Annotated in this window: 59 protein-coding genes and 1 other RNA gene (2 of these 60 only partly in view); 31 read left to right on the top strand and 29 right to left on the bottom strand. The window is 34.4% G+C overall.

Annotated features, from left to right (window positions below):
• The 4 genes in view from PBT89_RS06620 to pyrR are tightly spaced (at most 43 nt apart) and all read right to left on the bottom strand, a layout consistent with a single transcriptional unit that may run on beyond the window.
• On the bottom strand, positions 1-858 hold the 5' portion of the coding sequence (locus PBT89_RS06620; protein WP_270063953.1) for a ribonuclease Z. It extends 48 nt beyond the left edge of the window; 858 of the gene's 906 nt are visible here — the first part of the coding sequence; the start codon lies at positions 856-858; its stop codon lies beyond the left edge, outside the window.
• 30 nt (positions 859-888) lie between these two features.
• On the bottom strand, positions 889-1,221 hold the full coding sequence (locus tag PBT89_RS06615; protein WP_270063952.1) for a ribonuclease Z: 333 nt from the start codon (positions 1,219-1,221) through the stop codon (positions 889-891).
• 43 nt (positions 1,222-1,264) lie between these two features.
• Positions 1,265-2,194 carry an aspartate carbamoyltransferase catalytic subunit gene (locus tag PBT89_RS06610; protein WP_270063951.1) on the bottom strand — a complete coding sequence of 310 codons (930 nt, stop codon included), beginning with the start codon at positions 2,192-2,194 and terminating at the stop codon, positions 1,265-1,267.
• An 8-nt stretch (positions 2,195-2,202) separates the two neighbouring features.
• Positions 2,203-2,742, bottom strand: coding sequence for a bifunctional pyr operon transcriptional regulator/uracil phosphoribosyltransferase PyrR (pyrR, locus tag PBT89_RS06605; RefSeq protein WP_270063950.1), 540 nt, complete (start codon positions 2,740-2,742; stop codon positions 2,203-2,205).
• Between the two features lie 311 nt (positions 2,743-3,053).
• On the opposite strand from pyrR, the gene PBT89_RS06600 reads away from it, so the two are divergent.
• The 3 genes from PBT89_RS06600 to PBT89_RS06590 all read left to right on the top strand — a co-directional run bounded on the left by PBT89_RS06600 (position 3,054) and on the right by PBT89_RS06590 (position 5,059).
• Positions 3,054-3,464, top strand: coding sequence for a hypothetical protein (locus tag PBT89_RS06600; protein WP_270063949.1), 411 nt, complete (start codon positions 3,054-3,056; stop codon positions 3,462-3,464).
• An 88-nt stretch (positions 3,465-3,552) separates the two neighbouring features.
• Positions 3,553-4,509, top strand: coding sequence for a bestrophin family protein (locus tag PBT89_RS06595; protein WP_270063948.1), 957 nt, complete (start codon positions 3,553-3,555; stop codon positions 4,507-4,509).
• A gap of 73 nt (positions 4,510-4,582) precedes the next feature.
• Positions 4,583-5,059, top strand: a complete 477-nt coding sequence (locus PBT89_RS06590; RefSeq protein ID WP_270063947.1) for a nucleoside deaminase — start codon at positions 4,583-4,585, stop codon at positions 5,057-5,059.
• Positions 5,060-5,103: 44 nt separating this feature from the next.
• Here PBT89_RS06590 and PBT89_RS06585 read toward each other — a convergent pair whose 3' ends face one another.
• From PBT89_RS06585 to PBT89_RS06560, 6 genes are all read right to left on the bottom strand, one after another.
• Positions 5,104-5,919 carry a sugar phosphate isomerase/epimerase family protein gene (locus PBT89_RS06585; protein ID WP_270063946.1) on the bottom strand — a complete coding sequence of 272 codons (816 nt, stop codon included), beginning with the start codon at positions 5,917-5,919 and terminating at the stop codon, positions 5,104-5,106.
• A gap of 87 nt (positions 5,920-6,006) precedes the next feature.
• A complete protein-coding gene (locus PBT89_RS06580; RefSeq protein ID WP_270063945.1) occupies positions 6,007-6,447 on the bottom strand; it encodes a MarR family winged helix-turn-helix transcriptional regulator in 441 nt (146 codons plus the stop codon).
• Positions 6,448-6,662: 215 nt separating this feature from the next.
• Positions 6,663-7,079 carry an organic hydroperoxide resistance protein gene (locus PBT89_RS06575; RefSeq protein ID WP_270063944.1) on the bottom strand — a complete coding sequence of 139 codons (417 nt, stop codon included), beginning with the start codon at positions 7,077-7,079 and terminating at the stop codon, positions 6,663-6,665.
• A 198-nt stretch (positions 7,080-7,277) separates the two neighbouring features.
• On the bottom strand, positions 7,278-8,384 hold the full coding sequence (locus PBT89_RS06570) for an SMP-30/gluconolactonase/LRE family protein (RefSeq protein WP_270063943.1): 1,107 nt from the start codon (positions 8,382-8,384) through the stop codon (positions 7,278-7,280).
• Complete coding sequence (locus PBT89_RS06565) at positions 8,384-9,511, bottom strand: aldo/keto reductase (protein WP_270063942.1); 1,128 nt, start codon at positions 9,509-9,511, stop codon at positions 8,384-8,386. The genes PBT89_RS06570 and PBT89_RS06565 overlap by 1 nt, the downstream gene beginning before the upstream one ends.
• Positions 9,512-9,605: 94 nt before the next feature.
• Positions 9,606-11,117, bottom strand: coding sequence for a transglycosylase SLT domain-containing protein (locus PBT89_RS06560; RefSeq protein WP_270063941.1), 1,512 nt, complete (start codon positions 11,115-11,117; stop codon positions 9,606-9,608).
• Between the two features lie 212 nt (positions 11,118-11,329).
• On the opposite strand from PBT89_RS06560, the gene PBT89_RS06555 reads away from it, so the two are divergent.
• The 8 genes from PBT89_RS06555 to PBT89_RS06520 all read left to right on the top strand — a co-directional run bounded on the left by PBT89_RS06555 (position 11,330) and on the right by PBT89_RS06520 (position 20,465).
• Complete coding sequence (locus PBT89_RS06555; protein ID WP_270063940.1) at positions 11,330-12,700, top strand: ethanolamine ammonia-lyase subunit EutB; 1,371 nt, start codon at positions 11,330-11,332, stop codon at positions 12,698-12,700.
• Positions 12,693-13,454 (top strand): ethanolamine ammonia-lyase subunit EutC, encoded by a 762-nt coding sequence (eutC, locus tag PBT89_RS06550; protein WP_270063939.1) that lies wholly within the window; start codon positions 12,693-12,695, stop codon positions 13,452-13,454. Before PBT89_RS06555 ends, eutC begins: the two co-directional genes overlap by 8 nt.
• Positions 13,455-13,891: 437 nt before the next feature.
• Positions 13,892-14,593 (top strand): hypothetical protein, encoded by a 702-nt coding sequence (locus PBT89_RS06545; RefSeq protein WP_270063938.1) that lies wholly within the window; start codon positions 13,892-13,894, stop codon positions 14,591-14,593.
• Between the two features lie 8 nt (positions 14,594-14,601).
• A complete protein-coding gene (locus PBT89_RS06540; protein ID WP_270063937.1) occupies positions 14,602-16,188 on the top strand; it encodes a hypothetical protein in 1,587 nt (528 codons plus the stop codon).
• Between the two features lie 292 nt (positions 16,189-16,480).
• Complete coding sequence (locus PBT89_RS06535) at positions 16,481-17,122, top strand: hypothetical protein (RefSeq protein WP_270063936.1); 642 nt, start codon at positions 16,481-16,483, stop codon at positions 17,120-17,122.
• A 15-nt stretch (positions 17,123-17,137) separates the two neighbouring features.
• On the top strand, positions 17,138-18,679 hold the full coding sequence (locus tag PBT89_RS06530) for a hypothetical protein (protein WP_270063935.1): 1,542 nt from the start codon (positions 17,138-17,140) through the stop codon (positions 18,677-18,679).
• Positions 18,680-19,000: 321 nt separating this feature from the next.
• On the top strand, positions 19,001-19,753 hold the full coding sequence (locus PBT89_RS06525) for an NUDIX hydrolase (protein ID WP_270063934.1): 753 nt from the start codon (positions 19,001-19,003) through the stop codon (positions 19,751-19,753).
• Positions 19,754-20,066: 313 nt separating this feature from the next.
• The gene (locus PBT89_RS06520) at positions 20,067-20,465 is read left to right on the top strand and encodes a response regulator (protein WP_270063933.1); all 399 of its coding nucleotides are present in this window, start codon (positions 20,067-20,069) and stop codon (positions 20,463-20,465) included.
• Positions 20,466-20,753: 288 nt separating this feature from the next.
• Here the strand turns inward: PBT89_RS06520 and rpsA are convergent, their stop codons facing one another.
• The 3 genes from rpsA to cmk all read right to left on the bottom strand — a co-directional run bounded on the left by rpsA (position 20,754) and on the right by cmk (position 24,635).
• On the bottom strand, positions 20,754-22,583 hold the full coding sequence (gene rpsA / locus PBT89_RS06515) for a 30S ribosomal protein S1 (protein ID WP_270063932.1): 1,830 nt from the start codon (positions 22,581-22,583) through the stop codon (positions 20,754-20,756).
• A gap of 171 nt (positions 22,584-22,754) precedes the next feature.
• Positions 22,755-23,939: an MFS transporter gene (locus tag PBT89_RS06510; RefSeq protein WP_270063931.1), complete on the bottom strand. Its 1,185-nt coding sequence runs from the start codon at positions 23,937-23,939 to the stop codon at positions 22,755-22,757.
• Positions 23,940-23,942: 3 nt separating this feature from the next.
• Positions 23,943-24,635, bottom strand: coding sequence for a (d)CMP kinase (gene cmk, locus PBT89_RS06505; RefSeq protein ID WP_270063930.1), 693 nt, complete (start codon positions 24,633-24,635; stop codon positions 23,943-23,945).
• A 256-nt stretch (positions 24,636-24,891) separates the two neighbouring features.
• Here cmk and PBT89_RS06500 point away from each other — a divergent pair, with 256 nt between their 5' ends.
• Positions 24,892-25,527: a hypothetical protein gene (locus tag PBT89_RS06500; RefSeq protein WP_270063929.1), complete on the top strand. Its 636-nt coding sequence runs from the start codon at positions 24,892-24,894 to the stop codon at positions 25,525-25,527.
• Between the two features lie 117 nt (positions 25,528-25,644).
• Here the strand turns inward: PBT89_RS06500 and lon are convergent, their stop codons facing one another.
• The gene (gene lon, locus PBT89_RS06495) at positions 25,645-28,095 is read right to left on the bottom strand and encodes an endopeptidase La (protein WP_270063928.1); all 2,451 of its coding nucleotides are present in this window, start codon (positions 28,093-28,095) and stop codon (positions 25,645-25,647) included.
• Between the two features lie 213 nt (positions 28,096-28,308).
• On the opposite strand from lon, the gene PBT89_RS06490 reads away from it, so the two are divergent.
• Genes PBT89_RS06490 through PBT89_RS06475 form a run of 4 tightly spaced genes read left to right on the top strand, consistent with a single transcriptional unit; the run spans position 28,309 to position 31,274 of the window.
• On the top strand, positions 28,309-28,866 hold the full coding sequence (locus PBT89_RS06490; RefSeq protein ID WP_270063927.1) for an RNA polymerase sigma factor: 558 nt from the start codon (positions 28,309-28,311) through the stop codon (positions 28,864-28,866).
• Complete coding sequence (locus PBT89_RS06485) at positions 28,856-29,413, top strand: DUF4179 domain-containing protein (protein ID WP_270058533.1); 558 nt, start codon at positions 28,856-28,858, stop codon at positions 29,411-29,413. Before PBT89_RS06490 ends, PBT89_RS06485 begins: the two co-directional genes overlap by 11 nt.
• The gene (locus PBT89_RS06480; RefSeq protein ID WP_270063926.1) at positions 29,394-30,485 is read left to right on the top strand and encodes a hypothetical protein; all 1,092 of its coding nucleotides are present in this window, start codon (positions 29,394-29,396) and stop codon (positions 30,483-30,485) included. Before PBT89_RS06485 ends, PBT89_RS06480 begins: the two co-directional genes overlap by 20 nt.
• Positions 30,486-30,539: 54 nt before the next feature.
• Positions 30,540-31,274 (top strand): head GIN domain-containing protein, encoded by a 735-nt coding sequence (locus tag PBT89_RS06475; RefSeq protein WP_270063925.1) that lies wholly within the window; start codon positions 30,540-30,542, stop codon positions 31,272-31,274.
• Between the two features lie 301 nt (positions 31,275-31,575).
• On the opposite strand, the gene PBT89_RS06470 is transcribed toward PBT89_RS06475, so the two are convergent.
• Both PBT89_RS06470 and PBT89_RS06465 read right to left on the bottom strand, forming a co-directional pair.
• Positions 31,576-32,895, bottom strand: a complete 1,320-nt coding sequence (locus tag PBT89_RS06470; protein WP_270063924.1) for an MFS transporter — start codon at positions 32,893-32,895, stop codon at positions 31,576-31,578.
• Between the two features lie 62 nt (positions 32,896-32,957).
• On the bottom strand, positions 32,958-33,782 hold the full coding sequence (locus PBT89_RS06465; RefSeq protein WP_270063923.1) for a M48 family metallopeptidase: 825 nt from the start codon (positions 33,780-33,782) through the stop codon (positions 32,958-32,960).
• A gap of 126 nt (positions 33,783-33,908) precedes the next feature.
• On the opposite strand from PBT89_RS06465, the gene PBT89_RS06460 reads away from it, so the two are divergent.
• The 5 genes from PBT89_RS06460 (at position 33,909) to lpdA (ending at position 37,810) form a co-directional block, all read left to right on the top strand.
• Complete coding sequence (locus PBT89_RS06460) at positions 33,909-34,778, top strand: alpha/beta hydrolase (RefSeq protein WP_270063922.1); 870 nt, start codon at positions 33,909-33,911, stop codon at positions 34,776-34,778.
• Positions 34,779-34,804: 26 nt separating this feature from the next.
• Positions 34,805-35,293, top strand: coding sequence for a peptide-methionine (R)-S-oxide reductase MsrB (gene msrB, locus PBT89_RS06455; protein ID WP_270063921.1), 489 nt, complete (start codon positions 34,805-34,807; stop codon positions 35,291-35,293).
• Between the two features lie 8 nt (positions 35,294-35,301).
• Entirely contained in the window at positions 35,302-35,694 is a 393-nt protein-coding gene (gene msrB, locus PBT89_RS06450; protein WP_270063920.1) for a peptide-methionine (R)-S-oxide reductase MsrB, read from the top strand.
• A gap of 16 nt (positions 35,695-35,710) precedes the next feature.
• Positions 35,711-36,238, top strand: coding sequence for a hypothetical protein (locus tag PBT89_RS06445; RefSeq protein ID WP_270063919.1), 528 nt, complete (start codon positions 35,711-35,713; stop codon positions 36,236-36,238).
• Positions 36,239-36,418: 180 nt separating this feature from the next.
• Positions 36,419-37,810, top strand: coding sequence for a dihydrolipoyl dehydrogenase (lpdA, locus tag PBT89_RS06440; protein WP_270063918.1), 1,392 nt, complete (start codon positions 36,419-36,421; stop codon positions 37,808-37,810).
• Positions 37,811-38,144: 334 nt separating this feature from the next.
• Here lpdA and PBT89_RS06435 read toward each other — a convergent pair whose 3' ends face one another.
• The 4 genes from PBT89_RS06435 to PBT89_RS06420 form a co-directional block, all read right to left on the bottom strand.
• Positions 38,145-38,864: a diphthine--ammonia ligase gene (locus PBT89_RS06435; protein ID WP_270063917.1), complete on the bottom strand. Its 720-nt coding sequence runs from the start codon at positions 38,862-38,864 to the stop codon at positions 38,145-38,147.
• 87 nt (positions 38,865-38,951) lie between these two features.
• On the bottom strand, positions 38,952-39,365 hold the full coding sequence (gene aroQ, locus PBT89_RS06430; protein WP_270063916.1) for a type II 3-dehydroquinate dehydratase: 414 nt from the start codon (positions 39,363-39,365) through the stop codon (positions 38,952-38,954).
• A gap of 76 nt (positions 39,366-39,441) precedes the next feature.
• Complete coding sequence (locus tag PBT89_RS06425; protein ID WP_270063915.1) at positions 39,442-39,993, bottom strand: outer membrane beta-barrel protein; 552 nt, start codon at positions 39,991-39,993, stop codon at positions 39,442-39,444.
• Between the two features lie 185 nt (positions 39,994-40,178).
• On the bottom strand, positions 40,179-40,784 hold the full coding sequence (locus PBT89_RS06420; protein WP_270058549.1) for a porin family protein: 606 nt from the start codon (positions 40,782-40,784) through the stop codon (positions 40,179-40,181).
• Positions 40,785-40,900: 116 nt separating this feature from the next.
• On the opposite strand from PBT89_RS06420, the gene xerD reads away from it, so the two are divergent.
• Both xerD and PBT89_RS06410 read left to right on the top strand, forming a co-directional pair.
• Positions 40,901-41,809: a site-specific tyrosine recombinase XerD gene (xerD, locus tag PBT89_RS06415; RefSeq protein WP_270063914.1), complete on the top strand. Its 909-nt coding sequence runs from the start codon at positions 40,901-40,903 to the stop codon at positions 41,807-41,809.
• 85 nt (positions 41,810-41,894) lie between these two features.
• Positions 41,895-42,851, top strand: a complete 957-nt coding sequence (locus PBT89_RS06410; RefSeq protein WP_270063913.1) for an aldo/keto reductase — start codon at positions 41,895-41,897, stop codon at positions 42,849-42,851.
• Positions 42,852-42,932: 81 nt separating this feature from the next.
• On the opposite strand, the gene rny is transcribed toward PBT89_RS06410, so the two are convergent.
• The 4 genes from rny to PBT89_RS06390 all read right to left on the bottom strand — a co-directional run bounded on the left by rny (position 42,933) and on the right by PBT89_RS06390 (position 45,326).
• A complete protein-coding gene (gene rny, locus PBT89_RS06405; RefSeq protein ID WP_270058552.1) occupies positions 42,933-44,516 on the bottom strand; it encodes a ribonuclease Y in 1,584 nt (527 codons plus the stop codon).
• Between the two features lie 50 nt (positions 44,517-44,566).
• Positions 44,567-44,683, bottom strand: a non-coding RNA gene (ssrS, locus tag PBT89_RS06400) — 6S RNA.
• A 52-nt stretch (positions 44,684-44,735) separates the two neighbouring features.
• Positions 44,736-45,029 carry a cell division protein ZapA gene (locus PBT89_RS06395; RefSeq protein ID WP_270058553.1) on the bottom strand — a complete coding sequence of 98 codons (294 nt, stop codon included), beginning with the start codon at positions 45,027-45,029 and terminating at the stop codon, positions 44,736-44,738.
• Positions 45,030-45,035: 6 nt separating this feature from the next.
• On the bottom strand, positions 45,036-45,326 hold the full coding sequence (locus PBT89_RS06390) for a hypothetical protein (protein WP_270063912.1): 291 nt from the start codon (positions 45,324-45,326) through the stop codon (positions 45,036-45,038).
• Positions 45,327-45,509: 183 nt separating this feature from the next.
• On the opposite strand from PBT89_RS06390, the gene PBT89_RS06385 reads away from it, so the two are divergent.
• Positions 45,510-47,204, top strand: coding sequence for a M23 family metallopeptidase (locus tag PBT89_RS06385; protein ID WP_270063911.1), 1,695 nt, complete (start codon positions 45,510-45,512; stop codon positions 47,202-47,204).
• Positions 47,205-47,267: 63 nt separating this feature from the next.
• On the opposite strand, the gene PBT89_RS06380 is transcribed toward PBT89_RS06385, so the two are convergent.
• Positions 47,268-48,416 (bottom strand): cysteine desulfurase family protein, encoded by a 1,149-nt coding sequence (locus tag PBT89_RS06380; RefSeq protein ID WP_270063910.1) that lies wholly within the window; start codon positions 48,414-48,416, stop codon positions 47,268-47,270.
• 89 nt (positions 48,417-48,505) lie between these two features.
• Between PBT89_RS06380 and PBT89_RS06375 the strand changes: the two genes are divergently transcribed.
• Positions 48,506-49,546 carry a hypothetical protein gene (locus PBT89_RS06375; protein WP_270063909.1) on the top strand — a complete coding sequence of 347 codons (1,041 nt, stop codon included), beginning with the start codon at positions 48,506-48,508 and terminating at the stop codon, positions 49,544-49,546.
• Between the two features lie 10 nt (positions 49,547-49,556).
• Here PBT89_RS06375 and PBT89_RS06370 read toward each other — a convergent pair whose 3' ends face one another.
• Positions 49,557-50,111, bottom strand: a complete 555-nt coding sequence (locus PBT89_RS06370) for a Smr/MutS family protein (protein ID WP_270063908.1) — start codon at positions 50,109-50,111, stop codon at positions 49,557-49,559.
• Positions 50,111-50,317 carry a hypothetical protein gene (locus PBT89_RS06365; protein ID WP_270063907.1) on the bottom strand — a complete coding sequence of 69 codons (207 nt, stop codon included), beginning with the start codon at positions 50,315-50,317 and terminating at the stop codon, positions 50,111-50,113. Before PBT89_RS06365 ends, PBT89_RS06370 begins: the two co-directional genes overlap by 1 nt.
• A gap of 92 nt (positions 50,318-50,409) precedes the next feature.
• Here PBT89_RS06365 and PBT89_RS06360 point away from each other — a divergent pair, with 92 nt between their 5' ends.
• The 3 genes from PBT89_RS06360 to PBT89_RS06350 are packed head-to-tail and all read left to right on the top strand — an operon-like array spanning position 50,410 to position 52,839.
• On the top strand, positions 50,410-52,209 hold the full coding sequence (locus PBT89_RS06360) for a T9SS type A sorting domain-containing protein (RefSeq protein ID WP_270063906.1): 1,800 nt from the start codon (positions 50,410-50,412) through the stop codon (positions 52,207-52,209).
• Positions 52,210-52,228: 19 nt separating this feature from the next.
• Entirely contained in the window at positions 52,229-52,510 is a 282-nt protein-coding gene (locus PBT89_RS06355; protein ID WP_270063905.1) for a DUF2752 domain-containing protein, read from the top strand.
• Positions 52,511-52,518: 8 nt separating this feature from the next.
• A complete protein-coding gene (locus PBT89_RS06350) occupies positions 52,519-52,839 on the top strand; it encodes a CCC motif membrane protein (protein WP_270063904.1) in 321 nt (106 codons plus the stop codon).
• Positions 52,840-52,942: 103 nt separating this feature from the next.
• On the opposite strand, the gene rocD is transcribed toward PBT89_RS06350, so the two are convergent.
• Complete coding sequence (gene rocD / locus PBT89_RS06345) at positions 52,943-54,187, bottom strand: ornithine--oxo-acid transaminase (protein WP_270063903.1); 1,245 nt, start codon at positions 54,185-54,187, stop codon at positions 52,943-52,945.
• Positions 54,188-54,351: 164 nt separating this feature from the next.
• Between rocD and rlmD the strand changes: the two genes are divergently transcribed.
• From rlmD to PBT89_RS06330, 3 genes are all read left to right on the top strand, one after another.
• Positions 54,352-55,761, top strand: coding sequence for a 23S rRNA (uracil(1939)-C(5))-methyltransferase RlmD (gene rlmD / locus PBT89_RS06340; protein ID WP_270063902.1), 1,410 nt, complete (start codon positions 54,352-54,354; stop codon positions 55,759-55,761).
• Complete coding sequence (locus PBT89_RS06335; protein WP_270063901.1) at positions 55,743-56,342, top strand: DUF6452 family protein; 600 nt, start codon at positions 55,743-55,745, stop codon at positions 56,340-56,342. The genes rlmD and PBT89_RS06335 overlap by 19 nt, the downstream gene beginning before the upstream one ends.
• Positions 56,343-56,403: 61 nt before the next feature.
• A complete protein-coding gene (locus tag PBT89_RS06330; RefSeq protein ID WP_270063900.1) occupies positions 56,404-57,099 on the top strand; it encodes a DUF6048 family protein in 696 nt (231 codons plus the stop codon).
• On the opposite strand, the gene PBT89_RS06325 is transcribed toward PBT89_RS06330, so the two are convergent.
• Positions 57,096-57,506, bottom strand: the 3' portion of a protein-coding gene (locus PBT89_RS06325; RefSeq protein ID WP_270063899.1) for a THUMP domain-containing class I SAM-dependent RNA methyltransferase. 747 nt of this gene lie beyond the right edge of the window; only the last 411 of its 1,158 coding nucleotides appear in the window; the start codon falls outside the window, past its right edge — the gene reads right to left on this strand; its stop codon occupies positions 57,096-57,098. The genes PBT89_RS06330 and PBT89_RS06325 overlap by 4 nt on opposite strands.

The raw sequence follows: 57,506 nt of genomic DNA, 5'->3' as shown, positions 1-57,506 counted from the left end.
TACTTGCTCTGCTTCAGATTTAAAAAGCTCAATATCAGGGTAACGCGTAGAATAATGTCCCAAAATCAGTTTTTTTACATTGGCTCTCTTCGCAATTATGGCGGCCTGCATTGCTGTACTATGTTTAGTAGGATCTGCGTATTTCAATTGTTCCTGCAAAAAGGTAGATTCGTGATACAACACATCAATATTCGCTATCTGCGGAATAATTTCTTCAGAAAAAGCAGTATCGCTACAGAATGCATAACTTTTAGGAGCCTCTCCAGCTTTGGTTACCATCTCGTTTTTAATCAATTCGCCATCTTCAGAAATTACATCTTTACCCTTTTTAAGGCTTTTAAAAAGTGCCACATCGATCTTATGCTTTCGAGCTTCTTCGATTAACAGTTTACGATCTCCTTCTTTTTCTTTGAACAAAAAGCCATTGGTGTACACTCTATGCACCAGCGGAATAGTTTCTACAGAGAGTTTTTCATTTTCGTAAATTTTCTCAGGCTTTGTTGAAGATAATTCGTGAAAATAAAGTGGATATGGCGTCCAGGCATTCGATAATTTAAGTTGAAGCAAAATAACTTCTTTAATTCCTTTGGGACCATATACATGCAGTTCCTTCTCTCTGTTCAGCAGCATAAATGTAGAGATAAGACCTATCAAACCATAAAAATGATCACCATGCAAATGCGAAATAAAAATATGCTCGATTTTGCCGAATTTGATCTTATTTTTACGCAGCTGTACCTGGGTTCCTTCCCCACAATCAATAAGGAACATTTGGTTTTGCAAAGTTAAAACCTGCGATGTAGGATTGGTGAGCGAACGTGGCGTGGCTGCATAACAGCCTAATATGTCAATCTTCATTCAGAATAAATTTAAACGGCTAGAATTTATTTAAAATCCCAGCTCTCGTTCAAGCTCTTCCATTTGGATAATATCTTCTGCCTCTTTTAATGTTGGTGCCACGAATAATTCTTCTGGTATTTTATCTATATCTATAGAATTATTGGCAATCACGAAAGATTTTTTATGAGCACGATGTACTGTTGAAAGTTCTAAGAATCCAAGTAATTGCTCTAATTCTAACTGCTCATGATTTAAAATATCTATAATAACGTTTTCACCCTCAAATTCGTGATGATTTGTAGTTAAACGCGATGCAAAATCTGTTATTGAATCTTTTGCATCCGTAATTAATAGATAGTTTGATTTCTTTTCAATTTTCATCAGCTTCTTTTTAAGTAAGATCTACTAATTTAAAAAATAAAATCTATTGCTTGATCTTTGAAGCTAATAAATAAATAACAGCCATTCTTACTGCAACCCCATTTTGAACCTGATCTAAAATAATTGCCTGATCGCTATCGGCTACATCGCTGGTAATCTCTACTCCGCGATTAATGGGCCCGGGATGCATTACTACAATTTCTTTATTTAAGTTGTTGAGAATTTTCTTATTTAAACCGAATTGTTGTGTATATTCTCGTGTTGAAGGAAAATAACTAATATCCATGCGCTCGTTTTGCACTCGTAACATATTAGCGACATCGCACCATTCTAAAGCTTTTATAAGATTAGTTTCTACTTCTACTCCTAAAGATTCGATATATTTTGGAATTAAAGTTTTAGGTCCACAAACTTTTACATTCGCTCCCTGAAGTTTTAAAGCAAATATATTAGAAAGTGCCACCCTACTATGAAGAATATCCCCAACGATCACTACGTTTTTACCGGCAACATCTCCCAACCGTTCTCGTATAGAATAAGAATCTAACAGTGCTTGTGTTGGGTGCTCGTGAGCACCGTCTCCTGCATTTACGATACTGGCATTAACATGTTTTGAAAGAAAAATCCCGGCACCAGGGTTAGGATGCCTCATCACAACCATATCAACCTTCATAGAAAGAATGTTATTAACGGTGTCGATAAGAGTTTCTCCTTTTTTTACTGAAGAAGAAGCGGCAGAAAAATTGATGGTATCTGCACTTAATCGTTTCTCGGCAAGTTCAAAAGAAAGTCGGGTTCTTGTACTGTTTTCAAAAAACAGATTAGCTATCGTTATATCACGTAATGAAGGAACTTTTTTAATAGGACGGTTAATAATTTCTTTAAAATGATCGGCAGTTTTAAAAATTAAATCAATATCCGATTTTTGCAAGTACTTAATCCCCAATAAGTGGTTAACACTTAGTTCGCTCATTACGCTTTTTATTTTGAAATAAGGTAAACAATATCTTCACCTTCATTTTCTTTCCAGTTTACTAACACTTTTTCTTCGTTTATGGCATCAACCTGTCTTCCATTATAATCTGGCTGAATAGGCAAATGTCTGCTAAAACGACGATCGATAAAGCTTAGTAACTCAATTTCTTTAGGCCTGCCAAAAGATTGAATCGCTGTTAATGCTGCTCGTATACTTCTACCGGTATAAAGAACATCGTCAATAAAAACAACACGCTTTTCTTCAACTACAAAATCAATTTTCGTTTTATTGGCCTCTAAAGGTTTATCACTTCTTCTAAAATCATCACGATAAAAAGTGATATCCAATTGGCCCGTTTTAAGATTTTTGATTTCGTATTCCTTCTCTAGTATTTCCTGAAGTCTTTTCAGTAAAAAAATACCACGTGGCTGAATTCCAATAAGAACAGTATTAGAAAAGTCAGAATGATTTTCTACAAGCTGGCAAGCCAGTCGTTGCAGAATAATTTGTACTTCTTTAGCGGTAAGTAGCACTTTTTGACTCATATACTGGATTGAAATGATGGTTCGGAAAACAAAAATAAGGTATTTTTCATTTCTAATATAAATTAGATTACTACATTTTTTAAAAGATCAAATATTTAAGAGCTTATTCAGAATAAAAAATAAAAATTTCTTATAAAAATCTAGTAAAATCACAAAAGTAAAGAAACAGGTATATTTTTTTGATTTTCAAGTTTATATAAGCTAATTTTAAATAGTTATCCAATATGAATTGATTTAAGAATTGAACGATTTTTTTTCATTTAACCTATTAATTAATAGACCAAAAATGTAACCCTAACAAAAGACCAAAAATGAAATTAATTTACAATGGTGGAAATAGAAAGCTTTCCAGAGTTGTTAATCGTGCCAATGAAATATTGTTAAGTAGTTTTTATTTTTTAGAAATTGAGAAATACCTTCGAGAGAATTATGGAGAAGAAAAATGTTTAATTTTTTTGACAGCGCTAAAATCTTTGGATGAAAAAGTTGCTATCAAAGGTTTTTGGAATCCAATAGGTAAAAAGTATCTAGAAATTAAAGATGACTATATTCAAATAAATACGGCCCATCTTAGCAAATCGCATCGAACGCTATTAGCTCAATTAATTGGTGAGTATTTAATGATTTTGGATCAGAGAAAGCAATTATCGCAAATTATACCTTTAAAAAATGGTAAAGATCTCCCTGCTAATTTTGGATCTATAGCTAGAAATTTTATGTGATTTTATATAGTTTCATAATAAAGCTATAATCTTTTCTAAAGAGTAAAGTTGCCTTTTCCATTTTAACTACCTTCATCAAAAATTTTCTATGATTGTAGCCAGAAATTTAAAATGGAAGCAGGTTTTTTTCTACATGTGGAAACCTATGCTCTATTTTCTTGTTTTATCACTAGCGGTTTACATATTGCACATTAAGTTTGGGATGAAGAGCTTAAGTATTCCTTTTAATGCCGTTGCAACATTAAGCACAGCGCTTGCTATTTATTTGGGATTCAAAAACAATAGCGCATACGATAGATGGTGGGAAGCTCGTAAAATTTGGGGACTATTGGTTAACTATAGCAGAGCCTGGGGTCGAGAAATTCTTAGTCTAAGTTTTACTACAAAGAATGAGGAATCTCAAGAATTTGCAAACTGGCAAAGAAATGTTATTTATCGCCACATTGCTTTTGTACATTCCCTGCGAGTATTTCTTAGAATTAAACATCCTTACAATCAAAATAAAACTGAAATTTACGAAGGATCCAACAGGTATGATGATATAAAAGATTTTGTAAGCGCTGAAGAATTTAAAAGTTTTCTTGATAAAAATAACCCACCTAATTATCTAATACAACTGCAAAGTGAAGACTTAAAATATGCTTATAAAAAAGGATGGATTTCAGATTATAGATTTGTAAGATTAGATGAAACTCTAACCGAATTTAATAATCACCAAGGTATGAGCGAGCGAATTAAAAACACTCCTATGCCTCGCCCCTACAGCTTCTTCTCAAGAGTATTTGTATATCTTCATGGCACATTGGTGCCTTTTGCTTTTATTGAAGATTTAGGATGGATAAATATTCCTTTATCCTTAATTATCAATTTCATCTTCCTTGCATTGGATACTATTGGAGAAAGAACAGAAGATCCTTTTGAAAATAGAATGGACGACACTCCCCTTAGTGCTATTAGTCTAACTATAGAGACCAATCTTAAGGAAATGATTGGGGATAAAAATTTTCCTGAAAAACAACAAGAAATTGAAGGCGTGGTTTTATAAAAAACTATTCCATAAAATGGCAGTTCAAAAACTGTCTTTTTTTATTTAATTTTGAAAAAAGAAAAGAAGAATTATGACTGAAGAAGATAAAAAATTTATGCGACGAGCTATTTCTCTGGCCGAGGAAGGAATGGATACAGGCGCCGGAGGACCTTTTGGAGCCGTAGTTGTAAAAGACGGGGAAATTGTTGCTGAAGGATGGAATATCGTTACTTCTAGTAACGACCCCACTGCTCACGCTGAAATTACTGCGATAAGAAGAGCTTGCGAAAACTTAAATACTTTTCAATTAGAAGATTGCATTTTATACACAAGCTGCGAACCTTGCCCAATGTGCTTGGGTGCGATTTACTGGGCCAGACCAAAAAAAGTCTTTTATGCATTAAACCACAATGATGCTGCAAAAATTGGATTCGACGACCAGTTTATCTACGAAGAATTAGATAAGGATATAGAAAATAGAAAAGTCCCTTTTGAAAATATAATTCGAGAAGAAGCTTTACCTGTTTTTGAAAAATGGGACAGAAAAGAAAACCGAATCGATTATTAAGATTCGGTTTTTCTTTTTATTATTAAAATGTACTATGGGTGATTTTAGTTCTCTTTTAAATTACGCCATACTCTTGCACTCCTTCTTATTTCTTCATCTAATCGCTCTAGTTGTGATGGTGTCTGTGGAGTTGTATTAGGAACCAATTCAGGTAAAACGACTTCAATCATTATTGTGCCTTCAAAATTTAATTCCTCTAAAACAGCATGATGATTTACAAAATCTACCTGCCCTCTGCCTATTCCAGATCGATTAGAATCTGAAATCTGATAACTAAACATAAAATCAGAAGCTTCTTTTATCGCCTGTATTGGATCGCTTTCTTCGATATGCATATGAAAACTATCCAATATTAAACGAAAATTATTGTGGCCAACAGCATTTATTAAATCTAAACCTTTTGAAACTGTGTGGATCATCGTCGATTCGTATCTATTAACACACTCATAAGCTAATTTCACTTTTTTGAGCTGTGCATAGGCATCTAAAGTTTTGCAGCACTCCACTAACATCGACCAACTTTCTTCAGCATTAGGACAATTAATAGTCCACTGCGCTAAACCTTGTAACGTAACTACCGGCACATCTGTCTCAACTGCAAAATCTATCATCTTTTTATAAAACTCGATTGCCGATGATTTATTCGCCTCCTCTAAAATCGGTGGAGCACAGTTATAAGGATCTATGGCAAAAATTTCAATTTCAAAATGATCTGCCGCGGCTCTTATTTCTTTAGCATCGTAATTACGCCAATCCCCAGAAAACTGTATCCCGTCAAGATTTAATAATTTTACTTTTTCCATTAATTTATGAGGATCTTCAATCCCCAAAATCCAAGAGCAAACTCCAATTTTATTCATCTAAATTCGTTTTACTTCCTAAAGATAAATCCAATTCTTAAAATCCTTGTTAGTTTCTAGTTAATTCTGAAAATGTTTTTAAATGAACTACTTTTCACTCATCTTCCCAATCATTTTATATAACAATCGGTATAATTCTTTGGCTTCATCTAAGGATAATGGAAGTTGTTCGGCTAACATTTCTGGTACATCGCAAGCCTGGTCTTTTAAAGCCTTTCCTTTTTCGGTTAGGGTTATTACAATATTACGCTCATCGGCTTCAGAACGTTTTCTTTCTAAAAATCCGCGTTGCTGAAGTCGTTTTAAAAGCGGCGTTAAAGTGTTAGATTGTAACTGAAGTTTCTCTGCAACTGTACTTAAATTTACCTCATCTTTTTCCCACAGCACCATTAACACCAAATATTGCGGGTAGGTAAGATCTAACTCTTTCAACATTGGCTGATATCGCTGAATCACTAAGCGCGAAGCCGTATACAACGGAAAACAAAGTTGATTTTCCAGTTTTAAATTTTCATATTTCTCACTCATTTTTCAGCAATTTTTGAGGTTTACAGCCCTATTTTTCAATTGGAAAATTAATAAAAAAAATCCCTTTCCGCAGTAAAGCAAAAAGGGATTTTTAAATATTAGTTTTAGTTCCTGTTCACTTTTAAGTCGAAGAAAATTAGGTAACTTGTTTAGTCTGACCAGTAACTTTTCACGATGAGACCCGGAATCAAGTTCAGGGTGACGAACTATTGAATTTAAATCACTTCTAATTCTACTTCAATATTTCCGCGAGTGGCGTTAGAATACGGACAAACTTGGTGTGCTTGTTCTACCAATTCTTGCGCTTTTTCGTTCTCAACTCCGGGAATTTCTACCGCAAGTTTTACGGCTAATTGAAATCCTCCTTCATCATTTGGGCCAATTCCTACGGTAGCTTTTACTACTGTTGGATTTTCGGGTTTTACTTTGGCTTTGCTCATCACTAAATTTAAAGCGCTATCAAAACAAGCTGCGTAACCTGCTGCAAATAATTGCTCGGGATTGGTAGCTCCTCCATTTCCGCCTAATTCTTTCGGCATTAGCACGTCAAAATCTACAAATCCGTCTTCACTTTTTACGTGTCCGTTTCTTCCTCCGGTTGCTTCTACTGTGGTTTGATATTGTGTTTTCATAACTATTTATTTTTTAATTCATTTACGATTAAATCGCGAACGATACAAATATATCAAAAGAAGGTTAGTCTTTGTGTTAAGCTTCTCTCAAAGTTTACAATAAATTTTCTAAAAGCGATCTTACGAGGCGTTCAATAGAAACATTTTTATTTCCTAGCAAGGCTTTAAACATTTAATCTTGATGATCGAGTAAATTTTCTATGGAAGTTTTACTCGGAATATCTGATACGGAAATTCAACTTTAGACTCGCCATCATTCCAAACCGATTGGCGTTGCAATTGCGAACACGAAAAATACAAAAATCCATCACTGCCTATGCCTAAAGAATCGGGCCAAAGCAATCTAGAATCCTGAACCAACGTATGTACTTTGCCATCTTTCGGACTGAAATATTTTACTGAATAGTCTACAGAATTGGTTAAATAAACGTTCCCTTTTTGGTCGGCTATCAGTCCGTGAGTAATACCAACTTCGCCCATATCTTCTACTTTTGCTTCCAGCTCACGTTCAGAAAGCGAAGCATCGGTTAAAAATTTGGTTTCAATTCTATACAAATTCAATTTATTAATGGGTTTAAAGTAGAAATACTTGTTGTCTGAAGTCAGCGCAATTCCATTTACATTCGAGCTAAACGGCTTTCCATCTTTGTTACGCATTTCTTTTCCGTGATATGTCAAAACTACCTCCGGATTCGCTTTAGTAGCTTCGATATCTTGTAAAACCGTGCGTGTATTTCCGGTTTTTAAATCTAGAATTACCACTGCTGCTTGTCCGGGATCTGAAAGATACCCAAGCTGTTTATCGGTATCAATTCGAATATCATTCAAGCCGGAAACTGTTTTGTCTAAATCTTCAAAATAATAGACATGTTCAACCTCATCAGTTTTCAAATTGATTTTCAGCAATTTAAACTTTCCTGCTTCCGCTTTTCCGTCATCACCAAAAATAGATCCGCCAGATGATGGTTTTGAATCGAGTACCCAAAGCATATCATTTGCATCTACATACAAATCTTGCACTTTTACAAAGCGTTTTTTCTCGTTACCAGCATGTGTATTCCACGCTTTGTTAGGATATGGAACAGTTTTATCCTCAATAATTTCTGTTAAACCATATTTATAAGGCTTACCTTCTCTATAAGGAAACGAAACAAAAACGCGATTATCAGCGGAAACGCTTAGACCAATGGCCATATATTCGCCTAAATTGGCTACGGTTTCTAGATTATCACTATGATATTCTTGTGCTACAACAGGTTGAAAAAAAAGTGCTAAGACTATACAATATAAATTGGTTTTCATCATTATTTGGGTTCTGGTGCATTTTGAGCTATTAAACCTTTTGTTTTTAATTCTTTCCAAAAATCAGATGGTATGTTCACCGACATCGATTTTGCATTCGCCGACGACTGCGCCGCAGAACTTGCTCCGGGAATAACACTTGAAACAACAGCAGGCGCGGCACAAAACTGAAGTGCTGCCGTAGCTAAATCTACCTTATATTTATCGGCTACTTTTTGTAATTCAGCTCTTTTTTCTAGGTATTTTTCAGGAATATCTTTGCTATAATCAAACCGATCTTTCCCTGCTAAAAATCCGGAATTAAAGGGTGCTCCAACCACAATACTAATTCCTTCTCGCTCGCATACCGGAAAAACATTATTTAAATCATCTTCGTGATAGATCAACGAATATTGTTTGGCCGACAAGAAAATATCAGGATCGGCCACTTTAATGGTTTCTAAAATGGGTTCGGTAGTATTTACGCCCAATCCCCAAGCTTTAATTAAACCTTCTTCTCGCATTTTGGTGAGCTCGGGCATCGCGCCATTTTTGGCTTGTTCAAAATATTTTTCATAATCACTTCTAGAGAAATCAGGATTATCGGGTGATAAATCGTGAATAAAAACAATATCCAAATAAGCCAAACCTAAACGATGTAAACTATCTTCAACCGATTTTCTGGTGGCCGCTGCGGAATAATCGTATGTGTAATTCATATTTAACTTTCCTTTCCATAAACCATCGGGCATACTAAAGTTAGCATCGGGTATTAATAATCTTCCCACTTTGGTAGATAGCACAAAATCTTCACGGTTTTTATTGAAAAGATAACTTCCCATTCTACGTTCACTTATGCCTAACCCATACCAAGGTGAGGTATCGAAATAACGAACTCCATTTTCCCAAGCAGCATCCATTGCGCCACGAATTTCTTCATCTGAATTTACGTGAAACCCATTTCCGGCAGCAACGCCACCCATCCCAAATTTCCATTCGGGTTTAAATTTTTCTCGTAAATGGTTATTTTTGATTTTTGCTGAAGGAATGGCATCACTAGCTGTGCTTGCTGCACTTAATATGGAAGGTGCCGCCAGTATTCCGGCAGAACCTAAAATTGACTTTTGTATAAAATTTCTTCGGTTAGCCATAGTTTTATTTTTGATTCAATTAGAAACAATTTGTTTTTATCCCTAAATTATTAAGTAAGGGCTGAACAGAAAGATTTTTGAAGTTAAACTCTAGTTAATTTGAAGCCACTTTGGTGTTGGTTTCCGGAGTTTCAAAAGGGATTAATTTCTTATAATGTTCGTAACGCAAAAAAATTTCTTTTACATATAAAAAAGGTTCTCGACCTCTTACAAAACCGTATTTTACTTCCGGCCGACTAAAAAATTCGCGTGAGCTTAACTTCAGCATATAATCTTCTACATTATCGTCCCATTGGTATGGATCTTCATCAAAAGCTTTGGCCAATCGTTGAGCATCACGAACGTGACCTAAACCACAGTTATAAGCGGCAAGGGTAAATTTTATTTTTTGAATACTATCTGTTACGTTTGTAAACTTCTCCATTAACTGTTCTAAATATTTGGTACCGCCTCTAATATTTTGAGCAGGATTTGTAATATCAGAAATTCCTAAATCTTTCGCTGTGGCCGGCATAATTTGCATTAAACCTCCTGCCCCAGCCCAAGAATTTTCATTGGGTTTAAAACGAGATTCCTGAAAAATCTGAGAACTCAGCAATCGCCAGTCCCAACCTAATCGTTCTACATTGGTTTTTACAATTTCGTCGTACTGACTAATTTTTCCTTCATTTTTACTGTAAAACTGACTTTTAATTCGGCGTCTGTACGATTTCTTGTTTTTGAAATATTTATTGTAAACCACATAGTAAAAGTCTTTTTTCTTGATATTTTTTAACCACGCATTAATTTCAGCTAATAGTTCAGGGGAATTTTTTCGAACTGCCCAAGCAATGCGTTGCGAAAAACTGATCTCGGTATCAATATCCAGAATCGGATTGTAGGTTTGATTGATTGCCGCAATATTATAGTCGGCAATGGTATAATCAATCTCTTCATTCACCACCATTTTAATAATATCTTCGGTAGTTTTATTGCCCGGCACTAACTGAATATCGATCTGCCCGCCAATCTCGTCTTCTAAATTCTCCAATCGTTCAAAATAAGACGAATTTTTGCGTACGTGCACTGTTTTCCCAATCATCTCGATAGGATCATTGATCGTTTGCTTTTTTATTTTGTACATCGGTAATCTTCGCCAATCTTCCGGACGGCGCTGCACCAAAACCTGATGGGTGAGGTAATGATAATCGGTAAAATTCACCAGCTTTTTTCGGTCTTCAGTCACCGAAAGCCCAAAGGCTATTAAATCGCCTTCGCCGGCATTCAGCATATCAAATAAATGATCGATATCTTCGGCAACTTTTATATCTAATTCCAGTTTTAAGTGTTCAGCTAGTTTCTTCACCAATTCATATTCAAACCCCATCGGTTTTCCGCGGTATAAAAAGTAACTGGTAGAATTATAAATGGTAATAACGGTGAGTTTCCCGTCCTCTTTTATTTCTGAAAAAGATTTGGAATATTTATTAATTGCAAGTTCGGGAGAATCTTCAGCGTTAGTATTTCTACTCTCAGAACAATTTAAAAGAGTCCCTAATAAGAATATACAAATGCTAAACTTGAAAATATTACTATGTGTAAAAAAATGGCGTAAAGGTCTAATCATTAAATAGCTGATTTTCTTAAATATAGCTATTTATCTCCAGATATAAAATTTATTCATTTTTTATCAATTATTCATTCATAATAAAAACAAATAATCATAATTATTTGGATATAATTTATAATTATCAATTATAAACTATCGAATATTAAATTAGTATTCTTTAAACATTCAATACCACGACAATTTGGTAACTTTCTATAAAAGTGGATTTTATGAGTTACAAATTCAGTGCAAAAAATATTACTTATAATTTTAGAGATCTTAAAGAATTGCTAGCCAAAGCTAGTCCATATCGTTCTGGTGATGTTCTTGCCGGTCTTGCTGCCAAGGACAATAAAGAACGCGTGGCAGCGCAGTATGCTTTAAGCGAAGTTCCACTAAAAGACTTTTTAGAAAATCCAATTATTCCTTATGCTGAAGATGAAGTTACTCGCTTAATTATAGATAGCCATAATGCCGAGGCTTTTTACCCAATATCGCAATTTAGTGTGGGAGAATTTAGAGATTGGCTGTTGAGTTATGAAGCTACTCCGGAAATACTAAAAAAAAATTCTCCCGGCCTTACTCCAGAAATGGTTGCAGCAGTTTCAAAATTAATGCGGAATCAAGATCTCATAAAAGTTGCACAAAAATGTGAAGTCGTTACAAAGTTCAGAAATACGATTGGGCTAAAAGATCGATTTTCAGTTAGATTACAGCCCAACAATCCGGTAGATGATCCTAAAGCAATTGCCGCTAGCACGATAGACGGACTACTATATGGCTGCGGCGATGCCGTGATAGGAATTAATCCTGCAACCGATAGCCCAACCGCTGTTTCAGAATTATTGAAATTATTAGATAATTTTAGGCAGCAATACGAGATCCCTACTCAAACTTGCATTCTTAGTCATATTAGTACGACAATGGAGATTATTCAAAAAGCACCTGTAGATCTAATTTTTCAATCTATTGGAGGCACTCAAAAAGCAAACGAATCTTTTGGAATTAACTTGGCAATACTTCAGGAAGCTTACGAAGCCGGACTAAGTTTAGATCGGGGAACCATTGGAAACCAAATGATGTATTTTGAAACCGGACAAGGATCGGAACTTTCGGCTAACGCACATCATGATATCGACCAGCAAACCTGTGAAGTAAGGTGCTATGCCGTAGCTAGAAAGTACAATCCATTTTTAGTAAATACCGTAGTTGGTTTTATAGGACCTGAGTATTTGTATGATGGCAAGCAAATTACTCGCGCCGCGTTAGAAGACCATTTCTGTGGAAAATTAATGGGATTACCCATGGGATGTGATGTTTGTTATACGAATCATGCTGAAGCCGATCAAGACGACATGGATTCTTTATTAACGCTTTTAGGAGTTGCCGGATGTAATTACATTATGGGTGTTCCGGGAGCAGATGATATTATGCTGAACTACCAAAGCACTTCTTTCCATGATGCCATGTATTTACGAAAAGTTTTAAATAAGCGCCCCGCACCCGAATTTGAAGAATGGCTCTTAAAAATGGGGATTATTGATGAAAAAGGAAATCGTCAGCCTTTACCAGAATCTCATAAATTGATCAGCAATGGATAAATCAAAATTATATAAAAATAACATACAAAAAGATCCCTATACGCAACTTCGAGAACTTTCAAGAGCTCGTATAGCTTTAGGAAACACAGGGGGAAGTCAATCTTTGCAACATGTACTACAATTTCAATTAGACCACGCTAAAGCAAGAGATGCTATTTATTCTGAATTTGACATTCAAAAACTTGAAGTAGAGGTTGAGAAATTCGATCTACCAATTTTCAAGTTTAAGACTCAGGCAAAAAATCGTGAAGAATATTTAAAACGTCCTGATTTGGGAAAATTATTGGCAAATACTACAGTTGAAAACGCCAAAGAATATGATATTATTTTAAACCTTGTGGATGGCTTATCTCCCGAGGCTATTAAACATAGTATTCCTATTATAGCGCAATTATTACCCGATTTAAAAGCAACCTATTCTTTAGCAATAAGTATTATTGAAAATGGTCGGGTAGCCATTGGAGATGAAATTGCAGAAAAATTGAATGGAAAATTTACCGCTACATTTATTGGTGAGCGACCAGGGTTATCAAGCCCGGAAAGCTTAGGAATTTACACTACTTACAATCCAAAAAGCGGCACTACCGACGAGAAAAGAAATTGTATTTCTAATATCCATAACGATGGCATGAAAACCACGGCGGCGGTAGACTTACTCAAATTTTTAATTGAGGAATCCTTTGCTAAAAAGATCAGTGGCGTTTCTTTAAAATCTGATATTAAAGAGCATAGAAAGGTAGATGAGACAAAATGATGGCAAATCCACCATAATTCTCATTAAAGATTGACACTTCAAGTTTCACCAAAAAATTAAGAGTTATTTATGGTTTGGAGATCAACTCCAAACTGAGTTACATTAAAAGTTTATTTGAAATACGGATTTAAAAATAAACACCTGATTATACAATCTTAATTAATTAGAATAAGAGTAAAGACTCATTTCTTTTGAGTTGAATGGAAATATCTTTAATTCAAAGAATTATATTTTATTAAGGCCCTTGTATAAATTATTTAATAGTATTTTTCTTACAAAGAAACTTCAAAAATAACATTTTTCGCATTTTTTTTACTACAAATAGAGAATATCATCGATTAAAAACCCACTAAACCCGATAAATTGCTAGTTTAGCAATTGTTAATTTTTTCACAATTTAAAACTATTCCCCAAAACAGTATTTAAGTAGTAAGATGATGATGAAAAACCTTTTGCCCCAATTCTCCCTAAAAACTTTCTTAATCCAATGTTTTCTATTGCTTTCTATAGCCATGTTTGCGCAAGAAAATGAATCTTCCAGATATGCTAATAAATATGCTATTGCCGTAAATGGCTCCACTCTAGGTGGTGGACTTGAAATAGCAAAGAATATCTCACCACATTTTAATCTCAGATTGAGAGGTAATACTTTAAGCATTAAAGATTTTGTACAAGAAATTGAAATAGATGATGCTAACCTTAATGTTACTGCAGATTCAAGATTTCTAGAGTTCGACTTAAGTTTAGAGTATCTCCCTTTTAAACAAAGTAGCTTCAAAATTGTTGGAGGTGCTGCATATTTTAGTGATGGTGAGACTAAGGCATTAGCAACATACGATGGCTCATTCGAGTATGGTGAAATTCTAATAGGACCTGAAGATATTGGTGATTTGAGACTTTCCTTAGACTACAACGGGATTGCACCATATCTTGGTATAGGAATGGGTAGAGCCGTCCCGAAAAATAAATTCGGAATCGCTTTCGAAGCAGGCAGCTTTTATTTACCCGAGCCTCAGGTTGGTATTAATGCTACAGGAATGCTCGCTCCTACTGCAAACCAGGCTGATTCCCTTCAAGAAGATATTAAAGATTATAGATGGTATCCATTCCTAAACTTAAGACTCGCTGTTAAAATTTAAAAAAAGTCATGAAAAAATATACATTAATAATAATCTTAATTGCCTTAATTTTTATTCCATCTTCTTGCGAAAAAATGCCTGATGAAGTTGTTGATAATTTTAAACTCGGCGTTAATTCGGATTTTCTTGAATATACCTTGGTTGTTCAATTTGTAGATGCAGGTAATCCCATTACAGCTCCTGAAAATATAGAATTGAAAGTGTTAAATAACGAAAACAATGGTTTATTGGATTCTGAAGGTAAAGAAGGATTTACGGTGGACAACGGTATAGCATCCTTTATTTTGAATCCTACAAGTAAACCCAATAGCCCTGATGATATTAAAACGTATAATATTTACGCCACTGCATCTGGATTTCTTCCTGTCAATTTCACTGTAAATTTTACAGAAGATCAAAAAAATCAAAACTTAACAATCAATATGGTTAATACTGCATCCCCGCCAGAGGGTGTTGCTAATAATACGAAGAATATTCCTTTAAGTGGTGGAAATCTTAATAATACCACAAGCGTTTCAGTAGCTTCTGCGGGGAATAAGATTACAGGAGCAGATCTTAAAATCGATTCTGGAACAGAATTTTATGATTTAGATGGTAATCGAATCTCAGGAGGAACACTCAATGTTAGTTTAACACATTTTGATGCGAATGGCGATGCTTCTTTAAATTCATTTCCTGGAGGTTTCACGCCTGAAAGTGTAATTGGTGAAACCGGAGAAGAAGAAAATATTTTCTTTGTTACTGCTGGTTTCGCATCCATCGATATGAATATAGCTGGTACTAACGTTAGAAAATTCAGCAAACCTATAGAAGTGACAATGGAAATAAATCCTGAAGGATACAACTTAGAAACGGATTCAAAAATAAAAGTAGGTGACAAAATTCCTGTTTGGAGTTATGAAGTAGAGTCTGGCCAATGGGTTTTCGAAAAAGAAGGAATCGTTGTAATGGATAGTGAAAAACTTAAAGTTAGTTTTGAAACCGATCACTTAACATGGTATAATCTAGATTTTTACGGCAGAAGATGTTATAAATCGAAATCAATTGTAATAAAGGCTCCCGGAACAGATACTTATGATTATTTTTATACAGAATTAGTCTATGCATACAACGACCAGCCAGTTAGTTATTATGCAAGTAAAAATATGCGACTATATAATAATGCAGAAATAAATTTCTATCGCTGCCCTCTAGCCAATTGTAAGTTTAAAATATATTCTGGATCATCATGGTATAACAAAGGAGAACTAATTGCTGAAACTGCACCGTTCTTTCCTTGCGACGAAAATACAACGATAACATTACCTGCTTCCGCTTTCCCTGAAGTAATTTCTGCAAATGTAACTTTCAGTTGTCCAGATTCTAATTTTGAATTCAAACCTTCATATTACTTTTATTATAAAGAAAAAGGATCATATTGGTGGAGATATGGATATATGAGCAACGGGAAATTTCAATCCTATTTTATGACTCCAGGCAAAACTTATGACTTTAGGACATATTTCGGAGGGCTAGTCGAAACAGAATTCACCGTATCCTCTGGTGTAAATTATATTACTATTAATAGCGATGAAATTTGTGAATTTGCACTATAGGCAAATTAATAAATTCACTAAAAGTCTTCTATAATTATTAGGAGACTTTTTTTATTTAACAATACTTTTCTTACAAAAATCATATTTAAATAACAATAAAAGAATTTTTATTGCCACAAAAAGAGAATATTATCGATAAAAAGCTATTTTCTTAGATAATAAACTATCTTTGCTTCGTAAGTTTAACATAAGTTTAAATTACGACCCCTAATAGTAATTAAGTAGATAAATGATGATGAAAAACTTTTTACCCCGTTTACACCTCAATTTCCTTTTAATTTTATGTTTTCTTTTGATTTCTTGTGTAGTAATAAGCCAAGAAAATGAAACTTCAAACTATAGTAAGAAATATGCTATTGCCGTAAATGGCTCCACTCTAGGTGGAGGAATTGAAATAGCAAAGAATATCTCACCACATTTTAATCTCAGATTGAGAGGTAATACTTTAAGCATTAAAGATTTTGTACAAGAAATTGAAATAGATGATGCTAACCTTAACGTTACTGCAGATTCTAGATTCCTAGAGTTTGATTTAAGTTTAGAGTATCTCCCTTTTAAACAAAGTAGCTTCAAAATTGTTGGAGGTGCTGCATATTTTAATGATGGTGAGACTAAGGCATTAGCAACATACGATGGCTCATTCGAGTATGGTGAAATTATAATAGGACCTGAAGATATTGGTGATTTGAGACTTTCCATAGACTACAACGGGATTGCACCATATCTTGGTATAGGAATGGGTAGAGCCGTCCCGAAAAATAAATTCGGAATCGCTTTCGAAGCAGGCAGCTTTTATTTACCCGAGCCTCAGGTTGGTATTACTGCAACGGGTATGCTTGCTCCCACTGCAAACCAAGCTGAATCTCTTCAAGAAGATATTAAAGATTATAGATGGTATCCATTCCTCAATTTAAGATTATCAATTAGAATTTAATTAAATCCCTTACACATGAAAAGAGTATTATTATTAATGATGATGATGGCTGTAATAATTATTCATACAGCTTGTGAGAATACCCCCAATGAAGTTGCTGACAATTTTAAACTTGGACTCGATGTAAATTTTTTAGAATATACTGCGCAAGTAGAAATCCAAGATTTGGAGGACGGTAGCTATCCTGAAAATATTAAATTAACTCCTGTGACCGATTATGGCACAGCAATTCTTAATTCTGCCGGGGAGCGAAACTTTAAGGTTTCTGAAGGAAGTATAACTCTTATACTTAATCCTATGGATAGACCTCAATCGGCTAATGAAGTTAAAAGTTTTGATTTTATAGCATCGGCTCCAGGTTATCAATCTTCAAAAGTAAAAGTAAGTTTTACTGAAAACAATAAGACTGTTCAAATTCCGGTTTCTTTAATTAATAAGACTAAAGAATCCAATGGAGTAAGCTCTGTATCTGAGGATGCTGATCTTTCTGAAAGCGAACTTAAGGAAAGTAAAACTTTGAATTTTGGAAATCAAACTACTAAACAAACCAATGGATCTGTTGAAGTTAAGGCAGGAACAAAGTTTTTAAATAAGAGTGGCGAAGTATTATCTGGCAATTCTATTAACATGGAAGTTATCGACGTAGATGCTAATACAACAAATTTAGCTAAAGTTTTTCCTGGCGGTTTTGCAGATCAATCTGTTTCTAAAAATGGTAACACTGAGAGAACATCTTTTTTACCGATGAGCTATACTTCTATAAATATGTATGTTGGAACTGAAGAAGTAAAAGATTTTACTGAATCTATTGAAGTAAAAATGGAAATAGATCAAAACTTGTACAACCCTAAAACAGCAACGAAAATCAAAGCTGGTGATCAATTGGCCCTATATAGTTATGAACTGGAAAACGGTATGTGGGTTTATGAAAAAGAAGTTACCATATCATCAGTAGGAAATCAATTATATGCCAACTTTGAAACTAATCACTTAACAGATTATTCAATCGTTGCAGAGTTACCTGTTTGTTCTGATATTTTTGAAATTAATAATCCAACCGAATCAAATATTCAGGCAAAAATAGAATTAGAAATAACTGGTGATACCGAAACTAGAATTTATAAAATTATTGAGCAAAATCTTGTTCCTGGTGTAAATCAAATTCCTTATAACGGTATAGGAGACAACATTTCTTTAAAGCTTTACACATCTGGCGATGTAATTACTGTGGATAATATATCATGCGGGGAATCTCCTGTTATCGAAATGCCTACACCTGATAGCGAATTACTTACAATTACTATCAATATTCCATGTGAAAATGTGGATCTGAATATAGCAAGCTATCCAATCAAATATAGAAAATTGGGAGACACTCAATGGATTAATGGTATTATCAAAGACCTGACTTTAGAGTCTTATGAGATGGAAGCGGGAAACACCTACCAATTTCAAATTGAATTTGATGGCCAAATTTATACCTACGATGAATTTATTAGCTCTGCAAACTATCAATTTAATGTCGATAGTGAACTTTGCTCTGAAATTGATTTTTAAATAAAATAACTATTCATAAAAAAGGAATGCTCGTAGCATTCCTTTTTTACTTTAAAAACAGCCTAGTTTTAAAATAAAAATTGGCTAAAATCCAATATTCTTTTCTACCGAAATATTTCATTATATTTCAGTAACCAAAAATTACTTTATTCAAATTCAACAATTAAAGACTTCTAGATTAGCCATCATGAAATATTTATGATTTAACTGGAGTTCTATATAAAATAAAATACAATCTATTTATAATAATGCAGTGAAGTCTTAATAATAGTTTGAATACTTAAAATCTTAATGTAGTTTTGAAAAAATAAACAAAAGGAGATGAGATCGGAATTATTAGATATCCTAAACAAGGATTCAGAAACAAATATTGAAAAAAGTTTACCAAGTATTTCCATCGATTGCGTAGTTTTTGGATTCGATACCGCTTCGCTAAAAGTGCTACTATTAAAGATTAAAGAAAAAGACGGTTGGCTACTCCCGGGTGGTTATTTATATAAAAATGAAGATCTAGAAGACGGTGCCTATAGAATATTGGAATCAAGAACCGGCGTTAGTGAAATTTATCTCAACCAATTTAAAACATTTGGTAAGTTAAACCGTAGTAAAGAATTCTTTTCTGAATATGATGACAAACTATGGCATAAGCAAAGATTTCTTTCCGTGGGCTATTATGCGCTAACCAATTTTGCCAAGGTAGAACCTCGAGTAGATTACCTGTCTGAAGCTTGTGAATGGAAGAACATTAGCGAACTTCCTGAATTATTGATGGATCACCAAGAAATTTTCGATGCAGCACTTTTGGAGCTTAGAAAAGGTTTAAACTATCGTCCTGTTGGTCTTAACCTTTTACCAGAGAAGTTTACAATGCCAGAGCTACAAAGATTGTACGAAATCATTTTAGAAAAGCCGCTAAACAGAGGGAATTTTTATCGTAAAATGACCAAATATGGTATTTTAAATAAATTAAAAGAAACCAGAAAAGGTGGAGCTCATAAAGCACCTAACCTTTATACATTTAATACTGAAACTTATAATGAGGCGCTCGAAAATGGCTTTAAAGAGGCATGGTAGAAGCAGCATTATATATTTATAAACAAGTTTTTTGAGAAATATCAGTTTTAAATAAAATATTCATTAAAATTTACAAATTGAGAATATAAAAATTCTACCAAATATAGAGTAGCATTGTTGCTAAACAGTATGCTCTATTTTCATGAACGAGTGTACTTTGTCTGATCGATTAGAAATAAATAAATAATAATTCATTAAATTAGATTGAATTTCCAATAATTAATTAAATACCCAAATTAATTATTCTAGATTCTGCCTTCTTTACTTATAGATTGGATAAAAAAAATGAATTAAAGAATAAACTACTTACAGCATGAAAAAAATTGATCTTGCCTGCATCATCGATGACGATCCCATATTTGTATTTAGTGCGAAAAAAATAATGGAACTGGCCGATTTTTGCAATGGTTTTTTGGTTTTTGGAAATGGTGAGGAGGCCTTAAACCATCTTAGGGCTCTTATATCGTCTGATAAAGAACTACCAGACGTTATTCTTTTAGATTTAAATATGCCTGTAATGGATGGATGGGAATTTCTTGAAAATTTTATACAAATAAAGAGTGAAAAAGCTATCACGATCTATATCGTTAGTTCTTCGGTAGATCCAAGCGATATCAATAAAGCAAAGTCTTACGATCACGTTAATAACTATATTGTTAAACCCGTTACCATCGACAGTCTAAAAAAAGTTTTAAAAAATCATAAAGCTTAAGTTTTATTACATTTTAATCTTTTTGCAAGCGGAAGAGTAATTGAACTTTAAAATTTAAATCCCTCAGAAATTCAATTAAAAAGTCAAATCCAAAAGCTTTTAGCCATAACTATCTAGTCTATTTCAATTGTGTAATAATTTACTCCTTCTCAAGCCGATGGAGCAATGTCATTGGATCTAAAAGTTTAATTTAACACTACCAATCAAGAGTAAAGAAAAAAATCTATCGTTATAAAATAAAAAAACCTCCTTTAAAAAGGAGGTTTTAATTTTTATAAAATCAGGAAATTACTTTCCTTCCATTTTATCTTTAAGAGCTTGAAGATCTGCGTTTACATCACCAATAGTGGTTTTGTCGTTGTTTTGAGCAGCAGCTTTCTTAGCCGCTTGCTTAACAATCTTTTGCTCTTCTTCTCTGTGAATCGCAGCATGAGATGCTACAACACGTTTAAACTCTTTGTTGAATTCAATGATTTGGAATTCTGCAGTTTCACCTTTCTTAAGTTTACTTCCGTCTTCTTTTTCTAGGTGTCTTTGTGGAACAAATGCAGTGATATCTTCATTAAATTCAATAGTAGCTCCTTTGTCTACGATTTCAGAAATTGCAGCAGTATGTGTAGTACCTACAGCAAATTCAGTTTCGTATTTATCCCAAGGGTTGCTCTCGATTTGTTTGTGACCTAAACTTAGTTTACGTCCTTCAACATCTAATTCTAATACAACAACATCTAATTTGTCTCCAACATTACAGAATTCTGATGGATGCTTAATCTTCTTAGTCCAAGAAAGATCAGAGATATAGATAAGTCCGTCTATTCCTTCTTCTAACTCTACGAATACACCAAAGTTAGTAAAGTTACGAACTACACCTGTATGCTTAGATCCAACAGGATATTTAGAAGTGATATCAGTCCATGGGTCTGGAGTTAATTGTTTAATTCCAAGAGACATTTTGCGATCATCACGATCTAAAGTAAGAATTTGTGCTTCAACCTCGTCACCAACATTTACGAAATCCTGAGCTGAACGCAAATGCGTACTCCAAGACATTTCAGAAACGTGGATCAATCCTTCTACACCTTCAGCAACTTCGATAAATGCACCGTAATCTGCGATTACAACAACTTTACCTTTAACTTTATCACCAACTTTAAGATTCTCATCTAGAGCTTCCCATGGGTGCTTGTGTAATTGCTTAAGACCTAACTGGATTCTAGTCTTAGCCTCATCAAAGTCTAAGATTACAACGTTAAGTTTTTGATCTAGCTCAACGATCTCGTTTGGATGGTTGATTCTAGACCAGCTAAGATCTGTAATGTGAACAAGTCCGTCAACTCCTCCAAGATCAACAAATACACCGTAAGAAGTAATATTCTTAACAGTACCTTCTAATACCTGACCTTTTTCTAATTGACCGATAATCTCTTTCTTCTGCTCTTCGATATCAGCTTCGATAAGTGCTTTATGAGATACCACAACGTTTTTGAATTCGTGGTTGATTTTCACAACTTTAAATTCCATTGTTTTACCTACATAAGCATCGTAATCTCTAATTGGCTTCACATCGATTTGAGAACCTGGTAAGAAAGCTTCAATACCAAATACATCTACGATCATACCACCTTTAGTACGACACTTAACAAAACCGTTAACGATTAGACTTTCATCATGTGCTTTATTCACACGATCCCAAGCCATAATCACACGAGCTTTACGGTGAGAAAGTACTAATTGTCCTGTAGCATCTTCTCTAACGTCGATTAAAACTTCTACCTCATCACCAACTTTAAGGTCTGGGTTGTAACGAAACTCGTTAAGAGAAATTACACCTTCACTTTTAGCATTAATGTCGATAATTGCATCACGATCTGTAATATTAATTACTTTTCCTTTTACAACCTCATCATCAAGAGTGTCTACGAAGTTTTCTTCAACTAATTTTTCGAATTCTTCCAACTTAGAATCATCGATAGGATCGATTCCTTCTTCGTAATTGTGCCAGTTGAATTCTTTAAGGAATTTTTCTGGATTAGCTTGTTGCTCAGTCACCTCTGGTTGAGATGCTGTAGTCATTCCTGCTACATCCTGAACGTCCTGATCTTTAATTTCTTCAGCCATAATAATTTGCTGATTTAAATTTGTATTCTGCGTCTTTCGGAAAATTTTAAGCAAAATAAAACACAGAAGATGTTTACATTTTGATTTTCAAGCCTTTCTGATTCTCCGTACTCCTGCCAAAAAGGAGTGCAAAATTACAACTAATTTTACTATTTTCAAATAGTAGGTAAATCAATTTTCTTTTGAAATAGATTTTTTAAAAGCAAAATGAAATATTAAGATCAAAATAGCATAAAACAGGCCTAAACTAGCCACACCTCTCCATTGAAAAAGTTCCCAAGCATAGGCTCCAGTAATAGTACCCAGCGCACCACCAATAAAGTAACCAACCATGTAGATAGTGTTAATCCTATTACGAGCATCTGGATTTCTTGAAAAAATAATATTTTGGTTTGTAATATGTAGCGATTGCAATCCCATATCTACTAAAATAACGCCTATAACCAATCCGAATATAGAATGGCCCGAAAACTCAAATACACCCCATGCAAAAATCATAATTGCAGTCGCAATGGTTATCAGCAGGTTTTTATTCATTCGGTCACTTAACTTCCCAATAAGACTTGCCGCTAAAGCTCCCGCTATTCCTAAAACTCCAAAAGCTCCTGCGATACCACTTCCGTAGTTAAAATTATCTTCCATCAAAAATACAAGCGTCGTCCAAAAAGCACTAAAACCTGCAAAGCCTAAGCCTCCTCTTACGGCTGCTAATCTTACTGATGGTTCGGATTTAAAATATCCCCAAAGAGATTGCATTAACTCTTTATAGGTTCCTTTAAAATCTGGCTGCAATTCTGGTAATTTCAATTTTAGCAATAAGCAGAAAATCAACATAATCCCGGCGGCAATAAAGTACATTAAACGCCATCCAAAGTATTCTCCTACAAACCCACTTATAAATCGGCTACCCAATATACCGATGAGTAATCCACTCATCACTATACCAATAGCACTACCTCGCTTTTCCGGTTTTGCAAGTTGTGCAGCCATAGGGACAAATACTTGCGGAACAACGCATGAAAATCCAACAAAAAAACCTGAGATTATTAAAATAGGAAGACTTTGTGCTAAGGCCATCGCCAATAGACTAGCGATGATAAATATAAAATCTATCATTACCATTTTTTTTCTAGGAAACTTATCTCCTAACGGAATGATAAACAACAATCCAAAGGCATAACCTAATTGTGTAAAAAGCGGAATATTACTTACCGCCGATTCTGAGACCTGAAAATCTTTGGCCATTAAACTTAATAATGGCTGATTATAATAATTATTTGCGACCACTAAACCGGCTCCCGCAGACATTAAATATAAAACTGATGTTTTTAAACCCTCTTCCCTATTTGCTGGCATTACTTAGGCTTCAGTTTTTTCTTTTACCAGAGAAAGTATTTTATCAAACTGTTCTTCTTTGCTAAGATTTGAGTTATCAATAATTATCGCATCATCAGCTTTTACCAAAGGCGAAGTTTCCCTAGTAGAGTCTAGATGATCTCGCTCTTCAACATTTTTTAGGACATCCTCGTAATTTACGTCTTCTCCTTTTTCTTTTAATTCTGCATATCTACGTTCGGCTCTTTTTTCAGCAGAAGCCGTCATAAATAATTTCAACTCGGCATCCGGGAATACCACCGTACCAATATCGCGACCATCCATTACCACACCACCATCTTTACCAATTTCATGTTGCTGCTTTACTAACATTTTTCGCACCTCGGGAATTGCAGCTACTTTACTCACGTTATTGGAAACTTCCATTAAACGAATTTCTTTTTCAACATTCTCGTTATTTAAATGAATTATACCATAACCTAGATCTTCGTCATAAATAAACTTCACGCTAATGAAAGCAAGATGTCTTAATATTGCTTCTTCATCAACTTTATTATCGGTTACCATAATTTTACGCATCGCATATAAGGTTACTGCGCGATACATTGCGCCAGTATCTACATAAATATACCCTAATTTTTTTGCTAATTGCTTTGCTACAGTGCTTTTCCCGGTAGAAGAGTGACCATCTATGGCAATAGTTATTTTTTTACTCATTTAGTTGAAGTTTTTACAAAAATAGAGAATTGAAATTTGATTAAAGAATTCATACGCTACGGTAAAATATTTTTTCCAATCTTTTATAAGGAGAATAAATTATTACTCATATCGCACTGAAAAACAAACATTTAATAAAAAAATAAACTACCCTAGACTGAAATTGAGTAAAATATCTTAAAAATGTTAACAACTTTATTTGTGTACAAATATTTTTTTAGATTTTTTTAACAAAAAATTCAATTTAAATAAAACAATGAAATCAATCAACATCAAAATTTTAGCTATTTTATCTATTCTAGTTTTAGGAAGTTGTGCTTCTCGTTATTCTGAAATTGAACCAGAAAGTCTACCGTATGGTTCTATGAATAAGAATAAAGACATTGCTATGCAATTTCAGTATCGACTACTTTCCAAAAAATATGCTAGTAAAGAAAAAAATAAGGGATTAAAATTAGTTGCTCTAAAAATTTTAAACAATAGTGATAAAAGTTATTTTTTTGGTGAAGATTTAAGACTTACTTATAATGATGGATCTCCGGTCGTTTTTGCAACTACCGATCAAACTTATGATATGTTAAAACAAAAATCTGGCTTCTATTTTCTTTATCTATTACTTTCTCCCACGAAATTTACTACTTCTCGTAGCGATCAATACGGTAACATGCAAACAACTAATAATATTCCAATAGGCCTTTTAATTGGCCCAGGTATTTCGTTGCTTAACTTTTTTAAAGCTAAAAATGCTAATAATAGTTTTAAAGCTGAACTTGATAAATATGAATTGTTCAATAAAGAGATACCGGCTGGAAAAACTGTGTATGGACTTGTAGGAATAAAATCTACACAATTTAAAGAATTGAAAGCTGAAATCGAATTTTCTGATAACTAAAGACCGTATTTAAAGTTTTCTTGCAAGGAGTGAGGATTACTATATTTACAAAAAATCCGGCATGATTAAACTGTGCCGGATTTTTTTATCTACCTTATTAATTAAAATAAATTACTCTTATAATTCCTTTGCATTTTTTACTTTTTCGTTCGTGATAGCAATGTCTATTACCTCACTCATATCATTAACGTAATGAAAAGTAAGACCTTTTAAATATTCATCTTTAATTTCCTTTACGTCGCGTTCATTTTCTTTACAAAGAATAAGTTCTTTAATTTTTGCCCTTTTAGCGGCAAGAATTTTTTCTTTGATTCCGCCAACGGGAAGAACTTTTCCTCGTAAAGTAATTTCTCCTGTCATTGCGATACTGTTCTTTACTTTTTTCTGCGTAAATAAAGAAACTAAAGAAGTAAGCATAGTAATCCCTGCACTTGGTCCATCTTTAGGCGTTGCCCCTTCTGGCACGTGAATGTGTACATTGTACTTTTCAAATATCCCAGAATCTATACCCAAATCGTCAGAATTAGCTTTAATGTATTCCATCGCTAGGGTAGCCGATTCTTTCATTACTTTACCAAGATTTCCGGTAATATTTAAATTTCCTTTTCCTTTAGATAAAATAGACTCTATAAAAAGAATATCTCCGCCAACCTGCGTCCAGGCCAAGCCTGTAACTACTCCGGCAACCTCGTTATTCTCATATTTATCGCGTTCTAAACGCGGGCTACCAAGAATTTCCAGAATATCTTCATTGGTTACTTTTACATTATATTCTTCTTCCATCGCGATACTCTTAGCACCATAGCGCACTACCTTTGCTATCTGCTTCTCTAAAGCACGAACTCCAGATTCTCGCGTGTAACCTTCCACTATTTTCTCTAACTGAGATTTACCGATTTTAAGATCGTCTTTGGTTAATCCATGCTCTTTTAACTGCTTCGGAAGTAAATGACGCTTCGCTATCTCGATCTTTTCTTCAATAGTATAACCAGTAACATTAATAATCTCCATACGATCGCGTAAGGCCGGTTGAATTGTATTTAGATTATTACAAGTTGCAATAAACATTACCTTAGAAAGATCGTAACCTAATTCTAAGAAATTGTCATGAAATTCACTGTTCTGCTCTGGATCTAAAACCTCTAATAATGCTGAAGAAGGATCTCCTGCATTACCGATACTTAATTTATCAATTTCATCCAGAACAAAAACCGGGTTACTGGTTCCTGCCTTTTTAAGACTTTGGATAATCCTACCCGGCATTGCACCAATATAAGTTTTACGATGCCCCCTAATTTCAGCTTCGTCTCTTAAACCACCTAAAGAAATTCGTACGTACTCACGCCCAAGAGCTTCTGCCACAGATTTCCCTAAACTTGTTTTACCGACTCCCGGAGGGCCATAAAGACAAAGAATAGGCGATTTCATATCATTACGCAATTTTAAAACTGCCAGATATTCTATAATTCTTCGTTTTACATCGTCCAGACCATAATGATCACGATCTAAAACTTTTTTAGCACGTTTAAGATCAAATTTATCTTTACTAAATTCTTCCCATGGTAAGTCTAAAAATAAATCCAGATAGTTACGCTGTATGGAATATTCGGCTACCTGAGGATTCATTCGTTGCATTTTAGATAGTTCTTTATCAAAATGCTTTTGCACGTTTTCATCCCATTTTTTATCCTTCGAGCGTAAACGCATTTCTTCAATTTCATCTTCATGAGAAACACCACCTAGCTCTTCCTGAATGGTTTTCATCTGTTGATGCAAGAAATATTCGCGCTGTTGCTGGCTCATATCACTCTGCACTTTAGACTGAATGTCGTTTTTAAGTGCGAGTTTTTGATTCTCAACGTTCATAAATTTTAAGGTCGCTAATGCGCGTTCCTTAAGATCGTTGGTTGCCAATAAATTTTGCTTCTCCTCTACTGAAAGATTCATATTTGAAGAAACAAAATTGATTAAAAATGAGCTACTTTCTATATTTTTTATAGCGAAAGAAGCTTCAGTTGGAATATTTGGGCTGCTCTTAATAATCTGAAGTGCCAAATCTTTAATCGAATCGATAATAGCTCCAAATTCCTCGTTTTCAGCATTAGGTCTGGTTTCAGGAATTTCTTCAACATTCGCTCTCAAGAAAGGATCTTCCTGAGTAACTTCAGTAATATTAAATCGTTTTTTTCCCTGAATAATTACCGTTGTATTCCCATCGGGCATTTTAAGAACCCTAAGAATACGAGCAACAACTCCGATATTATTAATGTCTTTAACGCCGGGATTTTCTACCTCTTCATCTTTTTGAGAAACAACACCGATAGTTTTTTCAGCATTATTTGCTTCGTTTATCAATTTAATCGAAGCATCTCTTCCCGCTGTGATTGGTATTACCACACCCGGGAAAAGTACCGTATTACGCAAAGGTAAAATTGGGAGATTTTTGGGTAATTCTTCTTTATTTATTTCCTCTTCATCTTCAGGCGTCATTAACGGTATTAACTCTGCATCTTCATTTATACCTTGTAATGACAAACTGTCAATATCCGTAAATTTTGTTTTAGCCATAAGTTATCTTTAAAAGTCAAACTGTCACTGCAGTTTGTATATTTTGTTTCGTTTTGAGACTTTAACCCCTACAAATAGTGTAATTCAGGTAGTTAAATTTGCTGCTTTATAATTGTTTCAATTCCTATGCCATCATATTTTTTTGTAAAACATTTTCTAAAAGTGTAACAAATCAAATCCTATTCTATCTTTATAATAGAAACAGGATAATTTTTGCAACCAACCATCACACATATTGAAGATCTTGTAAATGGATGCCGCGTAGGAAACCAACGTGCACAAATGGAGATTTATAATCGCTATTACAAAGCCATGTATAACACTTCTCTGAGAATTGTGCATCATAGCGCTGAGGCGGAGGATATCATGCAAGAGTCTTTCTTGAATGCTTTCGAGAAAATCGATCAATTTAAAGCTGAAGCTTCTTTTGGCGCCTGGCTGAAGCGAATTGTCGTTAATAATAGTATTAATGCGCACAATAAAAAATCGAAATACGAAGAAGTAAGTTATAAGGATTATCTAAAAAACGAAACCGAAGAAAATGAAGGGATAACAACTACCGATACTCAAAATAAGAAAGTAAAAATGGTTTTAGAGGCTATGCAGGATTTAAAAGAAAATTACAGAATCTGCCTTACACTGCATCTAATCGAAGGTTATGATTACGAAGAAATAGGAGATATTTTAAATATTTCTTATGCCAACTGCAGAACTACCATTTCTAGAGCTAAAGAAAGTTTAAGAAAAAAAATGATGAAAGATGAAAAATGATGATTTTTTTGAGGATTTAAAAGAATTAGACTTCGATATTGCTGAACCTAACGCAGATCACGAAGATCGATTTTTAGAAAAGCTAAACACCAAAAATAAAGCTCCTAAAACAGGAAAACTTAGAAAGCTCTGGATTCCCATAAGTAGCATTGCTGCGGCCTTAATTATCGCATTCCTTGCTTTTGGAAATGTATTTTCTTCTCCGGTTTTTGGTAAAGAGAGTGGTTTAGCAGCTGTTTCACCTAAAATGAAAGAAACGCAAGACTTCTATAGCATGCTTATCGAAAGAGAGCTGAAATCACTGGAAGGAGAACGTAGTCCTAAAACCAATAAGATCATTAATGATGCATTGGTGCAAATGGAAAACTTAGAAAAAGAATACAAAAAATTAAAAAAAGATCTTTTAGAAAGTGGGCAGGATCAACGAGTAATCTATGCAATGATTAACAATTTTCAGCAAAGAATTGAATTGCTAAATCAGGTTCTAGACCAAATTCAAACTATAAAACAACTAAAGACACAAGAAAATGAAACTAACATTATATAAACTGTTTTTGCTTGCATTTTTGCTACCATTAGTAAGTTTTGCAAGTAACGATTTAGTGGCTAAGCATACTAAAGATAAAACCATTAAAAAAGAATTTAAGGTTTCTCAAAGTGGCATCTTAGACATTAATAATAACTACGGAAATGTTGATATTTCTACCTGGAACGAAAATCGAATTGTAATTCAGGTATTCATAAAAACGAGTGGTAATGATTTGGAACGTGTTCAGAACAAATTAGACGATATTTCAGTAGAATTTCATCAAACCGGAAATCGCGTAAGTGCTGAAACACATTATCAAAAAGAAGATCGATCTTGGTGGAGCGGATTGTTTAGCAGCAATAATAATGTAAACATGGAGATTAATTATGTTATTAAAGCACCTGCAAATCATGACATGGTTATCGATAACGATTACGGCGCTATTTACATAGATAAAGTTCTTGGCAACACCGATATTTCTTGTGATTATGGTAAAATAGATATTGGCGAGTTAAGAGGTCGAAGGAATATATTAAATTTCGATTACACCCGTAACTGCCATTTTGGATATATAACTTCTGCGGAAATCGATGCCGATTATTCTGGTTTTACTATTGAAGAAGCCGAGGAATTAATAGTAAGTGCAGATTATAGTGATTCGAATATCGAAAAGGTATCACGCTTAAAATTCAATTGTGATTATGGCAGTATTCGAATAGATAAAGTAAAACATCTAAATGCAGACGGGGATTATTTGAGTACTAAAATTGGTCGTGTGTTCGGTTCTCTAAATATCAATCAGGATTATGGCTCGATAACTATTGAAAAATTAATAAACGGAGTAGAAAGCGTTTACATCGATACAGATTATGCAGGAATACGCCTAGGTTACGATGCCGAAATGGATTTTGTTTTCGATGTACAAACATCTTATGGCGGCGTTAAAGGAACCGAAGATTTACAGGTTACTAAGCGGCATGATCGCAATACCAGCAAAGATATTTCCGGATATTATGGCAATCAAAATAGCCGAAATTCGATAAATATTTCAACAAGCTACGGAAGTGTAAGTTTTCAAAAAGTAAGATAAAATTTAAATAAAATCAATAAAGCCAAGTTGGCATAACCATTAATCAATCAAATCATGAAAAAATCAATTTTAGCAGCATTCACTTTAATTTTAGGAATAACCTCTGCCAATGCCCAATGGTGGAGCAGCAATGAAAAGATTAAAGGAAACGGTGAAATGGTCACTAAAAACCGTAAAATATCAGATTACGATAAAATTAGTCTTGTAGGCTTCATGGATGTCGTATTAGTAAAAGGAAATGAAGGTGATTTAACGATTGAAGCCGAAAGTAATCTTCAGGAATATATCACTACGGAAGTTAAAGGTGGTTCTCTAAAAATTTCAGTAAAAAAGGGAGTAGATATAAGTCCGTCCAAGAATAATAGCATTAAAGTTACAGTTCCTTTTGAAGATATTAAAAGTGCTTCTGTAACAGGTAGCGGTGATATTTGGAATGAAGATAAGATTACAGCCAAAGAATTTTCAATCTCGGTGACTGGAAGCGGTGATATCAAATTAGAAATTGATGCCGATGAAATTAAAGGACATGTTACAGGTAGTGGCGATGTTATATTAACCGGAAATACAAATGAATTGGATTGCGGAGTGACAGGTTCGGGAGATTTTGATGCCTTCAAACTAAAAGCAAAATTAGTACATGCGCAGGTTTCAGGATCTGGAGATGTAATGGTTTGGGCAGAAAACGAGCTTAATGCAAGAGTAGCAGGATCTGGAGATATTGAATACAAAGGCAATCCTAAAAGAGAAAATTTTAAAACTTCAGGATCTGGAGATATTTCAAAATATTAATCGGCTTAAAAAATAATTATTGTTTAGTTTTTGAATCGAAAAGTCTCTTCTATTATTACAGAAGGGACTTTTTTGTGGATGGGTTTTAGCAATCAGCAATCTAATGTATTCCTTTTGCCCCCAAAAAAATCAGTGAATTAAAAAATTTTTTTTCTATTTTATCATCGTGCCGTGTATCGGTATTATTTGTTTCAAAGACATATAGAATTCAGAATTAAACTTAATGTTATCCTGATCCTACCTCTTTTTTCTCTCGTCTATTTTCTATATTCTAACAGCGAAACGATCTAATATCTTATTTCTATTCACTAATTTTCGGAACTCTAAACAGCAAAACAATTCCGCCGATAAAAAACACCACTAAAAATAAAATTGAGTTTCTTATACTTCCGGTAAGTTGAGCAATTAAACCATACATAAACATTCCTATCACGATACCTATTTTTTCTGATACATCATAAAAACTGAAGTAACTGGCGGTATCGATAGCATTTTCGGGCAGCATTTTGGAGTATGTAGATCGAGAAAGCGACTGAATCCCTCCCATCACCAATCCAACACTGGCTGCTGCTACATAAAATTGATTGGGAGTAGTGACAAAATAGGCATACACACATATTAATACCCAGATAATATTTATAAAAATTAGTGTTTTAATATTACCAATCTTAGCTGCTAATTTAGAGGTGAGTGTCGCTCCTAAAACTGCTACTAACTGAATCAATAATATACTTACAATGAGCCCCGTAGTAGCATCCTTTTCTCCCCAGTCTAATTCTTCAATACCAAAATATGTGGCAATAAGCATAATAGTTTGCACCGCCATACTGTAAACGAAAAAAGCGATAAGATATCTTTTGAGTTGTAAATTGTGTTTTAAGGATTTCCATATTTTCCGAAGTTCTTTAAATCCATTAAATAATACATTTTTGGTCAATTTTGCTTTTTTTGTTCCTTTTGGCAAATAATAATAAGTATACTGACTAAAGCCTATCCACCAAACTCCGGTTAGCACAAAAGAAAGACGAGTAGGCAAACCTTCATCTTCGAAACCGAACATCTCATATTTTAGGATCATCAATAAACAAAGAACTAACAAGATCACACTTCCAATATATCCTAAGGAAAATCCCTTCGCACTTATTTTATCTTGCTGATCGGGAAAAGCGATATCGGGTAAGTAACTATTATAAAATACTAAACTCGCCCAGAACCCAATTAGGGCTAGAAAATAACATAGTAGTCCAAACCATAAATAATCCAAATCGAACCAAAACAATCCTATACAGGAAATTGCGCCCAGATAACAAAAGAATTTTAAAAAATTCTTTTTATTCCCCACATAATCAGCAATTCCCGAAAGAAAGGGACTAAGCCCAGAAACTACTAAAAAAGCAGCCGCAGTTACATAAGAAATTAAAGAATCGTTATTAAAATCTATTCCTAGAAAACGAACCGTATCGTCAATTTTATTTCCTTCAGCATCTTTAATAATGGTAAGTGCTCCGTAAAAAATAGGAAATATCGCAGATGATATTACCAAACTATAAACAGAGTTTGCCCAGTCGTAAAATGCCCATGCATTCAGTAATTTCTTGCTACCCTTTGGAAGATTTTTCATGGAATAAAAATAAAAAAGCTACACCAAAGTGTAGCTTTTTATTATCTATTTATTTTGAGTTGTTACTGAAATGAAGTAACACCGTATTTTTGAGCTTCAGCTTTAGCTTCTGGAGCCCATGCCTCTAAATTACTTATCCTTGTTTGGTTTGAAGGGTGGGTACTTAAAAACTCTGGTGTTGAAGCTCCACCACTATTTTGTTGCATTCTTCTCCAAAGATCGGCTGCTTCATCTGGATTATAGCCTGCAATTGCCATTAATGTTAGACCTATTCTATCTGCTTCAGCCTCCTGACTTCTACTAAAAGGTAACATTACACCAACCTGAGATCCAATCCCGTAGGCCTGGGCAAATATTTGTTGAGTTTGCTCACTTTTTCCACTTAATGCTACGGTTCCTGCAACTGCGCCTAATTGCTGTATTTGAGCTCTACTCATTCGTTGTGCACCATGATCTGCCAACGCATGAGCCACCTCGTGTCCCATAACTACTGCTAGACCAGTTTCATCCTGGGTAATTGGTAAAATTCCAGTATAGACCACGGTTTTCCCTCCTGGCATTGCAAAAGCATTTACTTGATTATCCTGAACAAGATTATACTCGAATCTAAAATCATCTAAAAATCCTTGGTAACCATTCGCATTTAAATAACGCTCTGCTGCGGTTTTGATTTTATCTCCTATTCTTTTTACCATTCTGGCATCTGCCGTACCCGTTACCACATTACTACTATCTAAAAATGCGTCGTACTGCTGAAATGATGACGGGAACAATTGATCATTACTTACAAAATTGATATTCTTTTCTCCTGTGAAAGGATTTACCTTACAAGCGACTACTGTAAGAGCAATAGCAAAAAGAACTAATACCCACTTCTTAATTTTCATAGTTTAATAGATTAATTTTGTTAAAATTACAAAAGCGAAACCTGTTTAAAGATTTGTTTAAGTAGGATTTAACAAATAAAATATGGGAAAACAAGAAATAATTAAACATCATATCCTCATTAAATAATGGCGAAGAAACATAAAGATAAAACTCCAGTACAGCAATTATTACTTCCCACCTATCTTTTATATACCGGAAAGATTTTAAACTGGCTGTCCCCTTATTTGGCAAGTAAATTTGCAGGGAAATTATTTCTCACTCCACATAAATACAAATTACCTCAGCGTGAAAAAGAAATGGATTCAAATTCCATTCAATCAAAAGTTATTCTACCTAATAGTAACAGAGAAATTGTGGTCTATGAATATGGAAAAAGCAACAAAAAGGTTTTATTAGTTCATGGTTGGAGCGGACGTGGAACTCAACTTTCTAAAATCGCAGATGCTTTGCTAAAAATGGGATTTAGTACGCTAAGCTTCGATGCTCCCGCGCATGGAAAAGCTCCCGGAAAAATGAGCATGATGCCACATTTTATCGAAGCCATTCATTTCCTTAAAAAGAAATACGGGCCATTTCATTCAATTGTTGGTCATTCTTTAGGTGGGATGTCAACTTTAAAGGCACTAAAAGAAGGTTTCCCCGCAGATAAAGCCGTCATTATAGGTACTGCGAATAGCATCACTAAATTAACTGAAGAATTTGTTCAAAATCTACACATGAATAAAGAAGTAGCCTACCTGCTTAAGTCCAATTTTGACGAAAAATTTGGTCAGGATATGGATAATTATTCCGGAGCAATTTCAGCACAAAGTGTTTTTACCCCAACACTGGTGATTCACGATAAAGATGATGTTGATGTACATTATCAGTGTGCCGAAGAAATCCATAAACAACTAAAAAGCAGCGAACTTTATTTAACTGAAGGCTTAGGCCATCGCCGAATATTAGGAGATCCAACTGTTATTAACAAAATCACAACGTTCATCACGGCATAATCTTTGTAACTTTCAAAATAAAAACAATGAGAAAGTTACTATTTATAATGCTTGCGACTTTTTCGCTTGTCAGTTGCAAGGGAAATGCTCAAGAAGAAAAAGCACAAAAAAAGCAACAATTTGAAATTTCTAAATCTGAAAGTGAATGGAAAAAAGAACTTACAGATGCCGAATTTAAAGTGCTTCGAAAAAAAGCTACAGAACGCCCTTTCTCTAGTGACTTATTAACTGTAAAAGGAAACGGAACGTTTACCTGTGCTGCTTGCGGAAACGAACTTTACGAAAACAAATATAAGTTCGAAAGCGGTACTGGCTGGCCAAGTTTTGATCGCGCTATCGAAGGCGGGGTTGCTTTTGGATCTGATTCTAAGTTAGGTTATCAAAGAGATGAAGTTCACTGCGCAAAATGCGGCGGTCATTTAGGGCACGTATTTAATGACGGGCCAAGTGAAACTACCGGAAAGAGACACTGTATAAATGGTGTCGCTATGGACTTTGCAGCAACCAAAAAATAAAATTAGCAATGAAAAAATACAATATAAAAAAATCGGATGCTGAATGGAAAGAACAGCTTTCTGAAGAACAATACCGAGTATTAAGAAAAAAAGGAACAGAAGCGCCGCACACCGGTAAATACAATTTACATTTTGAAGATGGAGCGTATCGATGCGCAGCTTGTAACGAGAAATTATTCGAAAGTGACAGCAAATTTGAAAGTGGTTGTGGATGGCCAAGTTTCGATGAAGCTATTGAAGGGAAAATCGAGTATGTGCAAGATCGAACTTTCGGGATGATTAGAACCGAAATTTTGTGTGCAAACTGCGGAAGTCATTTAGGCCATGTTTTTGATGATGGCCCTACAGAAACCGGACAACGCTACTGTGTCAATTCAGCAAGTATAAACTTTAATAAATAACCTAAAACTTAAACCTATGAAAAAGATATTCACCTTATTATTCGCTACTACATTTTTATTCGCCTCTTGTTCTGATGATGGAGAACCAGGTCCACAAGGCCCACAGGGTCCTCCTGGTGAAGATGGATTGATAGGAACTACTCTAGAGAAAACAGTGACTTTTACCGCTCCAGAATATTCTATATTTTATAATTTTCCAAAAGATGTTGATGTTTTTGGATCTGATGCGGTACTAGTTTATCTATTAGAAAAAGAAGATGATGGAAAGGACGTTTGGACTTTGTTACCGCAAACTTTTTATCTAGAAGGTGGTGGCCAAATGCAGTACAATTATAATCACACTCTAGATGACGTAAATATCTATCTTCAAGGTAATATTGCTTTAGAAACTCTGGGAGAAGACTTTACAGTAGATCAAACTTTCAGAATAGTAATCGTTCCCTCAGGTGTCTTAGCTAAAAATAACAATATTGATATTTCAGATTACAAAGCCGTAATGAAAGCTTCTAATATAAGAGAAAACGCGGTTAAAAAACTTGACTAATTTTAATAAATAGAAATTAAGTTCAAATAATAAAAAAGCCTATATCAAAATAGATAAAGGCTTTTTTTATTTCAGCAAATCTTTAAACTTTCAAGCAATCCCATAACTTCAAAACTTTTCGGTTAAACTAATATTCCTTAAATTCGCAGGAACTATTTTTTGTTAAAAAAAAATCCAAATATGAGTAAATACGATATCATTGTTTTAGGTAGTGGCCCGGGTGGTTATGTAACGGCAATCCGTGCTTCACAATTAGGCTTTAAAACAGCTATTGTGGAAAAAGAAAACCTTGGTGGTGTTTGTCTAAACTGGGGATGTATCCCTACAAAAGCGCTGCTTAAAAGTGCAGAGGTTTTTGACTATCTTAAACATGCCGGAGACTACGGTTTAACACTAGAAAGTCCGGATAAGGATTTTGGTGCTGTAATTAAAAGAAGTCGTGATGTTGCTGGTGGAATGAGTAAGGGCGTACAGTTCCTTATGAAGAAAAACAAAATCGATGTTATCGATGGTTACGGTAAACTTAAAGCCGGTAAAAAAGTAGAAGTTACCGATGCTAAAGATAAAAAGACAGAGTATTCTGCAGATCATATTATTGTAGCAACAGGAGCTCGTTCTCGTGAATTGCCAAACCTAAAGCAAGACGGTAAAAAAGTGATTGGATATCGTGAAGCTATGTCTTTGGATAAGCAACCAAAGAAAATGATCGTTGTTGGTAGTGGTGCGATTGGCGTTGAGTTTGCTCATTTTTATAACTCAATGGGTACCGAAGTAATTGTTGTAGAGTACTTACCTAATCTTGTACCTTTAGAAGACGAGGAAATCTCTAAGCAATTTGAGCGTAGCGTTAAAAAAGCTGGTATCAAAGTTATGACAAACTCTTCTGTAGAGAGTGTCGATACCTCTGGCGAAGGCGTAAAAGCGAAGGTAAAAACCAAAAAAGGTGAAGAAACCTTAGAAGCTGATATTGTACTTTCTGCAGTTGGAATTAAAACAAACATCGAAAATATTGGTCTTGAAGAATTAGGCATCAAAACCGATAAAGATAAAATCGTTGTAGACGATTTCTATAAAACAAATAAAGACGGAATTTACGCTATTGGTGATGTGGTTCATGGACCGGCGCTTGCTCACGTGGCTTCTGCGGAAGGAATTATTTGTGTTGAAAAAATTAAAGGAATGAATGTACAACCTTTAGACTACGGAAACATTCCTGGTTGTACTTACGCTACTCCTGAAATTGCATCAGTTGGTTTTACTGAAAAACAAGCTAAAGAAGCTGGTTACGAAATTAAGGTGGGTAAATTCCCATTCTCTGCTTCTGGTAAAGCGAAAGCTGCCGGAAAATCAGATGGTTTTGTAAAAGTGATCTTTGATGCAAAATACGGTGAATGGTTAGGTTGCCATATGATTGGTGCCGGCGTTACTGATATGATTGCTGAAGCGGTTCTTGGTAGAAAACTAGAAACTACAGGTCACGAAGTTTTAAAAACAGTTCACCCCCACCCAACAATGAGTGAAGCGGTTATGGAAGCTGTTGCTGCTGCTTACGATGAAGTAATCCATATCTAATAGATATGAGATGTAAGATTTGAGAAATTAGATCTTATACTTGAAATAAAAGCCCGGAAAATATCAATTTTCCGGGCTTTTTTATTCGGTTGAAAAAGTGGTTAGTCTTTAGACGTTAGTACCGGTTTTCCATTTAACGTTTTCCGCTGAAAAAAAACACTTCAAAAACGACGTACCTGAATTCCCCTAGCCCCTAAGGGTGAGTATGTTGAGCATTAAAAAAAAGTCTAAAAACGCCCAATTTGGATGTTTTTCATTCAGCATTAAAAATTAAACACATTTAGCATTTAAAAAAGTCTATCTTCTAACATCTACCAGCGAAGCGGTCTATATTCTAGAATAAATCACAATACCAAAATCCGGTATCCCAGTTGGTGTCTTCATCTGTAAAACAATTATCCTCACCGTCTTCTACTCTTTTGTAAGTTCGATGCACTTTTTCACCAATTTCGAATTTAATTGCTTCAGAAAAAATTGGTCCGTCGAAAACAAAGCTGTGAAATTCACCATTTTCACCGCAGGAATCTACATTTTTAGGCAAGTCTTTTAAAAACTGATGATCAATTATTCTTCCGCAGAAAGATTCGTCTAGATATTCAGCATTCGTACAAACTACAACGGCTTTAAAGCCAAATTCGATGAATTCTTCTACTAATTTTTTGGTGTCTTTTTTCCATAGTGGATACACTCCGCTAAGACCTATTTTGGATAATTGCTGATCTCGATATTCTTTCAAATCTTCTAAAAATATATCGCCAAAACAGGCAAAATCGACACCCTCTGCTTTTAGTTTTTTAGTTTCGGTTTCCATCACTTTACTATAAGTTTCCATAGAAACATTCCCAGAAAATTCGGCTAGTTGCAAGGGCAATCCAAGACTTTTAGCCTGTGCTTCGAGCAGTTCAAGGCGTACTCCATGCATCGAAATTCGGTTTACATCGGTATTAACAGCAGTAAAGAGTTTAACGATCTCCAAATCGTCTTGTTGCTGAAGTTTATATAAAGAAAAAGCAGCGTCTTTACCGCTACTCCAATTTAAATAGGCTTTTTTCATTTTGAATAAAAAATGGATATTTTCTTTTATGAGGAAGAAAACAAACTGATCAAAATTTTTGCTGAAATTATCGAATCTCGACTGATTTTACAGAAAACTTTGGATCGCGAGATCGTAGCTTTTTAAACCGAAACCTAAAATCACACCTTTTACCACAGGAGATAAATAAGATTTATGTCTAAATTCCTCTCTTGCGTGAGTATTAGAAATATGAACTTCTACAACTGGTGTTTCGATCGCTTTTATGGCGTCTGCTATAGCTACTGAAGTATGCGTGTAAGCAGCAGCGTTTAATATGATACCATCAAATTCCTTACGGGCATCATGTAACATATCGATAAGCTCACCTTCAATATTACTTTGATAATACGAAAGGTCTACATCACCAAACTTCTTTTGTAAGTCATCAAAATATTCCTTGAAAGTTTGATTTCCGTAAATATCAGGCTCTCTTATTCCTAAAAGATTTAGGTTTGGCCCATTGATGATAAGTAATTTCATAAAAAAGCAGTTAGTGAGGTAAAGGTATAAAAAAAGCGGAAATCTTTTTCCGCTATATGTATCTCAAAATAAAGTCTTAGAATTTGTAACCTACACCAAGCGTAAATGCATTAATTTTAGAGTCTACCTCTACACTTCCTGCCGCATCTTGAATATCACTACTATATCTATTTGTAAGCTCGAAGCTATATTTCGCTTCTATAAAAAAGTTCTCATTTATAGTATAACCAGCTCCAATAGCTAAATCGAAACCAAAAACCTTAAAAACATCTATTCCATTAATGGAAGATTGATTTAACATTAAAGTAGCCTGAGGCCCTCCTAAGAAATAGAATCCTGAATTTTCAATATAATATTGAACGATCACAGGAATCATTAGTAAATTTTCTTCATCAGCATTTACATAATTTACCGAAGGTTGAAGATGAAAAGCCTCGGAAAGCTGAAAATTCAGCAGACCTCCTAGATAAAAACCCGAAGAGGTTCCTGAATAACTAATATTCTCTAAAGAATTTGAAGATTTCCCGTTAAGGCTGGTAAATCCTCCTTGCAGTCCGAATTTGACATCCTGTGCCGAAACCGCTAATCCTGAGAAACAAAGGATTAAAATAACGCAAATTTTTTTCATTTTAGTTAAGTTATAAATTCAACAATTTTAATATAAAAATCGTTTGGTTTTACACTTAACCGTAAAATTTATAGATATTTTTTTTTTGGAAATATTTGATTATTTTGAGAATGCAAAAAAAAGCGGAAGAAAAATCTTCCGCTTAGTTTCATAATCTAGTTAGTTAGTCAGGTTTTTATATTCTTTTAGAACATAAATCCAACACCTGCTTGGATTACAGAGTTGTGGATATCTAGATCTTCAAAAGTTTCAGAGAATCCATAAGTATATCTACCTTGGATAAAGAATCCGTTATTGAATTTGTACTCAAGACCTGCTGCTCCACCAAATTCAAAGTCCTCAGCTCCTGGGTAAGGATTATCGATATCCCCACCATCTTGTGTTGGTTCGTAATCAATTTCTTCATTAACTTTCCAATTAAAAGTAGGACCTGCCTGTATGCTTAAACCATCTACTAAATAAATTTTAGCTAAAACAGGAACACTTACATAATCTAATTGATATTCTACGTTATCATCAACATCTAAGAAATTAGACTGATCATTTTCATAAATTTCATATCCTTGTCCAGAATATAAAACCTCTGGCTGAATAGAAAAACGATCTGCAATTGGAATTTCTGCTAATACACCTACATTAAAACTAGTTCTAGAGTTATCTGAACTAAAATCGTCTCCAGTAAAGTTAGCAAAGTTTACCCCACCTTTAATACCAAAATTCCAAGCTTCTTGAGCGCTCATTGTTGTCGCTCCAAATAATAATACTGCAATTACTAAAATTGACTTTTTCATAATAACATTTTTGTTTTTGATTATGGCGCAAATGTAATGATGGGATTCTTAAAGAAAACTTAGCAAAGCCTAAAGTATTATTAAGGTTGAATGAGCCAAAATTGTATCTTTAACACATGAAATGGGAGCATATTTTAAAGGATTACCTTACCTATCTAAAGTTAGAACGCGGACTTTCAGCTAATTCAATTAATAGCTACGAATTAGATCTTATAAAATTAATAAGCTTTTTAAAAGTTAAAGGTATTTCTAGCACACCGCTTACAATCGATCAAGAAACCTTACAATTATTTTTATATGAGATAGCAAAAGAGCTAAATGCAAGATCTCGTGCACGACTCATTTCTGGATTAAAAAGTTTTTTTAATTATCTGATATTTGAAGATTACAGAGAATACAATCCTACAGATCTTATAGAAGCGCCAAAAATTGGTAGAAAACTACCAGTTACTATCTCTGTTGAAGAAATAGATATGTTGATTGCTGCTATTGATCTGAGTAAGGCTGAAGGCGAAAGAAACCGCGCAATTATCGAGACCTTATACGGTTGTGGTTTACGCGTTTCTGAACTTACAAATCTACAAATTTCAGATTTATTTTTTGATGAAGGTTTTATAAAAATAACCGGTAAAGGGGACAAACAACGCTTCGTACCTATCTCAGATTATAACATTAAATACATCAATATTTACAAAGATGAAGTAAGACCAGACCAAAAGATAAAAGATGAAGCGGCCGATACACTTTTTTTAAACCGGCGCGGTGGGCAACTTACCCGCGCAATGATTTTCACCATAATAAAACAACTGGCTGCAAAAGCAAATATTAATAAAAAGATAAGTCCGCACACTTTTAGACATTCGTTTGCCACTCACCTTTTAGAGAACGGTGCAGATTTAAGAGCTATTCAGCAAATGTTAGGTCACGAAAGCATAACAACAACAGAAATCTATATGCATGTAGATCGAACTTATTTGCGTGAGGTGCTCGAAAAATTCCATCCTAAGAAAATTAACCAAGGTTAAGAAACGATATTAAATTTCTGCTAAAACACGCTATACACTTCATATTGGTCATTTCTCTTCTTAATTTCGAAAAAAAGAAATTATTATGAAACCATTACGAACGTTAAAATATAAGAACGGCGATGAACAACCAGCAATTGGTTTAGGAACCTGGAAGTCTGGTAAAGGAGAGGTTGCCAAAGCTGTAGAAATAGCTTTAAATAATGGCTATAGACATATTGATTGCGCTGCAACCTATGGGAATGAAGCCGAAGTTGGTGAAGCTTTTGAAAAAGTATTTAACCAAGGCAAAGTTAAAAGAGAAGATGTTTGGATCACCTCTAAATTATGGAATGATTCTCATAAGAAAGAAGATGTGATTCCCGCTTTAAAACAAACCTTAAGCGATTTAAAATTAGATTACTTAGATCTCTATTTAATCCACTGGCCGGTAGCTTTTAAAAAAGGAATTGGTTTCCCTGAAAAAGATGAACAATATTATTCTTTGGAAGAAGTGCCAATTATCGAAACCTGGGAAGCTATGATCGAAGCTAAAAAACAAGGGCTAGTAAAACACATTGGAGTTTCTAATTTCAGTACAAATAAACTGGAAGACCTTATTGGTAAAACCGATGAAAAACCTGAAGCCTTACAAGTAGAATTACATCCCTATTTACACCAAAATAAACTTTTAGAATTTTGCAGTAATCATAAGATCAATGTAACTGCTTATTCTCCTTTGGGAAGTGGTGATCGTTCTGAGGCGATGAAAGGCGAAAATGAGCCAAGCTTATTAGAAAATCCTACTATTGTAAAAATCGCCAAGAAACATGGAGCTTCAGCAGGACAAATTTTAATTAATTGGGCTGTGCAGAGAGGAACTGCGGTGATCCCTAAATCTACAAATGAAAGTAGAATTAAAGAAAATCTAGCTAGCTCTGGTTACCAATTGGATAAAGAAGATCTTGCAGAAATCGATCAATTAGACGATCATTTTAGATATGTAACAGGAGAGTTTTTTGTGACCGAAGGAAATTCATATTCCAACATTTACGACGATTAATTTTCTTCGGAAAATATCATAAATAAAAAATCCCCGAATTATCGGGGATTTTTTTGTTTCATATAAATTTGGTTTACAACCTTATTTTGCAATATTTACGGCTCTTGTTTCACGAATTACGGTAACTTTAACCTGTCCCGGATACGTCATATCGGTTTGAATTTTCTGTGAAATTTCGAAAGATAGATTACTTGCTTTCTCATCGTTCACTTTTTCACTTTCTACAATCACTCGCAACTCTCTACCTGCTTGTATTGCATACGCTTTTTTAACGCCACCAAATCCAAAGGCAATTTCTTCAAGATCTTTCAAACGCTGAATATAAGAATCTAAAACCTGTCTTCTAGCTCCTGGTCTTGCACCACTAATAGCATCACAAACCTGTACGATAGGAGAAAGTAAAGAATTCATCTCAATTTCATCGTGGTGTGCTCCAATAGCGTTACAAACCTCGGGCTTTTCTCCATGTTTCTCTGCCCACTGCATTCCTAAAATAGCGTGAGGAATTTCAGTTTCAGTTTCTGGCACTTTACCAATATCGTGCAATAATCCTGCTCTTTTTGCTAGTTTTGGGTTAATCCCCAATTCAGCAGCCATCACACCGCAAAGTTTAGCAACTTCACGCGAGTGTTGTAATAAATTTTGACCATAAGAAGAACGATATTTCATTCGTCCTACCATCTTAATTAATTCTGGTTGCAAACCATGGATACCAAGATCGATAACGGTACGTTTACCTATATCAATAATTTCTTCCTCAATTTGTTTTCTCGTCTTTTTAACTACCTCTTCAATTCTTGCCGGGTGAATTCGACCATCGGTTACTAATTTATGCAAAGAAAGCCTTGCAACCTCTCTTCTAACCGAATCAAAACAAGAAAGGATAATAGCTTCAGGAGTATCGTCTACAATAATTTCTACACCAGTAGCAGCTTCTATCGCTCTAATATTTCGCCCTTCACGACCAATAATACGACCCTTTACATCATCACTTTCAAGATTAAAAACCGAAACGCAGTTTTCTACCGCTTCTTCAGTTCCTATTCTTTGGATAGTGTTTATGATAATCTTTTTGGCTTCCTGCTGTGCGGTAAGTTTAGCTTCTTCTACAGTATCTTGTATTAAAGCCATAGCATCAGCCTTTGCAGCATCTTTTAAGCTTTCTACTAATTGATCTTTAGCTTCAGCTGCAGACAATCCAGAGATTACTTCTAATTGTTGTACTTTACTATTGTGAAGCTTATCAATTTCTTCCTGCTTCTTTTCAAGATATTCGTTACGATGGTCATAATCTGCTATTCGACTATCTAACTCTTTACTTTTGGTATCTAATTCTTTATTTAATTTTTTGTTTTTAGAAAGTTCACTAGAGACCTGAGATTCTTTATCACGGGTTCGCTTCTCTGCATCCCCAATTTTTTTGTCTCTGGCAAGAATTACCTTTTCGTGCTCAGACTTTAATTCGATAAACTTTTCTTTAGCCTGAAGAATTTTATCTTTCTTAATGCTTTCTGCTTCGCTCTTGGCTTCCTTTAAAATTCCTGCTGCTTTATCCTGAGCTTCTTTAATTGTTGCAGAGGCCTTTTTCTTTTCTAAAGATTTGGCTATGGCAAAACCTATACCTAAGCCTACTATAATTCCAACTATCGCTAATACTATTTCCATATGTTATGTTTATATATAAAAAAAGCCTGTATTAGCAGTTGTTTTGTATTAAACTCCTTAAAATCAAGTTTAGGGCTAACAAGCTGATCAAGAATCCGTAGTCCCTTACGGGAACGGCGCGCTTTTACAACTTAGACTCACCCTCTTTAAAGAATTATCTGTTGAGTTTATCAAAATATAACTAATACAGGCAGTAACCTTATTTTATTTAAAGAACGTTTAGGAAGCCATATGCTGTTGCAACAAATCGTTAAGCGATCTTAACTTATCTTCTGCTTTTTGCATCTCTTCACTTTTATCTATATCTTTTTGTTCCGTCTGGGCTGCAAATTGTAATGCACACATTGCTAATACATCCTGCTTATCCCTAACGGCATAACTTTTCTCAAATTGCTTAATCATTGCTTCGATTTTCTTCGCAGCCTTTCTTAATCCTTCTTCTTGACGAGGATCTATAGTTAAAGGATACACCCTATCTGCAATCGAAATTTTTATTTTAAGCTTGTCTTCCATCTACATTTATTCAGATAACTGAACGATACATTGATCGATCTCCCTTATAAGACTGTTTATTTTGAGCTTAGTTTCTTTCTTGTAATCATTACTGCCAAGCATCGCATTTGCTGCTTTTAGATCTTTAATCTGGTTATTAGAACGTTCTAACTCTCCTTTTAACCAGGTATTTTCAGATTGCACCGCTGTCATTTCCTCTTGGATAGAATGCATTTCCTGCTTTAGCAATTCGTGCCTATGCAGCAATTTGCTAATCCTATTCTCAAGATTATCAACTATTTCGGTGATATCACTCATAAAAGCCAAACTCGATACTAATCCTTACAAAGTTAACATACCGTTTTAAATTTGCAATGATTTTTTATTTCATTTTTCTTTTTTAAGCCTTGTAATTCCTAACATTCTAAATTATAGTGATTTAATTTTGCATGAAGTTTGATTACCTTTACGCGAGTAGAATTTAATGTATTTAGACGATTTATGAAGCAATTTTTTATTCTTTTTATTGGCTTATTTTCTTTGGCAACCTATGCGCAGGTTGATAACGTACCCCAAGATTATTTTGAAAAACCCCTCGATATCCCATTAATATTATCAGGAACTTTTGGTGAACTTCGTTCCAATCACTTTCATGCAGGATTAGATATTAAAACTCAGGGAAGACAGGGATTAGAAGTGAAATCTTCAGCAAAAGGATATGTTAGTAGAATTAAAATTCAGCATTATGGTTATGGGAAGGCACTTTACATTCAACATCCCAATGGTTATACTACCGTATATGGGCATTTGCAAAAACTTTCCCCGAAGATAGAAGCTTATCTAAAGGAGCGACAGTATAGCAAAGAATCTTATGAAATTGAACTTTTTCCTGAACCTGCCGAATTGCCTGTTGAACAGGGAGAGTTAATTGCTTTTAGCGGAAATACGGGAGGAAGTGGTGGCCCACATGTTCATTTTGAAATTCGTGATGGTAGCCAACGACCAATGAATCCTGAAATGTTCGGAATTGATATTGAAGATAATCGAGATCCCATTGTAGATGGTCTTTTTGCATATCCAATAGGTGAAGGAGCACATGTGAATAATTCAGCAAATCGACAAAAATTGAGATTAATCCCGCAAAATGATGGTTCTTACACTACAAATACACTAGAAGCTTGTGGAGAAATTGGTTTTGGTATTTCTACAGTAGATCAAAAAAGTCTTGCTCCAAACAAAAACGGAGTTTATAAAATTGAAGCAAGTCTTAATGGTTCTCCCGTTATTAATCTTGACTTTCAGCGCATTTCATTTGGAGAAAGTAGATACCTTAATTTTTTAATTGATTATGAATACTACTCGAATCACAGGAAAAGAGTGCAGAAACTATTCAAAGAAAGTAATAATCCGCTTAGCATTTATAATGGTGTGGTGAATGAAGGAAAATTAGAAATTGAAGATGGATTAGATTATAATTATGTAGTTGAAGTTAAAGATTTTAAAGGGAATTCTAAAACGATTAGAATTCCTATCAAAGGAAATTTTGCTGGAGAAATCACCCCAAAAGATGACAAAACTACCGACTATTTTACCAATTACAACGAAACTTTTTCTATACAAGAAAACGGTATTGATATTTACATTCCTAAAAATGCATTGTATTATGACACATTTCTAGATATCCAATTTATGGGCGATACGGTAAAAGTACATCATAACGATGTGCCGCTGCACAAAAATATGACTATAGGTTTTGATGTTAGCGATATACCTGAAGCTGAAAAAGAAAAATTATTTATTGCAAGAATAAACAGCTACGGCAGGCCTAGCTATTCTACAACCTATAAAAAACCGACTCGCTTTACAACCGGCACCAGAACATTTGGCGAATATACATTGGTTGCAGATGTTACTCCACCATCCATCAGGCCAGTTAATTTTAGTGATGGCCAGTGGATTTCGAGTAATAGTACGCTAAAGGTAAAAATTAGTGACGACTTATCTGGCATCCAAGGATATAGAGCCACGGTAAACGGAAAGTTTATTTTGATGGAATATGAATATAAAAACAATACGCTAACTCACGATTTTTCTGACGGTGTGATTACAGAAACAGAGAATAATTTTAAACTTATCGTCACTGATAATGTAGGTAATGTTAACATCTATGAAGCGAAGTTTTTCAGAAAAAATTGATCTTTAAATTAACTAAAAAAGCCTCGCAGATGGCGAGGCTTTTTATTTTATTAAAAAAATAAACTAAGATTCTATAAATTCTTTCAAGGTTTTCACCACGTAATCAATTTCTTCTTTGGTATTAAATTTTGAAAATGAAAAACGTATGGAAGGTGTTTTTAAATCTTCTTCACTTAAAAATGCGTTTAAAACGTGCGAACCTTTGTCGCTTCCACTTTGGCAAGCACTTCCTTTAGAACAAGCGATACCCTTTAAATCTAGTTGAAATAACAACATTAAGGCCTTTTCTTCGCTTACAGGAAGATTTGCGTTAATTAATGTATACGTACTTTTATCTAAATCCCCACTTTTCCCATTAAATTTAACTCCGGGAATTTCACTTTTAAGAGAGTCAATAAAATGAGATTTTAAGCTTGTGGTGTACGCTTTTTCTTCTTCTAAATTTTTATAAGCCAACTTAAAAGCTTCTTCTAAACCAACAATATTATGCAAACCTTCGGTACCGGCGCGATAACCACGTTCTTGCTCTCCTCCAAAGATTAATGGTTTTAAACCGCTATTTTTACGAATATAAGCGAAGCCAATTCCTTTAGGACCGTGAAATTTATGTGCACTAACTGCTGTAAAATCTACGGGAACTTCCTGTAAATCTATTTCGTAGTGTCCAATAGATTGTACAGTGTCTGAATGAAACAAGGCTTTATGTGCTTTACACATTTCAGCAACTTTCTTGATATCAAGTTTGTTTCCTACTTCATTATTCACATGCATTAAACTAACTAGGGTTTTCACTTCAGAAGAATTAAGGCGATTTTCTAAATCTTCAAGATCTATTTCACCTTCATTAGTTAGTTTTACATATTCAACTTCAACATCAAAACAATCTTGCAACTGATTCACACAGTATAAAACAGCATGATGCTCGATTTTCGAAGTTATTATTCTTTTTACACCAAGATCTCGAACAGCACTGTTAAGTGCTAAATTATCAGCTTCAGTTCCTCCTGAAGTGAAAATAATTTCAGCAGCTGTAACGTTTAACTGTTTTGCGATAGTTTTACGAGCTTTCTCGATTAACGATTTAGCAGACCGACCAAAACTATGGGTAGATGAAGGGTTTCCATAATTTTGTTGCATCGCTTCGGTTATTTTCTCAATAACTTCGGGGCGCATTTGGGTCGTAGCGGCAGAGTCTAAATATACTTTTTCCATGGTGCGCAAAGGTAAGGCTATTTAAAATAAATTTAAAGAAGCTCCGTTGAAAATCTATAAAACTTCTATTTTTGCCCAAAAGCTTTTTTATGAAAAAGATATTAGGATTATTAAGTCTTTGTTTATTAATATTATCCTGTGACGATGGCGATATAGTAGTTACCGATTTTGCTATTGAAGATGCTACCCTTAGCGTCTGCGGTTTAGAGCAAAAAGTAATTTATGCTACCAACAATGACGGCGTTTATGAAAGCCTTTCCCTTATTTTGGATGCTACTGGCGCTATAAACGATAGTGTAAGTAATCTTTTGATTACAGAAGTTGGTGAAGATGAATATGTTTTTAATTTAAACAGCAATAATAGACTTATATATAGAATATATGATGGTGCTATCTCTAACGATTATTTTTGCTCTAATGTTCCTCCCAGCCAGCCTAAAGTGCTGCAGGAATTTGTAAGCGGAGATGCGGGAACGGTGACCATTCGCGTTGCTTATAGCGATCTTTCTAATGATAATAATGATGCCGATACCGATGGCGACGGCATACCAAATAGAATGGAAGGCTATGATCCAAATTTATCAGATTCTGACATGCTGGATACAGATGGCGATGGAATTCCCGATTATTTAGATATTGATGATGATGGTGATAATGTACCTACCAAGCTTGAAGTTGATCCAGAAGAAGGAAGTTGGGAAGATAACGGTTTTTTAGATACCGACAGTGACGGAACGCCTAATTACTTAGATGCAGATGATGATGGTGATGGTGTACCTACCAGAAACGAAGTAGACGAAAGCGATTTAGAAAATTTAGATGAAGGGCAGATTCTAAATCCATTAAATTATAGAAATGAAGGTGATCCAAACTTTTTAAATAAATTTTACTCAGAATTTGGAAATAATCCGACGTATATCGAAAATCGTATCAATAGAAAGATTATTACTGAAGTTATTATTTCTGGTTTTAGCTTAAAAGATAGCAACGGAAATTCTCCAGATATTAATACTAATATTGAATATAATATGGGTTCTTTCAACTCTTCATTCAATAAAACTTATCTAAGAAATACAGATTCTGAAGAAGATAGCGAAGAAGAAAATCCAGCCGATACTGTTGAAGATTAAAAATTGTGGATTAGGCGTTTTGGAAAATATATACTTCTGTGGCGCCTAAACCATATTGCTGATAATTGGCATCATAAAACTTTACATTATCATATCTACCAAATAGATATTCTAATTCAGCTTTTAAAACACCCTCGCCCACTCCGTGAATAAAAACAATACGCTGAATTCTTTTTCTAATCGCAAATTCTAGCTGCCCACGTGCGGTATCAATTTGTTTTGTAAGAATATCATGATTAGATAGTCCTCTTTTTGAAGGTAGTAATTTCTCTATGTGAAGATCTACCTCCATTGCAGGAATTTGTTTTTCCTTTTTCTTAGAAATAGTTCTTTTCCTGTTCTTTTTGAAGTTCTCTTTCTCTTCTAAGGCTCTACGAATAACCTCTTGCTCTACATCCAGCAAAGGATCATTATTCCGCTCGATCTTTACTAAATCCTTCAATTCAAAACTCATAGGAAAACCGTCTGTCGTTTCTATTGTAGCGACACTACCTGAAAGTTCTACAATTACTCCTTCGATATCATCATCGAGAACATGAACTACATCTCCCTTTTTCAAAATCATTATTCTTGTTCTTTTTGATCTTTTTTATAATCATCCTTGGTCACAGACCAATATTGTGTTGCACGATAAAGACCAAGCATTAAAATTATAATCCCAAAGATCTTTGCATAAGGAGAATTGTCATTAACCGACATTCCGTATATCAACACGACACCTCCAATTATAATTAAAAGAGTATTAAGTATTTGAGATTTATTATTTTTCATCTTCATTTTAGGTCTATTCGTCTAAATTTCAAAAAAATCTGCATCCTAAAGAGAAATTTAGAGTATTTTTGTGGAGCAAATTTAAAGCATTTATGAAGCAATATTACATTATTTTAGCACTAATCTTTCCTATTTTAATACAGGCTCAGACAGATTTGAGTGTTTCTCCATCTAAAAATGGAGAAGATAATTACGTATATGTAAAAAATGAATTACTATTTGTAAATGGAGCTATTGATTTAAAGAAAAATAATTCTAAAGAGACTGAAGCAAGTATATACTTACGAGAAGATGCCCAGTTATTACAGGGATTAGATACCAAAAACCAAGGTGATGGCTATTTATCTGTTTTTCAAGAAGGAACAGCCAATTCTTTTGATTATAATTATTGGGGTATGCCGGTAGAAACAAAGGGAAAAACTTTAGACCAGGTGTTATTTGAGCCAGTAAACAGTACCCGTAGCAATCCTGTTAGGCTAACTAATGGACTTGATGGTAGTGCCAGCCCTCTAACTATCTCTACAAGATGGATCTATAAACTCTCTGGTGTGGGCTATAAATCGTGGGATCCAATTGGTAAGCAAATTAATAAACTTCAGCCAGGTATGGGATTTACCATGAAGGGCACCAAAGGTATAAATACAGTTACCGTAAATGGCGTTCAGAATAATCCTGGCAGTCATCAGCGTTATGATTTTAGAGGAATACCTAATAATGGTGACATCAAGGTACAGGTAAACGAAAATAATACTGTATTACTAGGTAATCCTTATCCCTCTCCTATTGATTTAAAGGCATTCCTTAGTGATCCTGATAATGATATTACAGGAATCGCTTATTTTTGGGATAGTAAAGAAAATGGTAATTCCCATTATGTTAAGGATTACGAAGGTGGATACGGTGCATACTCTCCCGGTGCAAACGATTATGTTCCTGCTACCTTTAAAAAATATAGGAATCAAACCGGGGAACAGATAGAGAATAGCGGAGGTGCTTTAGGCAAAGAATACGAAAGACGTTACGCGCCTGTAGGGCAAGGATTTACTGTAGTAGGCACCAAAAATGGCGGTAGAGTAACCTTTAGAAATAGCTATCGTGTGGATGAGCGCGGAATTGATTTAAAGGCCAGAACAAAAGGCTCTAATGGAAATAACGGAAATAACAAAAATTCTTCGGTTATAATTGATGAGGAAAAGTCTAATAGCGTTCGATTAAACATCAGCTTAAATGATACTTACACCAGACAGCTTTTAGTAGCCTTTAGAGATGATGCCACTAAAGGAGCCGATAAAGCTATGGATGCGCCAATGTTTGGTAAATTATCCAGCGATGCATCTTGGAATATAGACGGAGGAGAGTACATGATAAATGTGTTACCATTCGATCGTTCTTCTATGCTACCACTTAACGTATTAACTTCTAGTGAAATGGAAGTTGATTTCTTTATCGCAGAAACGGACTTTCTGGATAACGAAAATATCTATCTGTACGACTCAGAAAATGATAGATTTACAGATATAAAAAAGGATCATTATAAAGTTCAGGTAACTGGTGATTCTAAAGATCGTTTCTTTTTAGCTTTTCAGGATGATCAACCCACTGAAGAGGAAAAAGTTCAAGAAACAAAAGAAGAAGAAATTTTTGTTGCTTCGATAGATATCTTTCAAAATAACAATGAAGGTGTCTTGCAAGTGAAAATACCAAAGGATGTTGAAGTTAATCACATTGCTATATTTAACTTAAATGGCGGCGCTGTAATTAGTAAAAATCTTTCTACCAGCGATAAAGAATTTAGCTTTACTACTGCTAATTTTAGAGATGCTATTTATATAGTTCAACTAAACACTTCTGATAATCGTAGTGTTACTAAAAAAATTACTGTAAAAAATTAATACGGGATACGAAGAATATATGCTACCATGCCTTAACAAAACTCTTTTGGGGGTTGAGTGTTATGGTTGCGGAGGACAAAGAGCTGCGGTGCTATTATTTCAAGGACATTTTAAAGAAGCCTTTATAATGTATCCAGCTATATACAGCCTCCTTATTTTTGCTGTTTTTTTAATTATCAATATATTTTATAAATTTAAAGGCGATTTTAAAATTAAAATTGCCTTTATTTTTTTTAATGCTTCTATAATGATCATTTCTTATATTATTAAAATGTTGCAATTTTATAATCTAACCAATTAAACATATTTATGAAAGAGAAACTACCTAACTCAACACTTATTTTAGTTTTTGGAATTTTATCCATCATCGGTTGCTGCTGTTATGGATTGTTCGGGATAATTTTCGGAATTTTAGCCATTGTACTAGCAAATAAGGCGAAAGAACTTTATTATGCGAATCCAGAACTTTACATGGGATACGAAAATGTAAAAACAGGCCGAATTTTAGGAATTATCGGTTTGATACTAAGTGTTCTTTCATTTGTTAGTGGATTAATCTTTTTCTTTACAGCAGGTGGCCTAGATGCGATGTGGGAAATGCAAAGAGAGATATATGGAAATGGCTTTTAAGATTTCCATAAAAGAAAATTTATTGCATTTTTAATAAAAGAATATAAATCAAAAAATCCCCGGAAGTTCCGGGGATTTTAATTTTTTAAAAATTCTTCAATTACTACTTTTCAAACTGCTTTAAAGTTTGAATAATAATATTTACGCAATCTTTTAATTGTTCTTCGTTCATCACTAAAGGCGGTGCAAAACGAATAATATTGCCATGAGTGGGTTTAGCTAACAAACCGTTCTCTTTAAGTGCCATGCAAATATCCCAGGCTGTTGTACTATCTGGTGAATCGTTAATTACAATGGCGTTTAAAAGTCCTTTACCTCTAACAAGTTCAACAATATTAGAAGTCCTTATATAATCATCTAAAAGTCTACGGAAAAGGCCTCCAAGCTTTTCTGCATTTTCGGCTAGTTTTTCATCTTTAATAACTTCAAGCGCAGCATGGGCCACAGCACAAGCCAAAGGATTTCCACCAAAAGTAGAACCATGTTGACCCGGTTTGATAACATCCATTACATTATTATTTGCCAAGACTGCTGATACAGGATAAACACCTCCAGAAATTGCTTTACCTAGTATAAGCACATCTGGTTTTACATCTTCGTGATCTACCGCAAGTAATTGCCCGGTTCTCGCAATTCCTGTTTGTACTTCATCGGCAATAAATAATACATTATGTTTTTCACAAAGCGCTTTAGCTCTCTTTAAGTATCCATCGGAAGGAACATAAACTCCCGCTTCACCCTGTATGGGCTCCACTAAAAATCCCGCAATGTTATTATTTTCCTTTAATGCCTGCTCTAAAGCATCAACATCGTCATAAGGTATTTTCTGAAATCCAGGAGTATATGGGCCAAAGTTCTTTCTTGCACCTTCATCATTCGAAAAAGAAATAATGGTTGTCGTTCTTCCATGAAAATTGTTTTCGCAAACAATTATTTCAGCTTCGGTTTCCTTCACGCCTTTGGTTTCATAAGCCCATTTTCTCGCCAGTTTAATAGCAGTTTCTACGGCTTCAGCTCCGGTATTCATTGGTAATAGTTTATCAAAACCAAAATATTCGGTAGCATATTTTTCAAAAGGCCCTAAAACATCGTTATGAAAAGCTCTCGAAGTTAGCGTTAACGTTGCTGCTTGCTGGTTTAATGCTTCCAGAATCTTTGGATGGCAGTGCCCCTGGTTTACAGCAGAGTATGCTGAAAGAAAATCATAATATTTTTTTCCTTCTACGTCCCAAACATGCACACCCTCTCCTTTACTTAAAACAGCCGGTAGCGGATGATAATTGTGAGCCCCATGCTGTTCTTCTAATTTTATTGCCTGTTCAGAAGAATTAATTTTAGATAATGACATTCTTTGTTCAAATTTTTATTCATTAATATTTACAATTCCTTCTTATTCTGTTTTACAGATTAGGAGAGAAATCACCCATTTAATGTCTCGGCAATTTACTAAATGTTTACTGATTTTTTTAAAGACATCCTCTTTAAATCCTGCAATTATTCTATTTTTGCGCTATGGGAAGAAGGAATAAAAATAAGCTTTTTGAAGCTGTTGAAGTTGTAGACGCCGGCGCTAAAGGTAAAAGTATCGCAAAATCGCCAGATGGCAGAGTGATTTTTGTAAACAATGCAGTGCCAGGTGATGTTGCAGATATACAAACTACCAAAAAAAGAAAGTCTTATTTTGAAGGTACTGCTGTTAATTTCCATTCACTTTCAGAGAAACGGGTAGAACCTGTATGTCAACATTTTGGAACCTGCGGTGGTTGCAAATGGCAATTTATGGATTACAAATATCAGCTAGAATATAAACAACAAGAGGTTACCAATAATCTGCAACGTTTAGGTAAAATAGAATTGCCAGAAATTACACCAATTTTAGGAAGTAAAGAAATCTACTTTTATCGTAATAAAATGGAATTCTCTTTTAGTGATAGCCGTTGGTTAACATTGGATGAAATTCAAAGTGGAAAAGAATTTGATGATAAGAATGCATTGGGTTTCCATATTCCTGGAATGTGGGACAAAATCCTGGACATCAAAAAATGTCACTTGCAGGAAGATCCCAGCAACGCAATTCGGAATTTTGTGAAAATTTTTGCGACACAAAATGATATCCCATTTTTTAATACCAGAGCGCAAAGTGGATTGTTACGAACGCTGATGATTAGAACTTCCAGCAATGGTGAAATTATGGTTCTTATACAGTTTTTTGAAGAAGAAAAAGAAAGTAGAGAATTATTACTTAATGCCGTCGCTGAAGAATTTCCTGAAATCACATCGCTTCAATATGTGATAAATAATAAAGGTAACGACACGATTTATGATCAAGAAGTGATTTGCTATAAAGGAAGAGATCATATCTTTGAGGAAATGGAAGGCCTTAAATTTAAAATTAATGCAAAGTCTTTTTATCAAACCAATTCAGCCCAAGCTTACGAACTTTATAAAATTACTCGAGAATTCGCCAATTTAAAAGGCGATGAATTAGTTTACGATCTATATACCGGTACCGGTACAATAGCTCAATTTGTGGCAAAAAAAGCTAAAAAAGTTATTGGTGTAGAAGCTGTCCCAGAAGCTATACAAGATGCCAAAGAGAATGCCGAAAGAAATGGCATCGCGAATACTGAGTTTTTTGCAGGTGATATGAGAAAAGTTTTTACTTCAAACTTTATCAATAAACATGGTCATCCAGACGTTATTATTACAGATCCACCACGGGACGGGATGCATAAAGATGTTGTTGCACAAATTATCGGTATTTTGCCAGAGAAAATAGTATATGTAAGCTGTAATTCGGCGACACAAGCAAGAGATTTAGCGTTACTAGACGGGTATTATAAGGTTACTAAAATTCGTCCAGTAGACATGTTCCCACAAACTTTTCATGTAGAAAATGTGGTATGTTTAGAAAGAAAATAATGCAATTAAAATATAACTATTCTTACTTAATCATTGGGCTTATGGTATTCCTATTATTTGCGGGATGCCAGCGAGACGATATTTGTCCTGAGAGTACAGATATAACACCAATGTTAGTGATTAACTTTTTTGATGCTAGTTCGTTAGAACCCCGGCCTTCAGTTAATCTAACCATTCGCGAAGTAGGTAGAGAAAAAATAGATACCTTATATTACAGAGAAAATCTTCAAAGTATTACAATTCCTTTAAGAACAGATCGCGATAGTACCAAATATGAGTTTGTACAAAATGGTTTGATTTTCGACGAAAACGGAGATCCAGATACAGAGCTAAATGAAAATAACGATACAAACACAGATGTTATTACATTTAATTATAGCCGTGAAGAAGAATATATTAATCGCGCATGTTCGTTTAAAGTAAATTTTCTGAATGTAAATTATCTTACCGAAGGAGGAGACGACGGGCGGTGGATTAGCCGAATGACTCTTTTGGTCGAAGATATCCTAACGGATAATTTTAATAATCCCGAAAACGATCCTGATGCCAACACTGCTCATTTAAATTTATATTTTGAATAAAACAGTAAAAAAACATACGAGCAAAAAATGCTTAGCCTTTGGGATTCTTAACCTATGCTGCTTGCTTTTTTTAAATTTAAATGTATTTGCTCAAGAAGATTTAGATTCAGAAAGCATAAATCCAGAAACACCCACAGATACGACGTACAGAGAAAAATACGGACTACGCGTAGGTATTGATATTAGCAAATTAGCAAGAACTTTTTTTGAAGATGATTATACTGGTTTCCTTATTGAAGGAGACATGAGAGTCTACAAAAATTATTATGCAGCTGCTGAAATTGGTAACGAAACTTTACCATTTAATGAAGACGAAATTGAAGTTTCAGCTTCAGGTAGTTTTATCAAATTAGGTGTAAACTATAATGCTTACGAAAATTGGGCTGGGATGGAAAATATTGTCTTTGCAGGTTTGCGATATGGATTTTCTACTTTTAGTCAAGAAATAGAGCAATATAGAATCTACACTAGAAATAATTATTTTGAAGATGATATTAGAAGAGATCAAGAAGAAACTACGGGCCTTACAGCTGGATGGATAGAATTGATGGCAGGATTTAAGGTTGAAGTTTTAAATAATTTATTTTTATCGGCTAACGTTCAATTAAAAAGCCGAGTAAATGAAAGTAAACCAAATGGTTTTGATAATCTTACCATACCTGGCTTTGGCAGAACATACGATGATAGTAAATTTGGAATAGGATATGGCTATTCCATATCCTATTTAATTCCTATTTTTCGAAAAGCTAAAAACTAGCCTTGCTTCTTATGCTTTTTACTGCCCTCGTAAATTTCATATTTTAGAAATCGGGATTCCAGGCCTCCGTTAAACATCTTTACTTTTCGAGAAGGTCTTAAACCTACGCTCTTCATAGCTTCATTATCCGACGTTATAAACCAGGCTTCTGTACCGGGATAACTTTGCTTTAAGGTATCTCCTATTCTTTTATAAAATTCAGTAATATTAACCTCTAAACGTTCCCCATAAGGCGGATTAAAAACCATATGCAGGTGACCGTTTGTTTGCTTTTCAGTTTCAAAAAAATCTGTTCGTTCTATATTAACGAATTCAGACAGATTAGCATTTTTAACATTCTCTCTAGCCTTTTCTACTGCAGATGGTGCTTTATCGTAACCTAAAATCTGAAAATGAAAATCACGAAC

Origin of the sequence: Zunongwangia sp. HRR-M8, from assembly GCF_027594405.1 — a bacterium.
Lineage (GTDB): Bacteria > Bacteroidota > Bacteroidia > Flavobacteriales > Flavobacteriaceae > Zunongwangia.
The sequence above is the reverse complement of the archived record's forward strand: the minus strand, read 5'-3'. Positions and strand labels throughout refer to the sequence as shown.

Bases quoted from the DNA above. Each gene is read 5' to 3' on its own strand.
- PBT89_RS06410 (WP_270063913.1), top strand. From the start codon at position 41,895: ATGAAACCATTACGAACGTTAAAATATAAGAACGGCGATGAACAACCA.
- PBT89_RS06600 (WP_270063949.1), top strand. From the start codon at position 3,054: ATGAAATTAATTTACAATGGTGGAAATAGAAAGCTTTCCAGAGTTGTT.
- PBT89_RS06520 (WP_270063933.1), top strand. From the start codon at position 20,067: ATGAAAAAAATTGATCTTGCCTGCATCATCGATGACGATCCCATATTT.
- msrB (WP_270063921.1), top strand. From the start codon at position 34,805: ATGAGAAAGTTACTATTTATAATGCTTGCGACTTTTTCGCTTGTCAGT.
- PBT89_RS06465 (WP_270063923.1), bottom strand. From the start codon at position 33,782: ATGAAAATTAAGAAGTGGGTATTAGTTCTTTTTGCTATTGCTCTTACA.
- PBT89_RS06590 (WP_270063947.1), top strand. From the start codon at position 4,583: ATGACTGAAGAAGATAAAAAATTTATGCGACGAGCTATTTCTCTGGCC.
- PBT89_RS06615 (WP_270063952.1), bottom strand. From the start codon at position 1,221: ATGAAAATTGAAAAGAAATCAAACTATCTATTAATTACGGATGCAAAA.
- PBT89_RS06485 (WP_270058533.1), top strand. From the start codon at position 28,856: ATGAAAAATGATGATTTTTTTGAGGATTTAAAAGAATTAGACTTCGAT.
- PBT89_RS06335 (WP_270063901.1), top strand. From the start codon at position 55,743: ATGTTTAGAAAGAAAATAATGCAATTAAAATATAACTATTCTTACTTA.
- PBT89_RS06510 (WP_270063931.1), bottom strand. From the start codon at position 23,939: ATGCCAGCAAATAGGGAAGAGGGTTTAAAAACATCAGTTTTATATTTA.
- PBT89_RS06525 (WP_270063934.1), top strand. From the start codon at position 19,001: ATGAGATCGGAATTATTAGATATCCTAAACAAGGATTCAGAAACAAAT.
- eutC (WP_270063939.1), top strand. From the start codon at position 12,693: ATGGATAAATCAAAATTATATAAAAATAACATACAAAAAGATCCCTAT.
- PBT89_RS06540 (WP_270063937.1), top strand. From the start codon at position 14,602: ATGAAAAAATATACATTAATAATAATCTTAATTGCCTTAATTTTTATT.
- PBT89_RS06480 (WP_270063926.1), top strand. From the start codon at position 29,394: ATGAAACTAACATTATATAAACTGTTTTTGCTTGCATTTTTGCTACCA.
- cmk (WP_270063930.1), bottom strand. From the start codon at position 24,635: ATGAGTAAAAAAATAACTATTGCCATAGATGGTCACTCTTCTACCGGG.
- rocD (WP_270063903.1), bottom strand. From the start codon at position 54,187: ATGTCATTATCTAAAATTAATTCTTCTGAACAGGCAATAAAATTAGAA.
- PBT89_RS06350 (WP_270063904.1), top strand. From the start codon at position 52,519: ATGAAAGAGAAACTACCTAACTCAACACTTATTTTAGTTTTTGGAATT.
- PBT89_RS06370 (WP_270063908.1), bottom strand. From the start codon at position 50,111: ATGATTTTGAAAAAGGGAGATGTAGTTCATGTTCTCGATGATGATATC.
- rlmD (WP_270063902.1), top strand. From the start codon at position 54,352: ATGGGAAGAAGGAATAAAAATAAGCTTTTTGAAGCTGTTGAAGTTGTA.
- PBT89_RS06545 (WP_270063938.1), top strand. From the start codon at position 13,892: ATGATGAAAAACCTTTTGCCCCAATTCTCCCTAAAAACTTTCTTAATC.
- PBT89_RS06445 (WP_270063919.1), top strand. From the start codon at position 35,711: ATGAAAAAGATATTCACCTTATTATTCGCTACTACATTTTTATTCGCC.
- PBT89_RS06555 (WP_270063940.1), top strand. From the start codon at position 11,330: ATGAGTTACAAATTCAGTGCAAAAAATATTACTTATAATTTTAGAGAT.
- PBT89_RS06470 (WP_270063924.1), bottom strand. From the start codon at position 32,895: ATGAAAAATCTTCCAAAGGGTAGCAAGAAATTACTGAATGCATGGGCA.
- lpdA (WP_270063918.1), top strand. From the start codon at position 36,419: ATGAGTAAATACGATATCATTGTTTTAGGTAGTGGCCCGGGTGGTTAT.
- PBT89_RS06565 (WP_270063942.1), bottom strand. From the start codon at position 9,511: ATGGCTAACCGAAGAAATTTTATACAAAAGTCAATTTTAGGTTCTGCC.
- aroQ (WP_270063916.1), bottom strand. From the start codon at position 39,365: ATGAAATTACTTATCATCAATGGGCCAAACCTAAATCTTTTAGGAATA.
- PBT89_RS06390 (WP_270063912.1), bottom strand. From the start codon at position 45,326: ATGAGTGATATCACCGAAATAGTTGATAATCTTGAGAATAGGATTAGC.
- PBT89_RS06610 (WP_270063951.1), bottom strand. From the start codon at position 2,194: ATGAGCGAACTAAGTGTTAACCACTTATTGGGGATTAAGTACTTGCAA.
- PBT89_RS06395 (WP_270058553.1), bottom strand. From the start codon at position 45,029: ATGGAAGACAAGCTTAAAATAAAAATTTCGATTGCAGATAGGGTGTAT.
- PBT89_RS06375 (WP_270063909.1), top strand. From the start codon at position 48,506: ATGAAAAAGATATTAGGATTATTAAGTCTTTGTTTATTAATATTATCC.
- PBT89_RS06580 (WP_270063945.1), bottom strand. From the start codon at position 6,447: ATGAGTGAGAAATATGAAAATTTAAAACTGGAAAATCAACTTTGTTTT.
- PBT89_RS06425 (WP_270063915.1), bottom strand. From the start codon at position 39,993: ATGAAAAAAATTTGCGTTATTTTAATCCTTTGTTTCTCAGGATTAGCG.
- PBT89_RS06475 (WP_270063925.1), top strand. From the start codon at position 30,540: ATGAAAAAATCAATTTTAGCAGCATTCACTTTAATTTTAGGAATAACC.
- pyrR (WP_270063950.1), bottom strand. From the start codon at position 2,742: ATGAGTCAAAAAGTGCTACTTACCGCTAAAGAAGTACAAATTATTCTG.
- PBT89_RS06560 (WP_270063941.1), bottom strand. From the start codon at position 11,117: ATGATTAGACCTTTACGCCATTTTTTTACACATAGTAATATTTTCAAG.
- PBT89_RS06420 (WP_270058549.1), bottom strand. From the start codon at position 40,784: ATGAAAAAGTCAATTTTAGTAATTGCAGTATTATTATTTGGAGCGACA.
- PBT89_RS06380 (WP_270063910.1), bottom strand. From the start codon at position 48,416: ATGGAAAAAGTATATTTAGACTCTGCCGCTACGACCCAAATGCGCCCC.
- msrB (WP_270063920.1), top strand. From the start codon at position 35,302: ATGAAAAAATACAATATAAAAAAATCGGATGCTGAATGGAAAGAACAG.
- PBT89_RS06460 (WP_270063922.1), top strand. From the start codon at position 33,909: ATGGCGAAGAAACATAAAGATAAAACTCCAGTACAGCAATTATTACTT.
- lon (WP_270063928.1), bottom strand. From the start codon at position 28,095: ATGGCTAAAACAAAATTTACGGATATTGACAGTTTGTCATTACAAGGT.
- PBT89_RS06435 (WP_270063917.1), bottom strand. From the start codon at position 38,864: ATGAAAAAAGCCTATTTAAATTGGAGTAGCGGTAAAGACGCTGCTTTT.
- PBT89_RS06570 (WP_270063943.1), bottom strand. From the start codon at position 8,384: ATGATGAAAACCAATTTATATTGTATAGTCTTAGCACTTTTTTTTCAA.
- PBT89_RS06360 (WP_270063906.1), top strand. From the start codon at position 50,410: ATGAAGCAATATTACATTATTTTAGCACTAATCTTTCCTATTTTAATA.
- PBT89_RS06595 (WP_270063948.1), top strand. From the start codon at position 3,553: ATGATTGTAGCCAGAAATTTAAAATGGAAGCAGGTTTTTTTCTACATG.
- PBT89_RS06585 (WP_270063946.1), bottom strand. From the start codon at position 5,919: ATGAATAAAATTGGAGTTTGCTCTTGGATTTTGGGGATTGAAGATCCT.
- PBT89_RS06530 (WP_270063935.1), top strand. From the start codon at position 17,138: ATGAAAAGAGTATTATTATTAATGATGATGATGGCTGTAATAATTATT.
- rny (WP_270058552.1), bottom strand. From the start codon at position 44,516: ATGGAAATAGTATTAGCGATAGTTGGAATTATAGTAGGCTTAGGTATA.
- PBT89_RS06365 (WP_270063907.1), bottom strand. From the start codon at position 50,317: ATGAAAAATAATAAATCTCAAATACTTAATACTCTTTTAATTATAATT.
- PBT89_RS06500 (WP_270063929.1), top strand. From the start codon at position 24,892: ATGAAATCAATCAACATCAAAATTTTAGCTATTTTATCTATTCTAGTT.
- rpsA (WP_270063932.1), bottom strand. From the start codon at position 22,583: ATGGCTGAAGAAATTAAAGATCAGGACGTTCAGGATGTAGCAGGAATG.
- xerD (WP_270063914.1), top strand. From the start codon at position 40,901: ATGAAATGGGAGCATATTTTAAAGGATTACCTTACCTATCTAAAGTTA.
- PBT89_RS06385 (WP_270063911.1), top strand. From the start codon at position 45,510: ATGAAGCAATTTTTTATTCTTTTTATTGGCTTATTTTCTTTGGCAACC.
- PBT89_RS06355 (WP_270063905.1), top strand. From the start codon at position 52,229: ATGCTACCATGCCTTAACAAAACTCTTTTGGGGGTTGAGTGTTATGGT.
- PBT89_RS06575 (WP_270063944.1), bottom strand. From the start codon at position 7,079: ATGAAAACACAATATCAAACCACAGTAGAAGCAACCGGAGGAAGAAAC.